General features: G+C 71.5%; 58 protein-coding genes and 1 rRNA gene. 29 read left to right on the top strand and 30 right to left on the bottom strand.

Annotated features, from left to right (window positions below; translation table 11 throughout):
• Positions 1-41: 41 nt before the first annotated feature.
• From ACIRSS_RS00295 to ACIRSS_RS00280, 4 genes are all read right to left on the bottom strand, one after another.
• On the bottom strand, positions 42-2,273 hold the full coding sequence (locus tag ACIRSS_RS00295; protein ID WP_400888830.1) for a bifunctional SulP family inorganic anion transporter/carbonic anhydrase: 2,232 nt from the start codon (positions 2,271-2,273) through the stop codon (positions 42-44).
• 217 nt (positions 2,274-2,490) lie between these two features.
• A complete protein-coding gene (locus ACIRSS_RS00290) occupies positions 2,491-3,771 on the bottom strand; it encodes an adenosylmethionine--8-amino-7-oxononanoate transaminase (RefSeq protein ID WP_400888827.1) in 1,281 nt (426 codons plus the stop codon).
• A gap of 17 nt (positions 3,772-3,788) precedes the next feature.
• On the bottom strand, positions 3,789-4,991 hold the full coding sequence (locus ACIRSS_RS00285) for a cytochrome P450 (protein WP_400888825.1): 1,203 nt from the start codon (positions 4,989-4,991) through the stop codon (positions 3,789-3,791).
• A gap of 20 nt (positions 4,992-5,011) precedes the next feature.
• On the bottom strand, positions 5,012-5,425 hold the full coding sequence (locus ACIRSS_RS00280) for an SRPBCC domain-containing protein (RefSeq protein WP_400888822.1): 414 nt from the start codon (positions 5,423-5,425) through the stop codon (positions 5,012-5,014).
• Positions 5,426-5,489: 64 nt separating this feature from the next.
• Here ACIRSS_RS00280 and ACIRSS_RS00275 point away from each other — a divergent pair, with 64 nt between their 5' ends.
• Entirely contained in the window at positions 5,490-6,113 is a 624-nt protein-coding gene (locus ACIRSS_RS00275; RefSeq protein ID WP_400888819.1) for a uridine kinase, read from the top strand.
• On the opposite strand, the gene ACIRSS_RS00270 is transcribed toward ACIRSS_RS00275, so the two are convergent.
• From ACIRSS_RS00270 to ACIRSS_RS00255, 4 genes are all read right to left on the bottom strand, one after another.
• Entirely contained in the window at positions 6,110-7,267 is a 1,158-nt protein-coding gene (locus ACIRSS_RS00270; protein ID WP_400888816.1) for a glycosyltransferase family 4 protein, read from the bottom strand. The two genes, ACIRSS_RS00275 and ACIRSS_RS00270, sit on opposite strands and share 4 nt — an antisense overlap.
• A gap of 79 nt (positions 7,268-7,346) precedes the next feature.
• Positions 7,347-8,399 carry a C40 family peptidase gene (locus tag ACIRSS_RS00265; RefSeq protein ID WP_400888813.1) on the bottom strand — a complete coding sequence of 351 codons (1,053 nt, stop codon included), beginning with the start codon at positions 8,397-8,399 and terminating at the stop codon, positions 7,347-7,349.
• Positions 8,400-8,824: 425 nt separating this feature from the next.
• Positions 8,825-9,076 carry a hypothetical protein gene (locus ACIRSS_RS00260; protein ID WP_400888810.1) on the bottom strand — a complete coding sequence of 84 codons (252 nt, stop codon included), beginning with the start codon at positions 9,074-9,076 and terminating at the stop codon, positions 8,825-8,827.
• 68 nt (positions 9,077-9,144) lie between these two features.
• Positions 9,145-10,533: an NYN domain-containing protein gene (locus ACIRSS_RS00255; RefSeq protein ID WP_400888808.1), complete on the bottom strand. Its 1,389-nt coding sequence runs from the start codon at positions 10,531-10,533 to the stop codon at positions 9,145-9,147.
• 344 nt (positions 10,534-10,877) lie between these two features.
• Here ACIRSS_RS00255 and ACIRSS_RS00250 point away from each other — a divergent pair, with 344 nt between their 5' ends.
• The 3 genes from ACIRSS_RS00250 (at position 10,878) to ACIRSS_RS00240 (ending at position 13,350) form a co-directional block, all read left to right on the top strand.
• The gene (locus ACIRSS_RS00250; RefSeq protein ID WP_400888805.1) at positions 10,878-12,581 is read left to right on the top strand and encodes a DEDD exonuclease domain-containing protein; all 1,704 of its coding nucleotides are present in this window, start codon (positions 10,878-10,880) and stop codon (positions 12,579-12,581) included.
• 305 nt (positions 12,582-12,886) lie between these two features.
• Positions 12,887-13,168: an Lrp/AsnC family transcriptional regulator gene (locus ACIRSS_RS00245; RefSeq protein ID WP_284750247.1), complete on the top strand. Its 282-nt coding sequence runs from the start codon at positions 12,887-12,889 to the stop codon at positions 13,166-13,168.
• Positions 13,165-13,350, top strand: a complete 186-nt coding sequence (locus ACIRSS_RS00240; protein ID WP_400888803.1) for a YdeI/OmpD-associated family protein — start codon at positions 13,165-13,167, stop codon at positions 13,348-13,350. Before ACIRSS_RS00245 ends, ACIRSS_RS00240 begins: the two co-directional genes overlap by 4 nt.
• A 51-nt stretch (positions 13,351-13,401) precedes the next feature.
• On the opposite strand, the gene ACIRSS_RS00235 is transcribed toward ACIRSS_RS00240, so the two are convergent.
• The 4 genes from ACIRSS_RS00235 to ACIRSS_RS00220 all read right to left on the bottom strand — a co-directional run bounded on the left by ACIRSS_RS00235 (position 13,402) and on the right by ACIRSS_RS00220 (position 17,727).
• Positions 13,402-15,075, bottom strand: a complete 1,674-nt coding sequence (locus ACIRSS_RS00235) for a cytochrome bc complex cytochrome b subunit (protein WP_400888800.1) — start codon at positions 15,073-15,075, stop codon at positions 13,402-13,404.
• Positions 15,072-16,226 carry a ubiquinol-cytochrome c reductase iron-sulfur subunit gene (locus ACIRSS_RS00230; RefSeq protein WP_400888797.1) on the bottom strand — a complete coding sequence of 385 codons (1,155 nt, stop codon included), beginning with the start codon at positions 16,224-16,226 and terminating at the stop codon, positions 15,072-15,074. The genes ACIRSS_RS00235 and ACIRSS_RS00230 overlap by 4 nt, the downstream gene beginning before the upstream one ends.
• On the bottom strand, positions 16,223-17,041 hold the full coding sequence (locus tag ACIRSS_RS00225) for a c-type cytochrome (protein ID WP_400888794.1): 819 nt from the start codon (positions 17,039-17,041) through the stop codon (positions 16,223-16,225). The genes ACIRSS_RS00230 and ACIRSS_RS00225 overlap by 4 nt, the downstream gene beginning before the upstream one ends.
• 62 nt (positions 17,042-17,103) lie before the next feature.
• Entirely contained in the window at positions 17,104-17,727 is a 624-nt protein-coding gene (locus tag ACIRSS_RS00220) for a heme-copper oxidase subunit III (protein WP_086681061.1), read from the bottom strand.
• Between the two features lie 95 nt (positions 17,728-17,822).
• On the opposite strand from ACIRSS_RS00220, the gene ACIRSS_RS00215 reads away from it, so the two are divergent.
• The 3 genes from ACIRSS_RS00215 (at position 17,823) to trpD (ending at position 19,743) form a co-directional block, all read left to right on the top strand.
• Positions 17,823-18,236 (top strand): hypothetical protein, encoded by a 414-nt coding sequence (locus ACIRSS_RS00215; RefSeq protein ID WP_400888791.1) that lies wholly within the window; start codon positions 17,823-17,825, stop codon positions 18,234-18,236.
• A 62-nt stretch (positions 18,237-18,298) separates the two neighbouring features.
• A complete protein-coding gene (locus ACIRSS_RS00210; protein WP_400893303.1) occupies positions 18,299-18,703 on the top strand; it encodes a hypothetical protein in 405 nt (134 codons plus the stop codon).
• A 5-nt stretch (positions 18,704-18,708) separates the two neighbouring features.
• Positions 18,709-19,743 (top strand): anthranilate phosphoribosyltransferase, encoded by a 1,035-nt coding sequence (trpD, locus tag ACIRSS_RS00205; RefSeq protein WP_400888788.1) that lies wholly within the window; start codon positions 18,709-18,711, stop codon positions 19,741-19,743.
• 12 nt (positions 19,744-19,755) lie between these two features.
• Here the strand turns inward: trpD and ACIRSS_RS00200 are convergent, their stop codons facing one another.
• Positions 19,756-20,709, bottom strand: a complete 954-nt coding sequence (locus ACIRSS_RS00200; protein WP_400893300.1) for a GlxA family transcriptional regulator — start codon at positions 20,707-20,709, stop codon at positions 19,756-19,758.
• Positions 20,710-20,792: 83 nt separating this feature from the next.
• Here ACIRSS_RS00200 and ACIRSS_RS00195 point away from each other — a divergent pair, with 83 nt between their 5' ends.
• A complete protein-coding gene (locus tag ACIRSS_RS00195) occupies positions 20,793-21,725 on the top strand; it encodes a DMT family transporter (RefSeq protein ID WP_400888785.1) in 933 nt (310 codons plus the stop codon).
• Here the strand turns inward: ACIRSS_RS00195 and ACIRSS_RS00190 are convergent.
• Positions 21,673-22,092 (bottom strand): cytochrome c oxidase subunit 4, encoded by a 420-nt coding sequence (locus ACIRSS_RS00190; protein WP_372668948.1) that lies wholly within the window; start codon positions 22,090-22,092, stop codon positions 21,673-21,675. The two genes, ACIRSS_RS00195 and ACIRSS_RS00190, sit on opposite strands and share 53 nt — an antisense overlap.
• A gap of 32 nt (positions 22,093-22,124) precedes the next feature.
• On the bottom strand, positions 22,125-23,069 hold the full coding sequence (locus ACIRSS_RS00185) for a cytochrome c oxidase subunit II (protein ID WP_400888782.1): 945 nt from the start codon (positions 23,067-23,069) through the stop codon (positions 22,125-22,127).
• Positions 23,070-23,253: 184 nt separating this feature from the next.
• On the opposite strand from ACIRSS_RS00185, the gene asnB reads away from it, so the two are divergent.
• Entirely contained in the window at positions 23,254-25,188 is a 1,935-nt protein-coding gene (gene asnB / locus ACIRSS_RS00180) for an asparagine synthase (glutamine-hydrolyzing) (RefSeq protein ID WP_400888779.1), read from the top strand.
• Between the two features lie 59 nt (positions 25,189-25,247).
• On the opposite strand, the gene ACIRSS_RS00175 is transcribed toward asnB, so the two are convergent.
• Positions 25,248-26,240 (bottom strand): carbohydrate kinase family protein, encoded by a 993-nt coding sequence (locus tag ACIRSS_RS00175; RefSeq protein ID WP_400888776.1) that lies wholly within the window; start codon positions 26,238-26,240, stop codon positions 25,248-25,250.
• 148 nt (positions 26,241-26,388) lie between these two features.
• On the opposite strand from ACIRSS_RS00175, the gene ACIRSS_RS00170 reads away from it, so the two are divergent.
• Positions 26,389-26,559, top strand: a complete 171-nt coding sequence (locus ACIRSS_RS00170; protein WP_400888774.1) for a hypothetical protein — start codon at positions 26,389-26,391, stop codon at positions 26,557-26,559.
• An 80-nt stretch (positions 26,560-26,639) separates the two neighbouring features.
• Here ACIRSS_RS00170 and ACIRSS_RS00165 read toward each other — a convergent pair whose 3' ends face one another.
• Positions 26,640-27,017, bottom strand: coding sequence for an iron-sulfur cluster assembly accessory protein (locus ACIRSS_RS00165; protein ID WP_004562664.1), 378 nt, complete (start codon positions 27,015-27,017; stop codon positions 26,640-26,642).
• A 146-nt stretch (positions 27,018-27,163) separates the two neighbouring features.
• On the opposite strand from ACIRSS_RS00165, the gene ACIRSS_RS00160 reads away from it, so the two are divergent.
• Together ACIRSS_RS00160 and ACIRSS_RS00155 are read left to right on the top strand one after the other, a co-directional pair.
• Entirely contained in the window at positions 27,164-27,811 is a 648-nt protein-coding gene (locus tag ACIRSS_RS00160; RefSeq protein WP_400888770.1) for a DUF3043 domain-containing protein, read from the top strand.
• Positions 27,812-28,096: 285 nt separating this feature from the next.
• Positions 28,097-29,086, top strand: a complete 990-nt coding sequence (locus ACIRSS_RS00155) for an aldo/keto reductase family protein (protein ID WP_400888767.1) — start codon at positions 28,097-28,099, stop codon at positions 29,084-29,086.
• On the opposite strand, the gene ACIRSS_RS00150 is transcribed toward ACIRSS_RS00155, so the two are convergent.
• From ACIRSS_RS00150 to ACIRSS_RS00140, 3 genes are read right to left on the bottom strand one after another with little or no spacing between them, the layout of a single operon-like run.
• Positions 29,083-29,295, bottom strand: a complete 213-nt coding sequence (locus ACIRSS_RS00150; protein ID WP_400888764.1) for a hypothetical protein — start codon at positions 29,293-29,295, stop codon at positions 29,083-29,085. The genes ACIRSS_RS00155 and ACIRSS_RS00150 overlap by 4 nt on opposite strands.
• Positions 29,288-30,130 (bottom strand): phosphoribosylaminoimidazolesuccinocarboxamide synthase, encoded by an 843-nt coding sequence (locus ACIRSS_RS00145; protein WP_400888761.1) that lies wholly within the window; start codon positions 30,128-30,130, stop codon positions 29,288-29,290. Before ACIRSS_RS00145 ends, ACIRSS_RS00150 begins: the two co-directional genes overlap by 8 nt.
• Entirely contained in the window at positions 30,127-30,876 is a 750-nt protein-coding gene (locus ACIRSS_RS00140) for a GntR family transcriptional regulator (protein ID WP_400888758.1), read from the bottom strand. The genes ACIRSS_RS00145 and ACIRSS_RS00140 overlap by 4 nt, the downstream gene beginning before the upstream one ends.
• 138 nt (positions 30,877-31,014) lie before the next feature.
• Between ACIRSS_RS00140 and ACIRSS_RS00135 the strand changes: the two genes are divergently transcribed.
• Entirely contained in the window at positions 31,015-31,467 is a 453-nt protein-coding gene (locus ACIRSS_RS00135; RefSeq protein WP_400888755.1) for a hypothetical protein, read from the top strand.
• Here ACIRSS_RS00135 and ACIRSS_RS00130 read toward each other — a convergent pair whose 3' ends face one another.
• Entirely contained in the window at positions 31,468-32,145 is a 678-nt protein-coding gene (locus ACIRSS_RS00130) for a 2-C-methyl-D-erythritol 4-phosphate cytidylyltransferase (RefSeq protein ID WP_400888752.1), read from the bottom strand.
• 118 nt (positions 32,146-32,263) lie between these two features.
• On the opposite strand from ACIRSS_RS00130, the gene cobT reads away from it, so the two are divergent.
• Complete coding sequence (gene cobT, locus ACIRSS_RS00125; RefSeq protein WP_400888749.1) at positions 32,264-33,340, top strand: nicotinate-nucleotide--dimethylbenzimidazole phosphoribosyltransferase; 1,077 nt, start codon at positions 32,264-32,266, stop codon at positions 33,338-33,340.
• A 53-nt stretch (positions 33,341-33,393) separates the two neighbouring features.
• On the opposite strand, the gene ACIRSS_RS00120 is transcribed toward cobT, so the two are convergent.
• Positions 33,394-34,497, bottom strand: coding sequence for a branched-chain amino acid aminotransferase (locus ACIRSS_RS00120; RefSeq protein WP_400888746.1), 1,104 nt, complete (start codon positions 34,495-34,497; stop codon positions 33,394-33,396).
• Positions 34,498-34,593: 96 nt separating this feature from the next.
• On the opposite strand from ACIRSS_RS00120, the gene ACIRSS_RS00115 reads away from it, so the two are divergent.
• Positions 34,594-34,896, top strand: coding sequence for a hypothetical protein (locus tag ACIRSS_RS00115; protein ID WP_400888743.1), 303 nt, complete (start codon positions 34,594-34,596; stop codon positions 34,894-34,896).
• Here the strand turns inward: ACIRSS_RS00115 and ACIRSS_RS00110 are convergent.
• Together ACIRSS_RS00110 and ACIRSS_RS00105 are read right to left on the bottom strand one after the other, a co-directional pair.
• Positions 34,877-35,503: a DUF402 domain-containing protein gene (locus tag ACIRSS_RS00110; RefSeq protein ID WP_400888740.1), complete on the bottom strand. Its 627-nt coding sequence runs from the start codon at positions 35,501-35,503 to the stop codon at positions 34,877-34,879. The two genes, ACIRSS_RS00115 and ACIRSS_RS00110, sit on opposite strands and share 20 nt — an antisense overlap.
• The gene (locus ACIRSS_RS00105; RefSeq protein ID WP_400888737.1) at positions 35,496-36,344 is read right to left on the bottom strand and encodes a hypothetical protein; all 849 of its coding nucleotides are present in this window, start codon (positions 36,342-36,344) and stop codon (positions 35,496-35,498) included. The genes ACIRSS_RS00110 and ACIRSS_RS00105 overlap by 8 nt, the downstream gene beginning before the upstream one ends.
• A gap of 110 nt (positions 36,345-36,454) precedes the next feature.
• On the opposite strand from ACIRSS_RS00105, the gene ACIRSS_RS00100 reads away from it, so the two are divergent.
• The 3 genes from ACIRSS_RS00100 to ACIRSS_RS00090 are packed head-to-tail and all read left to right on the top strand — an operon-like array spanning position 36,455 to position 39,402.
• A complete protein-coding gene (locus tag ACIRSS_RS00100; protein ID WP_400888735.1) occupies positions 36,455-37,954 on the top strand; it encodes a leucyl aminopeptidase in 1,500 nt (499 codons plus the stop codon).
• Between the two features lie 19 nt (positions 37,955-37,973).
• Positions 37,974-38,939 (top strand): SMI1/KNR4 family protein, encoded by a 966-nt coding sequence (locus ACIRSS_RS00095; RefSeq protein ID WP_400888733.1) that lies wholly within the window; start codon positions 37,974-37,976, stop codon positions 38,937-38,939.
• A gap of 10 nt (positions 38,940-38,949) precedes the next feature.
• Positions 38,950-39,402 (top strand): GNAT family N-acetyltransferase, encoded by a 453-nt coding sequence (locus ACIRSS_RS00090; protein WP_400888730.1) that lies wholly within the window; start codon positions 38,950-38,952, stop codon positions 39,400-39,402.
• Here ACIRSS_RS00090 and ACIRSS_RS00085 read toward each other — a convergent pair.
• A complete protein-coding gene (locus ACIRSS_RS00085) occupies positions 39,399-39,743 on the bottom strand; it encodes an oxidoreductase (RefSeq protein WP_400888727.1) in 345 nt (114 codons plus the stop codon). The two genes, ACIRSS_RS00090 and ACIRSS_RS00085, sit on opposite strands and share 4 nt — an antisense overlap.
• 182 nt (positions 39,744-39,925) lie before the next feature.
• Between ACIRSS_RS00085 and lpdA the strand changes: the two genes are divergently transcribed.
• The 5 genes from lpdA (at position 39,926) to lipB (ending at position 45,472) form a co-directional block, all read left to right on the top strand.
• A complete protein-coding gene (gene lpdA, locus ACIRSS_RS00080) occupies positions 39,926-41,299 on the top strand; it encodes a dihydrolipoyl dehydrogenase (protein WP_400888724.1) in 1,374 nt (457 codons plus the stop codon).
• A 55-nt stretch (positions 41,300-41,354) separates the two neighbouring features.
• On the top strand, positions 41,355-43,145 hold the full coding sequence (gene sucB / locus ACIRSS_RS00075) for a 2-oxoglutarate dehydrogenase, E2 component, dihydrolipoamide succinyltransferase (protein WP_400888721.1): 1,791 nt from the start codon (positions 41,355-41,357) through the stop codon (positions 43,143-43,145).
• Between the two features lie 94 nt (positions 43,146-43,239).
• The gene (locus ACIRSS_RS00070) at positions 43,240-44,112 is read left to right on the top strand and encodes a TIGR01777 family oxidoreductase (protein WP_400888718.1); all 873 of its coding nucleotides are present in this window, start codon (positions 43,240-43,242) and stop codon (positions 44,110-44,112) included.
• On the top strand, positions 44,109-44,732 hold the full coding sequence (locus ACIRSS_RS00065; protein WP_400888716.1) for a phosphatase PAP2 family protein: 624 nt from the start codon (positions 44,109-44,111) through the stop codon (positions 44,730-44,732). Before ACIRSS_RS00070 ends, ACIRSS_RS00065 begins: the two co-directional genes overlap by 4 nt.
• Positions 44,729-45,472 carry a lipoyl(octanoyl) transferase LipB gene (lipB, locus tag ACIRSS_RS00060; RefSeq protein WP_400888713.1) on the top strand — a complete coding sequence of 248 codons (744 nt, stop codon included), beginning with the start codon at positions 44,729-44,731 and terminating at the stop codon, positions 45,470-45,472. The genes ACIRSS_RS00065 and lipB overlap by 4 nt, the downstream gene beginning before the upstream one ends.
• Positions 45,473-45,512: 40 nt before the next feature.
• Here the strand turns inward: lipB and ACIRSS_RS00055 are convergent, their stop codons facing one another.
• Together ACIRSS_RS00055 and ACIRSS_RS00050 are read right to left on the bottom strand one after the other, a co-directional pair.
• The gene (locus tag ACIRSS_RS00055; protein WP_400888711.1) at positions 45,513-46,448 is read right to left on the bottom strand and encodes an LLM class F420-dependent oxidoreductase; all 936 of its coding nucleotides are present in this window, start codon (positions 46,446-46,448) and stop codon (positions 45,513-45,515) included.
• A 5-nt stretch (positions 46,449-46,453) separates the two neighbouring features.
• Positions 46,454-47,065, bottom strand: coding sequence for a TetR/AcrR family transcriptional regulator (locus tag ACIRSS_RS00050; RefSeq protein ID WP_155541882.1), 612 nt, complete (start codon positions 47,063-47,065; stop codon positions 46,454-46,456).
• A 131-nt stretch (positions 47,066-47,196) separates the two neighbouring features.
• On the opposite strand from ACIRSS_RS00050, the gene ACIRSS_RS00045 reads away from it, so the two are divergent.
• Genes ACIRSS_RS00045 through ACIRSS_RS00030 form a run of 4 tightly spaced genes read left to right on the top strand, consistent with a single transcriptional unit; the run spans position 47,197 to position 50,395 of the window.
• The gene (locus ACIRSS_RS00045) at positions 47,197-47,718 is read left to right on the top strand and encodes a hypothetical protein (RefSeq protein ID WP_400888708.1); all 522 of its coding nucleotides are present in this window, start codon (positions 47,197-47,199) and stop codon (positions 47,716-47,718) included.
• An 18-nt stretch (positions 47,719-47,736) separates the two neighbouring features.
• Positions 47,737-48,675 carry an oxidoreductase gene (locus ACIRSS_RS00040; protein ID WP_400888705.1) on the top strand — a complete coding sequence of 313 codons (939 nt, stop codon included), beginning with the start codon at positions 47,737-47,739 and terminating at the stop codon, positions 48,673-48,675.
• A 25-nt stretch (positions 48,676-48,700) separates the two neighbouring features.
• Positions 48,701-49,702, top strand: coding sequence for a lipoyl synthase (lipA, locus tag ACIRSS_RS00035; protein WP_400888702.1), 1,002 nt, complete (start codon positions 48,701-48,703; stop codon positions 49,700-49,702).
• A gap of 45 nt (positions 49,703-49,747) precedes the next feature.
• Positions 49,748-50,395, top strand: a complete 648-nt coding sequence (locus tag ACIRSS_RS00030; protein ID WP_400888700.1) for a DedA family protein — start codon at positions 49,748-49,750, stop codon at positions 50,393-50,395.
• A 456-nt stretch (positions 50,396-50,851) separates the two neighbouring features.
• Here the strand turns inward: ACIRSS_RS00030 and ACIRSS_RS00025 are convergent, their stop codons facing one another.
• Positions 50,852-51,031 carry a hypothetical protein gene (locus ACIRSS_RS00025; protein ID WP_400888697.1) on the bottom strand — a complete coding sequence of 60 codons (180 nt, stop codon included), beginning with the start codon at positions 51,029-51,031 and terminating at the stop codon, positions 50,852-50,854.
• 37 nt (positions 51,032-51,068) lie between these two features.
• Positions 51,069-52,010 carry a LysR family transcriptional regulator gene (locus ACIRSS_RS00020; RefSeq protein ID WP_400888695.1) on the bottom strand — a complete coding sequence of 314 codons (942 nt, stop codon included), beginning with the start codon at positions 52,008-52,010 and terminating at the stop codon, positions 51,069-51,071.
• 70 nt (positions 52,011-52,080) lie between these two features.
• Here ACIRSS_RS00020 and ACIRSS_RS00015 point away from each other — a divergent pair, with 70 nt between their 5' ends.
• A complete protein-coding gene (locus ACIRSS_RS00015; protein ID WP_400888693.1) occupies positions 52,081-52,950 on the top strand; it encodes a patatin-like phospholipase family protein in 870 nt (289 codons plus the stop codon).
• A gap of 104 nt (positions 52,951-53,054) precedes the next feature.
• Positions 53,055-54,266, top strand: a complete 1,212-nt coding sequence (locus ACIRSS_RS00010; RefSeq protein ID WP_400888690.1) for an Ig-like domain-containing protein — start codon at positions 53,055-53,057, stop codon at positions 54,264-54,266.
• A 541-nt stretch (positions 54,267-54,807) separates the two neighbouring features.
• On the opposite strand, the gene rrf is transcribed toward ACIRSS_RS00010, so the two are convergent.
• Positions 54,808-54,924: ribosomal RNA gene (gene rrf / locus ACIRSS_RS00005) — 5S ribosomal RNA — on the bottom strand.
• Positions 54,925-55,045: the final 121 nt, after the last annotated feature.

Genomic DNA, 55,045 nt, shown 5'->3' with positions numbered 1-55,045 from the left:
CGCACGGCTCGTCCAGACCACTGGACGAGCCGTGCACGACCTCAGTGCTCCAAGGCACCCGCCGGGACGAACCCGCGGGCCGCATCGTCCAAAAGGGACACTTGCGCGGCGCCGACGTCGAAGTACATCCCGGTCAGCCGGAGCCCGCCGCGCGCCAGCGCCGCGGCCACCACCGGGTAGCCGCGCAGCGTTTCCAGCTGCTGCACCACGTTCTGCAGCGCGAGCTGGTCGGCCTCGGCGGCCGGCCGTTCGCCGCCGAGCAGCAGCGGGGCTTCGCGCGAACGCCGCCGCAGCGTCGCCTCGCCGTGCCGCAGCCAGCTGCCGAGCTGCACCAGGCCGTCCGGCGCCTGCCCGAGCAGCGCCTTCATCGCGCCGCAGCCGGAATGCCCGCACACCACGATCTCCGCGACGCCGAGCACTCCCACGGCGTACTCGATCGCCGCGCCGACCGACGAGTCGTCGCCGTCGGCCGGCGGGACGAGGTTGCCGATGTTCCGCACCGTGAACAGGTCACCCGGCCCGCTCGTGGTGATGAGGTTGGGCACGATCCGCGCGTCGCCGCAGGTGATGAACAGCGTGTGCGGCTCCTGGCCGTTCGCCAGGCCGCTCCACGTCTCCCGCAACAGCGGCGCCGTCCGGCGCTGGAACTCCGAAGCACCGCGGCACAGCAGGGAACTGGCCGTGCGCTGGGCGGGCAGCACGACGTGCTCGGCCTGCCACTGCGACCACGGCGCCAGCCACCGCGGCACGACGCGCGCGGCGACGCTGCGGCGCACAGTCGGCGCGCCCGAGGTGCCGCGTGCGAACCACGGGTGCCCGATCTCGTCGACCGTCACCGGCCCGGCGTGCGCCTGCTGCCAGCCGCGCAGGCAGTCGAACGCGGCGTGGTCGAGGTAGTCGACGAGCAGTTCCAGCCGCACTTCGGCGTGCGGCGGCACTTCGGCGAGCACCCGGGTCAGCCGCGGCACGGACAGGAACGTCAGCGCGCCTTCGATGACGACGCGGTGGCGGTCGCCGTCGCGCTCCACGTGGATGCCGGAGAAGATCATCCGCCGCAGCATCAGCGCGAGCGCCAGCAGGACCCCGGCCGCGACACCGGTGAGCAGGTTGACGGCGACCGCGCCGGCCAGCGTGACGACGTACACCGGCAGGTCACCGTGGCGCCGGACTTCCTTGAGCCCGTTGAGGTTCACCAGCTTCGTCCCGACGTACACCAGCAGCGCGGCGAGCGCAGCCAGCGGGATCAGCCGCAGCACGCCGGTCAGCAGCAGGCAGGCGGCGAGGATCCAGGCGCAGTGCAGGATCGCCGACGCGCGGGTGCGCGCCCCCGCCTCGTAGTTGGTCATGCTGCGCACGATGACGCCGGTGACCGGGAACCCGCCGAGCGCGCCGGCGGCGACGTTCGCCGCGCCCTGCCCGATCAGCTCGCGGTCGAGGTCGGTGCGCGGGCCGCCGCGCAGCTTGTCCACCGACACCGCGGACAGCAGGCTCTCCAGGCCGGCGATCAGCGCGATGGTGAGGGCGGCGAGCGCGAAGCCGCCCCAGCCGCCGTCGGGCAGCCGCGGCACGACGTCGAGCGCGGGCAGCCCGGCCGGGAGGTCGACGCGCGGCAGGGACATGCCGGTCACGACGGACAGTCCGGTGGCCAAGGCGACGGCGGCCAGCGGCGCGGGCACCCGGCGGACCGCCTTCGGCAGCCGCGGCCAGGCCAGCAGCACCGTGAGGGTGACGACGCCGATCAGCACGGCCTGGTCGTGGTGCGCGGCGATCCGCCCCGGCAGCGCGAGGACGTTGGCGAGCGCGGAGCCCTGGGCCGTGCCGCCGAGCACGACGTGCAGCTGGCCGAGCACGAGCGTGACGCCGATACCGGCGAGCAGCCCGTGGACGATGGCCGGCGACACGGCGAGCGCGGCGCGGGCCAGGCGCGTCAGGCCGAAGAGGATCTGCAGCAGGCCCGCGGCGACGGTGATCGCGCAGGTGACGGGCCAGCCGTGGGTGGCGATCGTGTCGGCCAGCACCACGGTGAGGGCGGCGGACGGGCCGCTGACCTGCAGCGGCGATCCGCCGAAGAGGCTCGCGACCAGGCCGCCGACGACGGCGGAGATCAGGCCCGAGAGCAGCGGCGCCCCGGCGGCGAAGGCCACGCCGAGGGACAGGGGGACGGCGACGAGGAAGACGACTATCGAAGCGAGGAAATCGTGCTTGAGGTTCTCCAGGAACCGCGGGGTCTTCGGGGGGCCGGTGTCGTGTTCTCCGCGAACGATCTCGATCATGGGGGCAGGATCGCCGAAAGCGCGCGAAAAGTCCGCTACGCAAGCATTTCTCGCGTTTGTCCCGGTACGGACCGGTTCGCTTCGGCGACCTTTCAGGCGAATACCGCCGCGGCAACCTCCGCCGATCGCGTGGTGTGGATCTTGCCGCGGCACTCAGCGCGACGATGAGGGACCTTCGGGTCTGGTTGTGCCCGTGGTCACACCCGATGTGCTGAATTCACGCCTTTTCCGCGACCGCGAGCATCGCGCGGGTGATCACGGCGAGGTCGTCGTCAGTCGAAACGTACGGCGGCATCGCGTAGACGAGGTCCCGGAACGGCCGCAGCCAGGCGCCGTGCTCGAGCGCGACGTCGGTGGCCACGGCCATGTCGACGGGGTGGTCGAGCTGCAGGACGCCGATCCCGCCGAGCACCCGGACGTCGGCCACCGAGCCGAGGTCGCGCGCCGGCGCGAGGCCGTCGAGCAGGCCCTTCTCGAGCCGGCTGACGTCCTGGCGCCACGCGCCGTCCGCCAGCAGGCCGAGCGAGGCGTTCGCGACCGCCGAGGCCAGGGGGTTGCCCATGAACGTCGGCCCGTGCGCCAGGACCGGCAGCGCGCCGCGGGAGATGCCCGCCGCGACCTCCGGCGTGCACAGCGCGGCCGCCATGCTGAGGTAGCCGCCGGTCAGCGCCTTGCCGACGCAGAGCACGTCCGGCGTCACGCCCGCGTGTTCGGCGGCGAAGAACGCGCCGGTGCGACCGAAGCCGGTCGCGATCTCGTCGAAGATCAGCAGGACGTCGTGCGCCTCGGTCAGTTCCCGCAACGCGCGCAGGTACGCCGGGCTGTGGAACCGCATCCCGCCCGCGCCCTGCACGACCGGTTCGACGATCACCGCGGCCAGTTCCCCGGCGTGCGCGCCGATCGCGTCGGCCAGGGTGTCCACATAGGACTGATCCGGCGGCGCGTCGAACCCGGCCGGCGGGGCGGGCACGAAGACCTGCTCGGGCAGGACGCCGCGCCACAGCGAGTGCATGCCGCCGTCGGGGTCGCAGACGCTCATCGGCGTGAACGTGTCGCCGTGGTAGCCGCCGCGCCAGGTCAGCAGCTTCCGCTTCTCGGGCAGCCCGCGCGAACGCTGGTACTGCAGGCACATCTTCGCGGCGACCTCGACCGACACCGAACCGGAGTCGCAGAGGAAGACGTGCTCGAGCCCCTCGGGCGTGAGGTCGACGAGGGTCTTCGCGAGGGTGATCGCGGGTTCGTGGGTCAGGCCGCCGAACATGACGTGGCTCATCCGCCCGGCCTGGGCGGCGAGCGCGGCGTCGAGCACGGGGTGCCGGTAGCCGTGGACGGCCGACCACCACGACGACATCCCGTCGACGAGCTCCCGGCCGTCGGCGAGTGTCAGCCGCACCCCGCTCGCCTCGGTGACCAGCAGCGAGGGCACCTTCGCCGGCATCGGCGCGTAGGGGTGCCAGACGTGCTGGGCGTCGAGGGCAAGCAGGTCGGCGGGTTCCATGCGCCGACACTACGACGTCAGTGCAGCCGGACGGGCAGCGCCTCCAAACCGTGCACCAGCGAGCTGTACCGGTAGACCAGGTCGCCCGGCTTGGCGTCCAGCGCGAGGTCCGGGAACCGCGCCAGCAGGCCGGCCAGCGCGATCTCGGCCTCCAGCCGGGCCAGCGGTGCGCCGACGCAGTAGTGGATGCCGTGGCCGAACGCGAGGTGCCCGCCCGCCGCGCGGGTGACGTCGAGCCGGTCCGGCTCCGGGAACCGCTCGCCGTCGCGGTTCGCGCCCAGCAGCGAGATCAGCACGAACTCACCCTCCGGGATGGTCACTTCGCCCGCTTCGACCGGCTCCGCGGTGAACCGGAGCGTGGCCAGGTGGATCGGGCCGTCGAAGCGGAGGAACTCCTCGACCGCGCCCGGCATCAGGGACGGGTCGGCGCGCAGCAGCGCCAGCTGCTCCGGCTCGCGCAGCAGCGCCAGGACGCTGTTGGCGATCAGGTTCACCGTGGTCTCGTGCCCGGCGACCAGCAGCAGGAACGCCATCGAGATGAGCTCGTCCCCGGACAGCGAGTCGCCGTCGTCGCTCGCGTGCACCAGGTCCGACAGCAGGTCCTCGGCCGGCTCGGCGCGCTTCTGCTCGACCAGGCCGGTGAGGTAGGTGAGCATGCTCTGCGCCGCGTGCTGCGCGTCCTCCGGCGCCGACGCGCTCAGCAGCGTCTTCGACCAGGCGGAGAACTCGGTGCGGTCCTCCGGGGCGACGCCCAGCAGCTCGCAGATCACCGTGATGGGCAGCGGCGCGGCGAACGTCGGCAGCAGGTCGACCCGTTCCTGCCCGGCCAGCGCGTCCAGCAGCTCGGCGGTGATCTCTTCGATCCGCGGGCGCAGCCGGGCGACCGTGCGGCCGGTGAACGCCTTGTTCACCAGCTTGCGCAGCCGCGAGTGGTCCGGCGGGTCGGTGTTGAGCATGTGCCGCCCGAGCGCTTCGCCGAAGCCGCCCTGGTTGGTCGCCCCGGCCGGGAGCTTCGCTTCGAACAGCTCGTACGCGCGCCGGTTGTCCTTGTGCAGCCGCGGATCCGCGAGCAACGCCCGCGCCTGCGCGAAGTCCGTGACGACGAAGCACTCCAGGCCGCGCGGCATCCGCACGCGGCGCACCGGGCCGCCGGCCCGCAACAGTTCCGCGAACAGGTGCGCGTCCTGCGCGAAGTCCTCGGCCACTTGCATCGTCGTCATACCGCCCCCATGAGTCCGCCTCAGCGCTCGGCGAGTGCCGCCACCACGCGCTCGGTCACGTCCTGCCAGTATGCCCGCTGTTCCTCGCGTTCCTCCGCGTCCGAAAGCCATTCCTGGTGGAACCGCAGCGTGGTCTTGCCGCCCGCGCCGCTCAGCCGCACCTGGACCGTCGAGTCGTGGTCCCAGTCGCTCGGCCGCCAGGTCAGCCGCACCCGGTCGCCCTCGACGAAGCTGCGGATCTCGCCGACCGTGCCGTTCACCGTCTCGTACTCCGCGCCCGGCTCCCGCGGCAGCTCGACGCCCGGCCCCAGCCAGATCGCGACGCCGTCCCGGCTGACCAGGAAGTCCCACACCGTTTCCGCCGCGTACGGCAAGGTGCGCGAGACCCCGATGTTCCACCCCACATCGGCCGTCTTCCCCACTGAAGAAGTCATGGCGCCATCCTCCCACCGGGGTACGACAAAACCCGTCCCCGGCCCGGGTGCAGGATCGTCAACCGTGCGCTACCGCCCCATTTCCCCCGCCGTCCTGGCCGAAGAACTGACCGACCGCATCGACGCGCTCACCGGGCGGCGACGGATCGCGGTCGCCGTCGACGGCGCGGCGGGTGCGACGGAAACCACAGAACTCGCCGACGCCCTGGTCGACCCGCTGCGCCTACGCGGCCGAGCGACCCTTCGCGTGTCCGCGCGCGACTTCCTGCGGCCCGCGTCCCTGCGCTTCGAGCACGGCCGCACCGATCCCGACGCCCGCTACACCGACTGGCTCGACGTCGGCGCCCTGCGCCGCGAAGTGCTCGACCCGCTCGGGGAGAACGGCTCGGGCGAGGTCCTGCCGTCGCTGTGGGACGCCGAGCGCGACCGCGCGACCCGCGCCGAGCGCGTGCCGGTGCCCGACGGCGGCGTCGTGCTGGTCGACGGCGAGCTGCTGCTGGGCGCCGGCCTGGCCTTCGACCTGGCCGTGCACCTGTGGCTCTCCCCCGCGGCCCTGCGCCGCCGCGTGCCGGACACCTGGGCGGTCCCGGCCTACGAGCGGTACGAGGAAGAGGTGGACCCGAGCGCGCTGGCCGACGTCGTCGTGCGCGTCGACGATCCGCGGCACCCGGCGCTCTACACGCCTTAGCGGACGACGGCCACCGGGTCGCCGTCCAGCAGGCCGGCCAGCCGCCCCGCCATCGTGTCCCAGCGCCAGTTCTCCGTCACCCAGGCCCGTCCGGCCTCGCCCATCCGGCGCGCGCGCACCGGGTCGGCCAGCAGGCTGGCCACCGTCTCGGCGAGCTGGCCGGTGTCCCGGCCCTCGACGACGTGCCCGGTGACCTCGTCGAGCACCGTCTCGGGCGCGCCGCCGGAGTTGCCCGCGACCACCGGCAGGCCGGTCGCGGAGGCCTCCAGGTAGACGATGCCGAGCCCTTCGACGTCGAGGCCCTTGCCGCGCGTGCGGGCCGGCATGGCGAAGACGTCGCCGGCCGCGTAGTGCGCCGGCAGCTCCGCCCACGGCACGGATCCGGTGAGCACGACGTCGCGTTCCAGGCCGAGCTCGGCGACCAACCCGGTCAGTGCCTTGCGGTACGGGCCGCCGCCGACGATCAGGAGAGCCGCGTCCGGGACGCGCTCGCGGATCTTCGGCAGCGCGCGGATCAGCTGGTCCTGGCCCTTGCGCGGGACGAGCCGGGACACGCACACGACGGTCGGGCGGTCGGAAAGGCCGTGCCGCGCCCGGATTTCCGCGCGCCCGGCGGGGTCCGGTTTGTACAGCCCGGTGTCCACTCCGGACGGCAGCAGCTCCAGCCCGGCCATCGGGCCGAACGCGGCGGCGAACCGGCCGCGGGTGTAGCGGCTGACGTAGGTGACGACGTCCACGGTGTCGCCGATGCGCCGCAACGCCTGCCGCGAGCCGGGAAGCATGGACCAGCCGACCTCGTGGCCGTGCGTGGACGCCACGATCCGCCGCGCACCGGCCTGGCGCAGGGAATGCCCCAGCAGCGCGAGCGGCGCGGCCGCGCCGAACCAGACGGCTTCGCAGTCCCTCGCGCGCATGATCTGCTTCGCGCGGCGAAGGACGTCGGGCGTCGGCAGCATCAGCGACGTCGGGTGCCGGACAACCTCGAACGGCGCCTCGGCGTCGAACTCCTCGTGCGACCCGGTCCGCGACTCCCACGACGGCGCGTAGACGACCAGGTCGTCCGCCGGCAGCCGGGTGGCGAGGGAGTTCAGGTAGTTCTGGATCCCCCCGGGCCGCGGCGGGAAGTCGTTGGTCACCAGCAGGGTCTTGAGCACGCCTCAGAGGCTAGCGGCCCTCCCGTACGGCGAAGGGGCGGCACCGCGTGTGCGGTACCGCCCCTTCGTGGTGCTCGGGTCAGGACGTCGGGCGCCGGGCGCCCGCGTACTGGCTCTGCAGCGGCGAGATCTTCACCACGTCACCCGTGTCGGGCGCGTGGACCATCTTGCCGTCACCGATGTACATGCCGACGTGCGAAACGGGCGAGTAGTAGAACACGAGGTCGCCCGGCTGGAGCTGGTCCCGCGGCACCGCGGCGCCGAAGGTGGACTGCTCGCGGCTCGACCGCGGCAGCGTGATGCCCGCCTGCTTGTAGGCCCACAGCATCAGGCCCGAGCAGTCGAACGTGCTCGGCCCGGTGGCGCCCCAGACGTACGCGCTGCCGCGCTTGCTCAGCGCCGCGTCGAGGGCGATCTGGGCGGCCGCGGTGGGCGCCTTGAGACCGGTGGGCGAGCCACCCTTGTCGCCCTGGGCGGCCTTGTCGGCCGCGCTCAGGCTCTTGTTGGCCGCCTTCAGCTGGTCGATCTGGTCGTTCAGCGTCTTCTGCTTGGCCCGGATGTCGTCGGTCAGCTTCGCCGCGGCGTCACGGGCGTCCTGCGCGCGCTTCGCGGCGTCGGAAGCCTTGTTCGTGGCGTCGGTGGCCTGCTGGACGGCACCGGTGAGGTTGCCCATCGCGCCGTTCTTCTCGGTCGCGATGACCTCGAGGGCCGAGGAGCGGTCCAGGAAGTCCTGAGTGGACGTGCCGGCCAGCAGCGCGGACAGCTTGTTCAGCTGGACGCCGCTGGTGAACGACGCACCGGCGAACTTGTCGACCTCGGTCTGGTACTTCTTCTGGTTCGCGGCCGCCACGGCGGCCTGGTCCTTGGCCGCGTTGACGTCGCCGGTGGCCTTGTCGAGCTCGGCCTGCTTGGCCTTCAGGTCGTCCTGGGCCTTGAGCAGGTCTTCGTTGAGCTTTTCGGCCTGGGCCGCGAGGTCGCGGTACTGGGCGAGGGCGTCCGAACCGGTGGGCGGGGCCTGGAGGACGGGGACTGGGGCGGCGGTGGCCGTCGGCTGGGCGAGGGTGACGAGGGTGATCACCGAAGCCGCCGCGAGGGCACCTGAAACCACGCGCCTAACTGGATGCGACTGCACGGTCGCGCGGGTCTCCTTTGCGTCTCGGCCGCCGTGGGGACCGGGGCGCGAAGAGGTCGGGGGTTCCTCTTCGCCGCTGTCCCTGTCACCGCGCGCGAGCCGTCTTCTTCCGCAACAGCTGCAGCGCGGTGGTGGTTCCGGTTCCCAGCTTCCCGACAAAGCTGCGTCCGGCGGCGATCCCGTGTCGCCGCCCTTATCGACGGCCGGGGGCCACGAGATCTCGGACAGGTTACGAAAAGACCGCCTGCGCGTCCACCACCTCCCCGGCAAAAACTCTCCGTAGCGCCGCTAAACCCGATCGGACCTGCGGTGGAAAAAACATGTGATGGGCGTTACACGCTGGGGTTTCACCGGAGGCCTTTTCGGTCACCGACCGTTCATCCGATCCGATCGACCACTCGGCGCGCCGACACGAAACGGGCGCGTCAGGCGGTCCGCCGTTCCTCGACCAGGCGCAGCCGCGGCACCATCCCGGCCTCGGCGAGCGCGTCCACGGCCCGCCGTTCGTCGGCGTCCCAGACGACCGCCGGTGGCGCGCCGAGCAGGACGCTCACGACGCAGTCGTGGCAGGAGATTCCGCGCACCACGCAACGGTCGCAGTCGACCACGACGTTCTCGATGTCCGAAACCGAAATGTGCGAGACGTCCACTTCGGACAGCTCGGGGGTGTCGTGCACGGGGTCCTCCTCACGTCGGAACTGACTTGACGAGGACGGTAGGCGCTACCACCGACAGTTTCGGTCGGTCAGACCCGCGAAAGGCGGCTGACCAGCACCGCTGAGGGCGTCGGATGCGCTCCGCGGCCGCGCACGGAGTCGGCGACCGCCCGGTCGGACGTCGCCACCACCATCGGCCGGCCTGCGGGCTCGGCCGCCACGATGTTGCGGATGACGTCGTCGGCGAGGACCCCGCGGTCGGAGAACAGCACCCGGACCCCGCGCGGCACCGAAGCCGGGACCGACAGCACGCCCGCGCCGTCGAACACCACCGTCACCTCGGCCGACGTGCGCGCCGCCAGCGCGGACAGCTGGTGGATCAACCGGTCTCGCTGGTCGGCCAGCGCCAGCTCGGGGTAGCCGGTCTTCGTGACGTTGTAGCCGTCGACGATCAGGTGCACGTTGGGCAGCGCCAGGTAGCGGTCCAACGTGGACACGTCGGCGATCTTGCCGCCCTGGCCGGTGCCGGTGCTGGCGCCGCGGACCATGTCGGCGGGCCGGGCGCCGCGGGAGCTCAGGGAGAGCTCGCGGCGCAACCCCGTGACCGCGCCGTCGATCGTGTCGATGAGCAGCGCGAGCCGCACTTCGTCGGCTTCGCGGGCTTCACGCGCGGACTGGCGGGCGATGTCGGCGTCCGCGGCCGCGCGTTCGGCGCGGGCGCGTTCGTTGGCGACGCGCTGGCGTTCCCGGTCGAGTTGGGCGTTCAGGGCGGCGATTTCTTCCGCTCGCGCGCCGGCTCCGCGTTCGGCGTCCGCCGAAGCCGCTTCTGCCGCGTCTTTGGCCTGGCGAAGCTGGACGCCTTGCTCGCGAAGGCGCTTCAACAGCTTCTCGACTTCGCCCTCACGCTCGCCTCGCGCGTTCTCGGCGGCGTTCTTGGCCTCGGCGAGCTCGACGCGCAGCTGCGCGAGTTCGGCTTCGAGGCGCTGGTTGCGGGCCAGCGCGGCGTCGCGTTCGGCGCGCAGGGCGTTTTCCTCGGCGTTCTTGGCGACGAGCCGGACGCGCCCGGCCGCGCCGGACTCCCCGAGCAGGACGGCGGCCGCCGCCGCGGCGACCGAGTCGGCCGCGTTCGGGTCGAGCGCGTCGGTGCGGTGCTCGCGCAGCCACTCGATGACGGCGGTGCGGAACTGGGCCGACTCGCCGAGCGCGGTGAGCAGCGCGGCGCCGCCCAGCTTGGCCCGCTTCGCCGGGGCGAACTTCGCGACCGGCCGCAGCTGGCGGGGCACGTCGGTGGCGGGCAACTTGGCGACGGCGGCCGCCGACAGCTCGGCGATCCGGTCGCGGACCGGCTCCGGCAGCGCGGGCCAGGTGGCCGGTTCGGGCCGCTCGGCCTCCTCCTCAGCCTGCTCCGGGCGCGCCGCGACACCCGACGGACCGGCGGGGTCCTCGGGCGGCTCCGGCACGAGCGGCTGCGGGTGCATTGGTCCAGGGTAGGCCCCGCCCCCGCATCGCGCGCCGCGCGGCACACGGACCGGCCGCGACCGGAAACCGTCGGTGCCCATTCGGGGGCTCCGGCCCGGCCCGGGGCTCCGCCACCCGGACCCTCGAAAACTGCCGGCGCCCATTCGGGACTCCGCCCCAGCCGGGGCCCCGCCACCCGCACCTCCGGAAACTGCCGGTGCCCATTCGGGGGCTCCACCCCAGCCGGGGTCCCGCCACCCGCACCTCCGGAAACCGTCGGCGCCCACCCGAGGCCCCGCCCCAGCCGGGGACCCGCCACCCGCACCTCGAAAAACTGTCGGTGGTCACCTCTACTCTCCCGCACATGCGTTCGACCCAGGCTCAGCTCGCGTTCGACGAGCTCGGAACTCCCTTGCGGGACACGACTTTCGTGGTGTTCGACCTCGAGACGACCGGCGCGGCGCCCGGTCCGTCCGGCATCACGGAGATCGGCGCGGTGAAGGTGCGCGGGGGCGAGGTGCTGGGCGAGTTCGGGACGCTGGTCAACCCGGGGATGGTGATCCCGCCGCAGATCGTCTCGCTGACGGGCATCACCCAGGCGATGGTCTACGACGCGCCACCGATCGAGGAGGTGCTGCCGGCGTTCCTCGAGTTCATCGGCGGTTCGGTGCTGGTGGCGCACAACTCGGGGTTCGACACGTCCCACATGCGGGCCGCGTGCGAAGGACACGGTTATGTGTGGCCGAAGCTGACGGTCGTCTGCACGGTCCGCCTGGCGCGGCGCGTGGTCCCGCGTGACGAGGTCGGCCGCTACAACCTGACGGCGCTGGCGCTGCTGTTCGGCGCGCGGACGCGGCCGACGCACCGGGCGCTCGACGACGCCCGTGCCACGGTCGACGTGCTGCACGGGCTGCTGGAGCGCGTCGGCAACCTGGGCGTCCATTCGCTCGAGGAGCTGATGGGCTACCTGCCCGAGGTCACGGTCGCGCAGCGGGCGAAGCGGCACCTGGCGGCGGACCTGCCGTCGGCGCCGGGCGTATACCTCTTCAAGGGGCCGAAGGACGAGGTCCTGTACGTCGGCACGGCGAAGGACCTCCGGCGGCGCGTGCGGACGTACTTCACCGGTTCGGAGGGGCGCAGCCGGATCCGCGAGATGGTCGGGCTGGCCGAGCGCGTCGACCACGTCGTCTGCGCGCACGCGCTCGAGGCGGAGGTGCGCGAGCTGCGGCTGATCGCGGCGCACAAGCCCGCGTACAACCGGCGGTCGAAGAACCGGCACCAGGGCTGGTGGATCGGGCTGACGGAGGAGGCGTTCCCCCGGCTGTCGGTGGTCCGCCTGCCGCGACCGGGGGTGCTCGGCCCGTTCCGCAACCAGGCGGACGCCCGCGCGACGGCGGACACGCTGGCCGGGGCGTCCGGGCTGCGGACGTGCACCCAGCGGATTTCGCCCCGCACGGCGAACGGGACCCCGTGCGTGCTGGCGGAGCTGGGGCGGTGCGGGGCGCCGTGCGCGGGCCGGCAGAGCGTGGAGGCGTACGTCCCGTCGGTGGAGTCGGCGTCGGGCCTGATCGCCGGGCTGGACGGCGGCCCGCTGCACGTGGCGGCGGCCCAGGTGGAGCGCCTGGCGGAGGGGCAGCACTTCGAGCAGGCGGCCCGCCACCGCGACGAGCTGGCGGCCCTGATCCGCGCGTTGGGGCGGGCGCACCGCCAGTCGGCGCTGGCGTCGATCGCGGAGCTGATCGCGGCGGCCCCGGACGGAGCAGGGGGCTGGGAGCTGTCGGTGATCCGCTACGGCCGCTTGGCCTCGGCAGGCGTGGCGCGGCGAGGAGTGCCGCCGATGCCGGTGGTGGAGGCGCTGGTCGCCTCGGCGGAGACGGTGCTGCCGGACCCGGGGCCGTTGAACGGGGCCCCGCCGGAGGAGGTCGGGGTGCTGTTGCGCTGGCTGGCCCGGCCGGGTGTGAGGCTGGTGCGGACGACGAGGCCCTGGGCGGAACCGGCCGCGGTGGCCGGGTGGCGGGGATGGCTGGACCTGGTCTCGAGCGCGCACTCCCTGGAACACGTGGGGTGAACTCTGGCTGGGCTGGGCTGGGCTGGGCGGGAAAGAAGCTAATCCGGCAGCCGAAAGCCGCAAGGGAGGGCCAACGAGACCAGACCTCCCCGCAACCCCGATCCAAAGCCCGAACACGGCCGGCGGTGCCGGGTCAAGGCACGCTTTCCCGCCTTGACGCGGTGCCGCCGGCCGTAGTCACAATCGGGCTTCGGGGTGTCGGAACCCCCACCAGCCCACTCCGACCAGGCCCCAGCCGAACACTGGCCGGCGCGCACCGCGGCCTAGGATCGCGAACGAACCCCACGAGCCTTGGAGGACCCCAGGTGATCACCGCGATCGTGTTGATCCAGGTAGAGGCGGACGCTATCCCGGACGCGGCGCAGGCGATCGCCGACATCGACGGCGTCGGCGAGGTCTACTCGTGCGCCGGGGACGTCGATCTCATCGCCACCGTCAAGGTGTCCGCGCACGAGGAGCTGGCCGACCTGATTCCGGGCCGGATCGGGAAGGTGCCGGGGGTGCTGGACACCGTCACGCACATCGCGTTCCGGTCGTACTCCCGCGCCGACACCGAGCAGGCCTTCGCGATCGGCGCCGAGGATTGAGCGAGCTCCCCGGAGAGCTGGCCGACGCCCTCGACGCGGCGCCGGACGCGAAAGCCGCGTTCGAGGCCCTGCCGCCGTCACACCGGCGCGAGTACGTCCAGTGGGTGGCCGAGGCCAAGAAGCCCGAGACACGCGTCTCCCGCGCGGAGAAGGCCGTACAGCGGCTCCGCGGCAAAGCCTGAAACGACCGAAGGCCACCTCCCGCGGGAGGTGGCCTTCGTCGTGTGCGGAACTCAGTGCTCGGAGCGCTCGGCGGCCTCGATGCTCTCGAACTCGCCCGGCTCGCCCTGGGTGACCGAATGGCCGTTGCCGTGCCCGTTGCCGTGGGCCCGCTCCAGCGCGGCGGTCTCCTCGGCCGGGTCCGGCGACCAGAACGTGCCCGGTACGGCCGAACCGGCCGAGCCCAGCTTGTTCATCTTCTTCGGCACCGAAGCGCCCTGGTACTCGAGCGGGATCGCGTGGCCGTGGCTGTCGACGCCGGCCAGCGGCTGGTGGATCTCGATGAACTCACCGTGCGGCAGCCGCTTGATGATGCCCGTCTCGACGCCGTGCTCCAGCACCTCGCGGTCGGCCCGCTGCAGGCCCAGGCACAGCCGGTAGGTCAGGTAGTACGCCACCGGCGGCACGATCAGCACGCCGATGCGGCCCGCCCACGTCGTCGCGTTCAGCGAGATGTCGAACTGGTCGGCGATGATGTCGTTGAAGCCCGACAGCTCGATGACGGCGAAGAAGCCCAGCGCCATCGCGCCCAGCGCCGTGCGGACCGGTGCGTCACGCGGCCGCTGGAGCAGGTTGTGGTGCGCGGTGTCCTTGGACAGCTTCCGCTCGATGAACGGGTAGCCGAGCAGCAGGCCGAACAGGATCGGCATGCCGATCGCGCCGGGGAAGAACACCGCCGGGATCGTGTAGTTCCCGAGGTAGACCTCCCAGGCGGGCCAGATCCGGAGCATGCCGTCGGCCCAGGCCATGTACCAGTCGGGCTGCGAGCCCGCCGAGACCTGCGCCGGGTTGTACGGGCCGAAGTTCCACACCGGGTTGATCTGGAACAACCCCGACATCAGCGCCAGCACCCCGATGACCAGGGTGAAGAACGCCCCGCCCTTGAGCGCGAAGTACGGCATGATCCGCACCCCGACCACGTTGGTTTCCTTGCGCCGCACCCCCGGGAACTGGGTGTGCTTCTGGTACCACACCAGCGCCAGGTGCACCCCGACCAGCGCGAGCATGATGCCCGGCAGCAGCAGGATGTGCAGCGTGTACAACCGCGGGATGATCTGATCCCCGGGGAACTCCCCACCGAAGAGCGCCCAGTGGATCCACGTCCCGATCACCGGGACCGACAGCACGATGCCCGACAGGGTCGCCCGGATCCCGGTACCGGAAAGCAGGTCGTCGGGGAGGGAGTAGCCGAAGAAGCCCTCGAAACAGCCCAGGATCAGCAGCAGCCCGCCGATCACCCAGTTCGCCTCACGCGGGCGCCGGAACGCGCCGGTGAAGAAGATCCGCAGCATGTGCACGGCCATCGACGCCACGAAGATCAGCGCCGCCCAGTGGTGCAGCTGCCGCATGAACAACCCACCACGGACGTCGAAGGACAGGTCCAGGGTGGTGCGGAAGGCCTGCGACATCTCCAGGCCCTGCATGTTCTTGAAACTGCCGTGGTAGACGACCTCCTGCATCGAGGGGTCGAAGAACAACGTCAGGTACACGCCGGTCAGCAGCAGGATGATGAAGCTGTAGAGCGCGATCTCGCCCAGCAGGAACGACCAGTGGGTCGGGAACACCTTGTTCATCTGGTGCCGCAGGCCCTTGGCCAGGTGGTACCGCTGGTCGGCGTTGTCCGCGGCGTCGCCCAACGCCTTCTCGACCGGGCTCGACCCCTTGGTCGGCGTGGTGAGTGAACTCATGACTTACGCTCCCAAAAGGCCGGACCGATGGCCTCGATGAAGTCGCCTCGCGCGATCAAGTATCCCTCTTCGTCCACCGTGATCGGTAGCTGGGCCAGCGGACGGGTCGCCGGGCCGAAGATCGGCTTGGCGTAGTGGAGGGCGTCGAACTGCGACTGGTGGCACGGGCACAGGATGCGGTTGGTCCGCTGCTCGTACAGGGAGGTCGGGCAGCCGACGTGGCTGCAGATCTTCGTGTACGCGTACAGGTCGCCGAAGTTGAAGTCCTCCTGGCCGGCCCGCTTGACCACCTTGGCGGAGTCGGTCGGACGCAGGCGGATCAGCATGACCGGGTTGTCCACCCTGGTCAGCGCGGCCGCCAGCAGCTCCGGCTTGCCCTTCTCGGAGTCGCGGTACGGGAAGACCGTCTCCATCGCGCCGGCGTCGAGGTCCTCGGCCTTGACCAGGCTGACCTCTTCGCCCGCTTCCAGCGGCTTGCCGGTGTTGCGGCGCAGGTAGACCTTCTCGCCCGGGAAGTTCGGCTGCCAGCCGGTGTGCCACAGCGAGTCGCGGGTCTCGCTGTTCTTCCACGGGTTCTTGATGAAGGACGCCAGCGGCAGCGCCGCGGCCGCGAGGCCGAGCGCGCCGGCCCCGGCGATCGCCGAGCGCTTGATCAGCGACCGGCGGGCGATGGTGCTGCGGCTCCCGGCGTCGGCCAGGTGCGCGAGGATCGTCGCGCGGTCGACCTCGGCCGACCCCTCGCCCTGGTTGTCGCTGCGCTGCTGCACCGCGACCTCGGCGGGCACGAACTTCTTCGTGTACAGGATCACGCCGATGCCCAGGCCGAGGATGGCCAGGCCGAGCGTGATGCCGAGCATCGGGGTGTAGAGGCTGTACCAGAAGTGGGCGGTCTCGTTGTCCGGCGCCTCGTACTGCCACGGCCACCAGATGAGCGAGACGACGAACCCGATCCCGGCCAGGGCGGACAGCCCGAACCAGAACGCGACCAGGCGCTCGGCCCGCTTCTCCGCGCGGGTGCCCTCCACGGGCCACGGGGTCGGGTACTCGACGATCTCGACCCCGTCGAGCTCGCCACCCAGCTTGACCAGCTGGTCCCGGTCCATCTCAGCCAGCTCCGCCTCCGACGGCGGCTTCGGCCCCTCGGCACTCATGCCTTCGATCCAATCCACAACGTCACGCCGATCAGCGCGGCGATCCCGACGATGAAGGCGATGACGCCCTCCGAAGCGGGGCCGACCCCGCCGAGGCCGTTACCACCCGGGTTGTTGTTGCCGTCCGACACCGACTTCACGTAGGCGACGATGTCCTTCTTCTCCTCCGGCGACAGCTGCCGGTCGGAGAACTTCGGCATGTTCTGCGGGCCGGTGAGCATGGCCGTGTAGATCTGCTCTTCGCTGGCCGGGTCCAGGTTCGGCGCGTACTTGCCGGCCGACAGGGCACCACCGCGGCCGGTGAAGTTGTGGCACGACGCGCAGTTGAGGCGGAACAGCTCGCCACCGCGGGCCGGGTCGGAGCCGCGCAGGGCCTCGCCCTTCTCGGCCGGACGCTGGACGCCGCCGCCGTGCGCCTGGATGTAGGCGCCGACCGCGTCGATCTCGGCCTCGGTCAGCTTCGGCGGCTTCCGCTCGATCTGCGCTTCCTGGCGCGCGGCGGGCATCCGGCCCGAAGAAGTCTGGAAGTACACCGCGGCGTCACCGATGCCGATCAGGCTCGGCCCGCGGTCCTTCACGCCCTCGAGGTTCGCGCCGTGGCAGGCGATGCAGGTGTTGTTGTAGACCTGCTCGCCGAGGCGCAGCTGCGCCGGCGTGCCCTGGGCCTGCGCGGTCTGCGGCTCCGGGGCGAACACGGCGTACAGGGCGCCGGCGCCCACCAGCGCGATACCGAGCGCGAGCAGGCCGGCGAACCGCCTCCGCAGCTTCGACCGCGCGCGGTAGCGGCGCTCCGAGGACTTGGTGCTGGTGGTCATCTTGCGGCAACCCTTGCTGTCAGTTCAGGCCGATGGTGAAGGTGGTGGCGGCTGGGCGGGATCTACGGCAGGAGGTAGATCACACCGAACAGGCCGACCCACACGATGTCGACGAAGTGCCAGTAGTAGGACACGACGATCGCCGACGTGGCCTGGGCGGGCGTGAACTTGCTCAGTTTCGTGCGGATGAGCAGGTACACGAAGGCGATGAGCCCGCCGATGACGTGCAGGCCGTGGAAGCCGGTCGCGAGGTAGAAGACCGTGCCGAACGGGCCGGACGGGATCGTCATCCCCTCTTCGACCAGGTTGTGGTACTCGTTGGCCTGGCCGCCGACGAAGATGGCGCCCATGATCAACGTGATGATGTACCAGCGGCGCAGGCCGTAGACGTCGCCGCGCTCGGCCGCGAACACGCCGAACTGGCAGGTCAGCGAAGACAGCACGAGGATCACCGTGAACGGGATCGCGTACGCCACGTTGAGGTGGAACTCCTCGCCGTGCAGCGGCGGCGGCCACTGGCCGGACGAGTTCTGCGCCTTGACGGTGAAGAACATCGCGAACAGTCCGGCGAAGAACATCAGCTCGCTGGAAAGCCACACGATGGTGCCGACACTGACCATGTTCGGCCGGTTCAGCGAGTGGACCCGCTGACTGATGGTGGGAGCTGCCGTTGTCACGCGTCGCATTATGTCCTCTCGCACCACCGCTCCGCCGGGTGGGTCCACGGCGAGCCGTCTGCGTAACCGATCACACCGGATGCCCGGGAAGGTGAGAGCTACTCATGGGTTTACTCGACCGGCTGCTTGACCTGGTCAAAAAGCGGGAAACCGCTGGTCTGACACCCGATGCGCCCGGCTTGGAGATCGTCGCCGAAGCCTTCGACCCGGTCGTCGCGGACTCGGCCGTCCTCGCCGGTTCACCCGCCTGGGTCAGCACGGCACCGGCCGTCCTGCGGCACCACCTGCTCCTGCCGCCGGACCGGCTCGCCGAAGCGGCGTCGATCCTCGCCCAGGACGGCTATGAGCTGCGAAAACAGTCCGCGGACGGCGACCGCGCGCGGGTGCTCGCGGTGCGCGTCCAGGTGCTCGACGCCCTGCACTGCGCCCAGGAACGGTCCCGGATGGCGGGTCTCGCGCAGCGGCTCGGGGGTGACGCGCTGGGCTGGGACGCGCTCCAGCCGGAGGCGCCCGCGTGATGTCCGTCTCGGCGGATACGATCCACTGAGACGTGCGGTGACGAGATGGAGGCGTGTCCAACATGGGCGAGCGGTCGATGCGGGTCCTGGTGTTCAGCCACAAGGCGGAGGTGCGCGAGGCGATCGTGAACGCGGTCGGCCGGCGGCCCGCCGCCGACCTGGCGCGCGTGGACTACGTCGAGGCGGCCGGCATCGCGGACGTGCTGTCCGAGGTGGACGCGGGGAACGTCGACCTGGCGATCCTCGACGGCGAGGCGCAGCCGACCGGTGGCATCGGCCTCTGCCGCCAGCTGAAGAGCGAAATCGCCGAATGCCCCCCGATCGTGATCGCGGTGCGGCGCAAGGACGACCGCTGGCTGGCGACGTGGTCGCAGGCGGACGCCGTGCTGGTGCACCCGCTCGACCCGCTGACCGCCGCGGAGACCGTCGCCGACGTGCTGCGACGGGTCCCCGTCGTGAACGGCTGAGCCCGGTGACCACCCCGGTCCCCCGCACCTGGCCGCCGCTGCTCAAGCAGCTCGTCGCGCGCGTCGACCTGTCCGAAGAGGACACGGCGTGGGCGATGGACCAGATCATGAGCGGGGCGGCGAGCCCGGCCCGGATCGCCGGGTTCGCCGTGGCGCTGCGCGCGAAGGGCGAGACGCCGTCCGAGATCGCCGGGATGGCGGCCACGATGCTGGCGCACGCCAAGCGCGTCGAGCTGGACCGCCCGGCCGTCGACATCGTCGGCACCGGCGGTGACGGCTCGAACTCGGTCAACATCTCGACGATGGCGACGATCGTCACGGCGGCGGCCGGCGCCCCGGTGGCCAAGCACGGCAACCGCAGCGCGTCGTCCAAGTCGGGCGCGGCGGACGTCCTGGAGGCCCTCGGCGTCACGATCTCGCTGCCGCCCGAAGACGTCCAGCGCAGCCTCACCGAGGTCGGCGTGGGGTTCTTCCTGGCCTCGGCGTTCCACCCGGCGCTCCGGCACGCGGGCCCGGTCCGCGGCGAGCTGGGCATCCCGACGACGTTCAACCTGCTGGGCCCGCTGACGAACCCGGCCCAGCCGGGCAGCGCCCTGATCGGCTGCGCGTACGAGGACAAGACGCACGTGCTGGCGGAGGTGTTCGCCCGCCGCGGCACGACGGCGCTGGTGGTCCGCGGCGACGACGGTCTGGACGAGATCACCACGACGACGACCTCGTCGGTGTGGGTGGTCTCGGGCGGAACCGTGACGAAGACGACGTTCGATCCGATGTCCGTGGGCGTGCCCCGGGCCACGGCGGAGGACCTGCGCGGCGGCGACGCCGCTTCGAACGCCCAGGTGGTCCGCGAGCTGGTCGGCGGCAAGCCGGGCCCGGTGCGGGACGCGGTCCTGATCAACGCGGCCGCCGCGTTGGCGGCGTTCACCGGGTTGTCGGGCTCGCTGGAAGACGATCTGCGCGGCGGGCTGGCGAAGGCGGCCGAGGCCATCGATTCCGGGGCCGCGGCGGCACTTCTCGACCGCTGGATCGCCTTCGCCTGAGGTCGGGGCGCCTCAGCCGCGGAAGGCCGTCCGGTACGAGGTCGGGCTCGTTCCCCGCAACCGGGTGAACTGGTGCCGCAGCGCGGCCGCCGACGCGTACCCGCACGCCACCGCGATGTCCTCCACCGACAGCCGGCCCTCCTCCAGCAGCGCCTGGGCCCGGTCCAGCCGCCGCTCGGTCAGCCACCGGTGCGGGGTCGTCCCCGTCGCGGCCGAGAAGCGGCGCAGGAACGTCCGCTCCCCCAGCCCGCTTCGCCGAGCCAGCTCGGCCACCGTGAACGGCTGGTCCAGCCGCCTCTCCACCCACTCCAGGGCTTCGGCCACCACCGAGTCGTCCGGGGCCGACGGGACCGGCGCCTGGACGAACTGGGCCTGTCCCCCGGCCCGGAACGGCGCCGCCACCATCCGGCGCGCCAGCGTCGTCGCCGCCGTGACGCCGCGCAGCCGGCGCACCAGGTGCAGGCACAGGTCCACCGCCGCCACCGTGCCCGCGCTCGTCGAGATCCCGCCGTCGTCGACGTAGAGCGCCTGGGTGTCCACCGAGGCCGCCGGGAAGCGGGCACGGAACTCCGCTTCGTACACCCAATGGACCGTGCACCGGCGGCCGTCCAGCAGGCCCGCGTAGCCCAGCGTGAACACCCCCGCGCAGAACCCCGCCACCCACGCGCCGCGCGCCGCCGCGTCCCGCAGGACGTCCAGCACTGCCGACGGCGGTGGTGCCGTCCGGGGCGCGCACGTCGGCACGATCAGCAGGTCGGCCGACGCCGCGAAGTCCAGGTCGCGGAGCCCCGAGAGCCCGAAGCCCGACCAGCTGGCCACGGGCGCGCCCGCCGGTGAGCAGACCCCGAACTCCCAGCCCTCGATGCCGTCGGCGGTCCGGTCCGTGCCGAAGACCTCGCACGCGACCCCCAGCTCGAACGGCGAAACGTGGTCGGCCAGCACCACCGCGACCCGGTTGACGTCCATGCCGGCCAGCATGTCACAAGTTTTGCGGCCGTTGTCATCTCTGACACTGGTTGATCGCCCTCGCCCGGACGAACCTGGACGCCATGACGAACTCCGAAACCCGCCCGCTGCTCCAGTGGTCCGCGGCGATGGCGATGTCCGGCACGATCGGCGCCGTCGTCCTCGAAAGCGGCGCGGCCGCCCCCGCCGTCGCCTTCGCCCGCTGCCTCGTCGGCGGGACGCTGCTGGTGATCTGGTGCTTCGCCCGCGGCTGGCTGCCGTCCTGGCGGCCCTCGAGGCGCGACCTCGGGCTGGCCGTCCTCGGCGGGCTGTTCCTGGTCGGCAACTGGGTGCTGCTGTTCGCGTCCTACGCGCTGTCGTCGATCTCGGTCAGCACCGTCGTCTACCACACGCAGCCGCTCATCCTGGTCGGCCTGGCGGCGGCGTTCCTCGGCGAGAAAGTGGCGAAGAGCCACCTGGTCCGGGCCGCGGTCGCGTTCGGCGGGGTCGCCCTGATCTCGCTGTCCGCGCACGGCGAGGACGGCAAGCCCGTGCAGCTCGCGGGCATCGGGCTGGCGCTCGGCGCGGCCCTGCTCTACGCCGGCGCGTCCTTCGTCGCGAAGCAGCTGAAGCACATCCGCCCGCACCTGCTCGCGGCCGTCCAGACGACGGTGGGCGCGCTCGTGCTGGCCCCCGTGCTGCTGATCACGCCGCTACCGGCGACCACGCGGGGACTGCTCTGGCTCGTGCTGCTGGGCACCGTCCACACGGCCCTGATGTACGTGCTGATGTACGCGAGCATCGGCAAGCTGCCGACCACGACGGTGGCGCTGCTGTCCTACCTCTACCCGGTGGTCGCGGTGCTGGTGGACATCGCCTTCTACGGCCACCGCCCGACGTGGCCGGAGGCACTGGGGATGCTCGCGGTACTGGCCGCGGCCCTGAGTCCTCAGCGCCGCGGCCAGTCGAAGAAAGAACCGCAGGTCAGTCGTGCGACGGACCCGTGTGGTACTCGAACACCAGCCCGCCGATCGTGATGAGCAGCGCGACCAGCGCGATGACGAGCAGCCAGATGTGGAAGAACGCCAGGCCCAGCGCGGCGAGGGCCGCGGTGGCGGCCATGCCGACCGGCCAGTAGCTGCCCGGGCTGAAGAAGCCCAGCTCGCCGGCACCGTCGCTGATCTCGGCGTCCTCGCGGTCCTCCGGGCGCGGCTCGATGCGGCGGGCGACGAACTGCATGTAGCTGCCCGCGAGGAACGCGAGGCCACCGGTGAGGAACAGCGCCACGATGCCGACCGGCTCGGCCCCGTGGGTGGCGGCCAGAGCGGTCCACACCCAGTACACGGCCGCCATGAACACGGCGAAGATCGCCACGATGAAGAAGATGCGGGCTTCGACCTTCATGGGTCTTTCCTACTCCCTGTGTGACGACGCCGTCAGTTGGACGCGGTCCGCGCCGTGCGGTCGGTGTTGAACGGCTGGGTGGTCACCGCGTGCGGGGTGCACAGCACGCCGCAGTTCATCTTCGCCAGCGCTTCGGACGCGGTGAACGTCTGGCCGGTGGCCGGGTTCACCTGCTTGCGCAGCTGGATGTACTGGTCGTACTTGTCCGGCGACAGCGCGCGGACCTCGAAGTTCATCACCGAGTGGTAGGTGCCGCACAGCTCCGCGCACCGGCCGACGAAGGAGCCTTCGCGGTCGATCGTGTTCTGGAAGGAGCTGTCCTGGTTGTTCTTGTCCGGGTTCGGCATGACGTCCCGCTTGAAGTGGAACTCCGGCACCCAGAAGGAGTGGATCACGTCGGTGGAGAGGAGGTCGTACTGGATGACCTTGCCGACCGGGAGCACCAGCAGCGGGATCTCGCCGGACGAGCCGACCGTGCTGACCTGGCCGCTGCCGTCGGGCTTCGCCGCGTTGGCGTCCTCGTACTTGAACTCCCAGTTCCACTGGAAGGCCACGACCTGGACCTTGACGTCCGGGTTCGGGACCTTGTCCAGGACCTTCGACTCCGTCGTCGCGGTGAAGAAGAACAGGACGCAGACCATGATCGTCGGGACGACGACCGTGAACAGCTCGAGCGGGATGTTGTACTGGAACTGCCGGGGCAGCTCCTCCGGCTCGCCGTCGGCCGTCTTCTTCTTGCGGTGGAACGCCGCGGTCCAGAAGATCAGGGCCCACACGATGGCGCCGACGATCAGCGCGGCCACCACGGTCCAGGTCCACAGCGTGCGCATCTGGTCGGCCTGGTGCGTGACGCCCACCGGCCAGCCGAACCGCAGGATCTCGTCGCCGGAGCAGCCCGTCGCGGTCAGCGCGACCAGCACGGCCAGCGCGGCGACGCGCACGGTCCGCTTCCCCAGGGTGCGCTTGGGTTGTCCCACTGCGCCTCGCCCTTTCACCCAGAGCCTCCTACGACAGATCTTTGTGACAGCCGGACTCTAGCCGAGTTGGCCGGTCCCGCTGACCAAGGGGTAACCATCGACGCGCGTGTTACGCGCCACGGCGGCCCCGGCATACTGGGGCCTTCCCCAGCCCGGTGAGAACTCCGAAGGTGTGTGAGTACCCGTGTGCGGCCTGCTTGGACTGATCTGCGCGACCGAGACCGGCGCGGCGAACGCGCGTGAAGCCGTCGGCGCGGCCATGCGCTGCCAGCGCCACCGCGGCCCCGACGAGCAGGACACCTGGGCCGACGCCGAGGTCGTCTACGGCTTCAACCGGCTCGCCTTCATCGACGTCGAGCACGCCCACCAGCCGCTGGTCTGGGGCCCGCCGGAGGCGCCCGGCCGGTACACGATGAACTTCAACGGCGAGATCTACAACTACCTGGAGCTGCGCGCCGAGCTGGCCGAGCGGCACGGGGCGAAGTTCGAGACCGAGGGCGACGGCGAGGCCATCGTCGCCGGCTTCCACTACCTGGGCGCCGACTGGGTCAAGCGCCTGCGCGGCATGTTCGCCTTCATGATCTGGGACTCCCAGGAGAAGAAGGTCTTCGGCGCCCGCGACCCGTTCGGGATCAAGCCGCTGTTCTACTCGGCCGGCCCCGGCGGGGTGGCGTTCTCCAGCGAGAAGAAGAGCCTGCTGGAGCTGTCGGACACCCTCGGCGTCGCCCAGGAGCTGGACCGCAAGGCCCTCCAGCACTACCTGGTCCTGCAGTACGTGCCCGAGCCCGAGTCGCTGCACACCGCGATCCGCCGCGTCGAGTCCGGCACCTCGTTCGAGGTCGTCCCGGGCGGTGAGGTGGAGTTCACCCGCTACTTCCACCCGCAGTTCAGCGCCAAGCCGGTCAACGGACCCGGTGAGGCGGAGGAGCTGTACCAGCGGATCGCCGATGTGATGCGCGACTCGGTCGGCAAGCACATGATCTCCGACCCCGACGTCACCGTGGGCGCCTTCCTGTCGGGCGGCATCGACTCCACGGCCACCGCGACGCTGGCCAAGGAGCACAACCCGAACCTGATCGCGTTCACCACCGGGTTCGAGCGCGAGGGCTACTCCGAGGTCGACGTCGCCGCCGAGTCGGCCGCCGCGATCGGCGTGAAGCACGTCGTCCGCACGGTCACCGCGGACGAGATGATGGAGGTCCTGCCGCTCATCGTCTGGTACCTCGACGACCCGGTGGCCGACCCCGCGCTGGTCCCGCTGTGGTTCATCGCCCGCGAGGCCCGCAAGCACGTCAAGGCGGTGCTCTCGGGCGAGGGCGCGGACGAGCTGTTCGGCGGCTACACGATCTACAACGAGCCGATTTCGCTGGCGCCGTTCGAGAAGATCCCGGGCGGCATGCGCAAGCTCATCGGCAAGGTCTCGACCAAGATCCCCGAGGGCACCCGCGGCAAGGACCTGCTGCGCCGCGGCGCGCTGCCGCTGGAGGACCGCTACTACGGCAACGCCCGCAACTTCCGCGACGACCAGCTGCGCAACGTCCTGAAGAGCTACCAGGAAGGCGTGGGCTTCAAGGACGTCACGGCGCCCTGGTACGACGTCTCGCGCGGCTGGGACCCGGTCGCCCGCATGCAGCACGTCGACCTCTACACGTGGCTGCGCGGCGACATCCTGGTCAAGGCCGACAAGGTCACCATGGCGAACTCGCTCGAGCTGCGGGTGCCGTTCCTGGACGCCGAGGTGTTCAAGGTCGCCGCGTCGATCCCGCTGGACCAGAAGCTGGCCCACGGCACCACGAAGTACGCGCTGCGCCAGGCGCTGGCGAAGATCATCCCCGCGCACGTGCTCAACCGGCGCAAGCTCGGCTTCCCGGTGCCGATCCGGCTGTGGCTGCGCAACGAGATGTACGACTGGGCCAAGGGGATCATCAACGATTCGAAGACCGACGAGCTGCTGGACAAGAAGGCGATCCTGGCGCTGCTGGAGGAGCACAAGGCGGGTCAGCTGGACCGCAGCCGCCAGCTGTGGGCGCTGATCGTGTTCATGCTGTGGCACGGCATCTTCGTCGAGCACCGGATCAAGCCGGAGATCCCGGAGCCGGTCTACCCGGTGAAGCTCTGACGCTCGGGTGACGAAGGCCCCGCACCGGTTTTGGTGCGGGGCCTTCGTCGTGTCCGGGCTCAGGCGGCGGGCAGGACCGCCGAGATCTCCTCGGCCGCCTCCGGGCCGAAGGCCTCGCCGATGCGGGCCAGGGCCTCGGCGCGGTCGAACGTCCACTCCTGCGTGCCGACCGTCTCCAGGACCAGCACCGCGATCAGCGAGCCGAGCTGGGCCGCGCGCTCGACGTTCAGGCCGCCGTCGAGACCGGCCAGGAAGCCCGCGCGGAAGCCGTCGCCGACGCCCGTCGGGTCGGCCTTCGCGCGCTCGGGGACCGCGCCGATCTGCAGGGCCACGCCGTCCTTGCCGACGATCTCGACGCCCTTCTCCCCCAGCGTCGTGATCCGCAGGCCGACCTGGTCGAGGACGTCGGCCTCGGTCCAGCCGGTCTTCTGGAGCAGCAGCTCCCACTCGTAGTCGTTGCTGAACAGGTACTTCGCGCCGGCGACGAACGCGCGCGCCTGCTCGCCGGTCATCCGGGCCAGCTGCTGCGACGGGTCGACGGCGAACGCGTACCCGCGCTGGCGGCACTCCTCGGCGTGGCGGACCATGCCCTCGGGGTCGTCCGGGCTGATCAGCACCAGGCTGAGGTCGCCGGCGCGCTCGGCGATCGGCTGCAGCTCGATGTTGCGGGACTCGGCCATCGCGCCGGCGTAGAACGTCGCGATCTGGCAGAGGTCCTCGTCGGTCGTGCAGACGAACCGCGCCGTGTGCGCGACCTCCGACACGTGCACGCCGGACGTGTCGACGCCGTGGCGCTCCAGCCAGGAGCGGTAGTCCGCGAAGTCGGCGCCGACGGCGCCCACGAGCACCGGCTGCACGCCGAGCACCCCGAGGCCGAAGGCGATGTTCGCGCCGATGCCGCCGCGCCGGACCACGAGGTCGTCGGCGAGGAAGCTCAGCGAGACCCGGTGCAGCTGCTCGGCGACCAGCTGCTCCGCGAACCTGCCCGGGAAATGCATGAGGTGGTCGGTTGCGATACTGCCGGACACCGCGATCCTGGCCCTGTCTGCCACCGGCTGCTCCTTTGTGCTCGACCTCACGGCAAAAGGCGCGAAGTTACCCCCGGGTCATGACCCAACCGGGTAGTTCGCGCGTGCCCAGCCGACACTACCGGCTGGTACTCCTTCTCCAGTCGAGAGCGGATCAATAGCGTTACGAATCGTGAACGCCGTCACCGAACCCGAGACCCTGTCCGAGCTGATCGCCGACTGCGCGCTCATCCCGGCGACGTTGCAGGCCGAGAGCCTGCCGCTGCCCCGCGTCACGGCCGAGCCGTGGGTGGTCGACGAGGCGTGCCACGCCCAGGTGGCCGAGCTCGACGCGTACGTGTAGTCCGCAGAGACGAAGAAGGCCCCGCCTCCCTTCCGGGAAGCGGGGCCTTCTCGCGTGCTGTGGATCTTCTCGCGGACGACTCAGTGGAACGAGTCGCCGCAGGCGCAGGAGCCGGTGGCGTTCGGGTTGTCGATCGTGAAGCCCTGCTTCTCGATCGTGTCCACGAAGTCGATGACGGCTTCCGACACGTACGGCGCGCTCATCCGGTCCACGGCGACCTTGAGGCCGTCGAAGTCGCGGAACAGGTCGCCGTCGAGCGTGCGCTCGTCGAAGAACAGCTGGTAGCGCAGGCCCGCGCAGCCACCCGGCTGGACGGCGATGCGCAGGTGCATGTCGTCGCGGCCCTCCTGCTCGAGCAGGGCCTTCGCCTTGGAAGCCGCGGCGTCGGTCAACGTGACGCCGTGGGTCTCCTCGGCGGTCTCGGCCTGCGTCGCGCCGGCGTGCTCAGCGGTCGTCATGGCACTCCCTCTAAGTTCGAACTCGCTGCGGATACTCCTCGTGCTGACGTCTTCAACACGCGGTGCGTCCGATCTGTTCCCCCACCATGGTCGCACATGGATCGACCTGGTGAACGGCGGCGTGACGCCTGCAATACCCTGGTGAGGTGAGGTTCCTGCGCCGAAGCACCACAGACACCGCCGCCGAAGAGCCGGAGACGACCGAAGCCCTCGACGTCGGCGGCAAGTCGTTCACGCCCGGTAAGGGCAAGGCTACGCCGAAGCGGCGTGACGCGGAGGCGAAGCGGCGCGGCCCGGTGGCGCCCCCGCCGACCACCATGCGCGAGGCGATGAAGCGCAACAAGGAACTGCGCAAGTCGAACCCGCAGACCAAGGAAGACCGCCGCGCGGCGGCGAAGGCCCGCCGCGACGCGATGATGCGCGGCGACGACAGCGCCCTGCTGCCGCGCGACCGCGGGCCGGTCAAGAGGTACGTCCGCGACCTGGTCGACAGCCGGCGCAACCTGCTGGGCCTGTTCATGCCGCTGGCGATCCTGGTGTTCCTGGCGCTGCTGGTGCCGCTGCCCAAGGTCCAGTCGTACATCACGCTGCTGTGCACGGCGATGCTGCTGGTGATGGCGATCGAGGGCTTCGTGAACGGCCGCAAGATCGCGAAGCTGGCGCGGGAGAAGTTCCCGAAGGAAGCGGTGAGCGGCCGGTCGATCGGGTGGTACGCGTTCGTGCGGGCTTCCCAGATCCGGCGGTTGCGGGTGCCCAAGCCGCGGCTGAAGGCCGGGGATCCGATCCCGAACTGAGCTGGTTTCGAGAAGCCGGGTGGAGCGAGCCTCCACCCGGCTTCTTGCTGTCGATGCTCGCCCGCACCCCAAGCCAAAGGTCGCACCCTTCTCGCTGAGCGGGCTAGCCTCCGGCCGCCCGACCGCTGCACACCGGCAGGGTCGCCCGGGCCCCCAGCCCACCGGCGTATCCGCCCCTTGAGTTCCGCACGCGGTACCGCTCGGCGCCGGCGAGCCCACCGGGCGAGGCTGGAGTCACTCCAGGGTCGTTAGCAAAGCAAACGATTACCGCCTAGGCTGAGCCCCATGGAGTTTCGTCGTCTCGGCCGTAGTGGCCTCAACGTCAGTGAGATCTCGTACGGGAACTGGCTCACCCACGGTTCCCAGGTCGAGGAGGACCAGGCGCACGCCTGCATCAAGGCCGCCCTCGAGGCCGGCATCACCACCTTCGACACCGCCGATGTCTACGCCAACACCGCCGCCGAATCGGTGCTGGGCCGTGGCCTCAAGGGCCAGCGGCGGGAAAGCCTCGAGATCTTCACCAAGGTCTTCTGGCCCACCGGTCCCAAGGGCCCCAACGACAAGGGCCTGTCCCGCAAGCACATCATGGAGTCCGCGAACGCGTCCCTGCAGCGGCTCGGCACCGACTACGTCGACCTCTACCAGGCGCACCGGTTCGACCGGACCGTTCCGCTCGAAGAGACCATGCTCGCCTTCGCCGACCTCGTCCGCCAGGGCAAGGTGCTCTACGTCGGCGTCTCCGAGTGGACCGCCGAGCAGATCTCGCGCGGGGCCGCCCTCGCCCGGGAGCTGAAGATCCCCTTCGTCTCCAACCAGCCGCAGTACAACATGCTCTGGCGCGTCATCGAGGACCAGGTCATCCCCACCTCGGAGCGGGAAGGCCTCAGCCAGATCGTCTGGTCGCCGATCGCGCAGGGCGTGCTGACCGGCAAGTACAAGCCGGGCCAGGACTACCCCGCCGGCTCGCGGGCCACCGACGAGAAGGGCGGCGCCAACATGGTCGCGCGCTTCCTCGACGAGACCGTCCTCAAGCGCGTCGCCGAGCTGGAACCGCTCGCCGAGCAGGCGGACCTCTCCCTCGCGCAGCTCGCCGTCGCGTGGGTGCTGCAGAACCCGAACGTCGCCTCGGCGATCATCGGGGCCTCTCGCCCGGAGCAGGTGCACGAGAACGTCAAGGCCGCCGGCAAGAAGCTCGACGCCGACCTCATGACGGCCATCGACGACGTCCTCGGCGACGTCGTCGAGCGCGACGCGAGCCTGACCAAGAGCCCCTAGTCCTGGTTGATCCGGCCCTGGAACGGCACATCGAACTCGAACGCGTCTTCCGGGGCCAGCCGGGGCTGCAGCCCGAAGCCGCGCAGGAGGCGGCTGGCCCCCGCCAGCCGGTCGCCTCCTCGCCCGGGCACCCGCGACGGCGCGAGGCCGTGCGAAACCAGCAGCGTCTCGACTTCGTCGATCAGCTTGTACGGGTCGTAATCACCCACGGACCCAGGTCTTCCCGGTGATCCGCTCGTAGACCTCCGTGTAGCGCTGCCGCGTCTGCTCGACGATCTCCGCGGGGATCTCCGGCCCGGGCGGGGTCTTGTCCCAGCCGGTCGTCAGCGACCAGTCGCGGACGAACTGCTTGTCGAACGCGTGCTGCGGACGGCCCGGCTCCCACTCGTCGGCCGGCCAGAACCGTGACGAGTCCGACGTCAGGACCTCGTCGCCGAGGGTCAGCGTGCCGTCGGCATCGAAGCCGAACTCCAGCTTCGTGTCGGCGATGATGACGCCTTGGGCCGCCGCGTGTTCGGCGCCCTTCGTGTAGATCTCCAGCGTCAGCTCGCGAAGCCGCTTCGCGGTGTCTTCGCCGATCTCGTTCAGCACCTCGTCGAAGGTCATGAACTCGTCGTGGCCGGTGTCGGAGATCTTCGTCGTCGGCGTGAAGATCGGCTCCGGCAGCTTGTCGCCCTCGACCAGGCCCGGCGGCAGCGCGACGCCGGAGATCTTGCCGTCGCGCTGGTACTCGCGCAGGCCCAGGCCGGCGAGGTAGCCGCGGGCGATGCACTCGACCTGGACCATCTTCAGCGGCTTGCAGCGCATCGCGCGGCCGGCGAACTCCGCCGGCACGTCCGTCGTCGACACCACGTGGTTCGGGACGACGCCGGCCATCCGCTCGAACCACCACGCGGACAGCTGGTTGAGCAGCGCGCCCTTGTCCGGGATCGGCGTCGGCAGCGAGACGTCGTAGACCGAAACCCGGTCGGACGCGACGAGCAGGATGTCCCCGCCGTCGAGTTCGTACAGGTCACGGACCTTGCCCGCGTGGATGTGCTTCATTCGCCGTCCTCAGTCGTGTACTCGTAGAAAATCCAGTGGTCCGGCAAGGCGGCGGATTCACCGTACTCGACGACCGTCCCGTCGGCCGCCAGGAAGGTGCTCCGGCCGAGCAGCACCGGCGACCCGGCCGGCAGCTCCAGCTCGGCCGCCTCCTCCTCGCCCGCGCGGCCCGCCGCGTGCCGTTCCTGCGTCGTCGCGATGCTCGTGCCCAAGCGTGTGGCCGCGTGCACCGACGTGCCCTCGACGATCCGCTCCGGCACCAGCAGCGCCGGCGCCTTCGCCGACAGCACGCCGTCGAACCACGACGTCGACGTCGACAGCGGCCGCGAATCCGGCCCGTAGGTGGTACGGCGCCGCCGGATCGCCGGGGCGCCCTCCTCCAGGCCCAGCGCGGCCGCGGCGCGCTCGGACGCCGGCTCGAGGCCGGCCGAGCGGATCACCGCGAAGTGGCCGGGCGGGTAGATCCGGCCCGTGCGCACCGAAGCGGCGCTGCGGTCGCGGGCCGTGCGGTGCAGGCCGCCGCGGTCGACGACCGTGCCGACGCCGCGCACCGGGCGCACGAGCCCCTGCGAGCGGAGCGTGGCCAGCACCTTGGTGGCCGTCGCCATGGCGACGGCCCACGTGCGCGCGATCTCGCGGGCGGACGGCACCGCGTCGCCCTCCTGCAGCCGGCCGGACAGGATGTCGTCACGGATGCGGCCCGCGATCTGCAGGTACGGCGGCTCAGGACGGTCGAGGGTGGGCAAGGCGGCTCCTCACAAGGACAACACGCACAAGTGTTCTAGCACGCCGGGGTGTCTCCCACAAAGACCTGTTCAGAACCACCCAGGTGTACTAGTACACGTGCTGGACTGCGCTCTAGTACGCAAGTTACCCTCGAAAGTGTGTCCCCGCCCACAGCGCACAACGGCTCCAGCGGCCAGGGCCTCGAGGAACTCCTCGAGGAACTCCGGCGCCGCAAGTGGGTGCTGCACCTGTTCGGCGGCCGCGAGGCCCCGGAGATCTACGCGGCCGTGCACCGGTGGCCGACCTGCGCGGACGTCATCGTCCTGCGGGACGAGCACCGGGCGAGCGCCTACCGCGTGCCCTTGTTCCCGGGCACGGACGTGTTCAGCCCGAAGGTGGTCACGTGGCAGTACCACGCCACCCCGGTCTGGACGCTGCGGGCGGTGCTCACGCTCGCGGAGCCCGGCACCCCGGGCGCGCCGCTGCAGGCACTGCGGCCACAGCCGGAGTGCCACATCCCGCCGGAGCTGCGCCACGACGTGACTATCCGGCCGACGGGCACCACGGAAACCGAAGGGAACGACGGTGGCGGCCCGCCCGCGTGCGCCTAGTCAGCGGGCGAGCAGCCGCTCCGCGACCACCAGGTCGTGGGGGTAGGTGATCTTGAGGTTCTCGGGAGCACCCGGGACCCAGCGGATCGGCAGGGAGGAGAACCGCTCCATGCAGGACGAAGTGTCCGTACCCACGAAGCCCTCGCGCTCGGCCTGTTCGTAGGCCTCGAGCAGCGGTCCGGCCCGGAAGCCCTGAGGCGTCTGGACTCGGATCGCGCCGGGCACCTGGGCGACCAGGTGCCCGGCATCCACTCCGACGACGTCGTCGGCGGCCAGGCCCGGCACAGCCCCCCCGTCCTCGCGTGTCCGGGCCAACACCGCGCCGATCAGCTCGGAGTGGACCAGCGGCCGGGCCGCGTCGTGCAGCAGCACGGCGTCGACCCGGCCGCCTCGTATGCGCGGGGCGAGGTGGCGCAGCGCGTTGAGCTCGGACGCCTGGCGCGTGTCCCCGCCGTGCACGATCTCGACGCCGTCGCCGGCCACCTCGTCGGCGAGCTCGCGGTCCTGCGGCCGGATCACCAGCACCAGCACGCCGATGCCCGGGACGCGCCGGAAGGCGTCGAGCGACCAGGCGACCACCCGCCGCCCGGCCAGGGGCAGGTAGACCTTGTTCAGCTTCGCGCCGACGCGGGTGCCCGCGCCGCTGGCCAGCACCACCGCGGCCGCCGTCGTCTCCACGAGCCGCGAGACTACCGGGGCGGCCGGCGAACGCCGGCCGAACGGCAGCCGCCGCCGGGAGCTGCCGCGCTGCCGGTAGGTTGGCCCCAGCGTTGCCGTGCACGAGAAAGGGCCTGGTGTGGAGCCGGACAGCATCGAGTTCCCCGAGATCACCCCGCCCGACGACCACGCCCGGTCCGACGCGATCGCGCTGCACGACAAGCTGGTCAAGCCGGCCGGGTCGCTCGGCCGGCTCGAAGAGCTGGGCGTCTGGATCGCCGCGTGCCAGGGCCAGTCGCCGCCGCGGCCGTTCACCCGCCCGCGCGTGATCGTGTTCGCCGGCGACCACGGGATCGCCGCGAAGGGCGTTTCCGCCTACCCCGCCGAGGTCACCGGGCAGCTGCTCGGCACCATGCTGACCGGCGGGGCCGCGATCAACGTGCTGGCCGCCGCCGCGGGCGCGAGCGTCCGCGTGGTCGACATGGCCGTGGACACCGAAGCGCCCGCGACCCGCTCGATCGGCGAGTTCAAGGTCCGCCGCGGCTCCGGCTCCATCGACGTCGAGGACGCCCTGAGCGCCGACGAGGTGAAGAAGGCCGTCCGCGCCGGGATCGCGATCGCCGACGCGGAGGTCGACGGCGGCGCCGACCTGCTCATCCCCGGCGACCTGGGGATCGGCAACAGCACGCCGGCGTCGGTGCTGGTGGCCGCGCTGACCGGCAGCGAGCCGGTCGCGGTGGTCGGCCGCGGCTCCGGCATCGACGACGACGCCTGGATGCGCAAGGCCGCGGCGGTGCGCGACGCGCTGCGCCGGGCCCGCGCGGTCCTGGCCGACCCGATCGCCCTGCTGCGCACGACGGCGGGCGCGGACATCGCGGCGATGGCCGGGTTCCTGGCGCAGGCCGCGGCCCGCCGGACGCCGGTGGTGCTCGACGGCCTCGTCGCGTGCGCGGCGGCGCTCGTCGCCGAAGACCTCGCGCCGGGCGCGCGCCGCTGGTGGGTCGCCGGGCAGCGGACGGCCGAACCGGCCCACTCGCTCGCGCTGGAGCACCTGGACCTGGGCCCGCTGCTGGAGCTGGACGTCCGCCTGGGCGAAGGCACCGGCGCGGTGACGGCGTTGCCGCTGCTGATGATGGCCGCCCGCGTCCTGGCCGAGACCGCGACCCACGAGCAGGCCGGCGTCTCCGGCCCGGTCATCCCGGCCACCGCCACCTGACCCGGCGCGAAGAGGCCCCCGCGGGAACGCGGGGGCCTCTTCGCGAAAGCCGATCAGCCGAGCGGGACCATCCAGTGGTCGACGTCGGGGTGGGTGCCTTCCTGGATGCCGGTGAGCTCCTCGCGCAGCTTCATCGTCAGCGCGCCCGGCTGCCCGTCGGCGATGGTGAACTCGCCACCTGTGTGCTTGACGTGCCCGACCGGCGTGATCACCGCCGCCGTGCCGCAGGCGAACGTCTCGGTCAGCTCACCCGAAGCCGACGCCTTCTCCCACTCGTCGGTGGAGATCCGGCGCTCCTCGACCTTGTACCCGAGCCGGGAAGCCAGCTGCAGCAACGACTTGCGCGTCACGCCGGGCAGCAGCGAGCCGGTCAGCTCGGGGGTGACCACCCGGGCGTTCTCGCCGGAGCCGAAGACGAAGAACAGGTTCATCCCGCCCATCTCCTCGACCCAGCGCCGCTCGACGGCGTCGAGCCAGACCACCTGGTCGCAGCCCTTTTCGACGGCCTGCGCCTGCGCGACGAACGACGCCGCGTAGTTGCCGGCGCACTTCGCCGCGCCGGTGCCGCCGGGGGCCGCGCGCACGTACTCCGTCGACAGCCAGACGCTCACCGGCTTCACGCCGCCGGAGAAGTACGAGCCCGCCGGGGACGCGATGACCGTGTACACGTAGTCGGCGGCCGGGCTGTTGACGCCGAGCCCGGTGGACGTCGAGATCATGAACGGCCGCAGGTAGAGGGAGTCACCCTGGCGGGTGGGCACCCACCGGCCGTCGACGGCGATGAGCTCCCGCAGCGACTCGACGAAGACCTCCTCCGGCAGCTGCGGCATGGCGAGCCGCTCGGCCGACTGCCGGAACCGCGCCGCGTTGGCGTCCGGGCGGAACGACGCGATCGAGCCGTCCGGCTGGCGGTAGGCCTTCAGACCCTCGAAGATGGCCTGGCCGTAGTGCAGCACCGACGTCGCCGGGTCGAGGGTGAACGGGGCGTAGGGACCGACCTGGGCGTCGTGCCAGCCCTCGGCCTTCGACCACTTGACGGTCACCATGTGGTCGGTGAAGTACAGCCCGAACCCGGGCTTCTCGAGTACCTCCGCGACACGGTCCGCGCTCGCAGGACTCGGGTGCGGGACATGGGCGAACTGCGTCGTGGTCGTCATGGCTAGACGATACCGCTTGGTCGGAGGCGCGTTAGTCGGATGTCCCACTGTTCCGGGTCCCCCGCGCCCGGAGCGTGACGGCTCTAGGATGACACCGTGACCTACCACTCCACGCAGCCGGTGCCCCGGCCCAAGACCGGCGGGGCCGACGTCAAGACGTTCGTCACCGCGGTGCTGCTGACCTTCGGCGTCGGCCTGCTCGGCATGGTCGGCTGGGCCGTCCTCAGCAGCGGCTTCGGCGGCTTCCTCGGCCTCGTCGCCGGCGTCTTCGGCGTCGTGTGGTGGCGGAGCATCCACGGCAAGAAGGCGTTCCCGAAGGTGATCCCGACGAAGTCGGTCGTCATCCTCGCCGTCGTCAACGCGGTGCTGGCGCTGATCCTCATCCTGACCGCGGGCTGAGCTCGGGCACCGCCCAGCCCTCGTCCGGGCGGAAGTCGGTGTCCGTCCCGTCGAACGGGTAGGCACCGCGGTCGGCCAGCGCGCCGATCCGCTCACCTTCCGCGCGCAGCCGGTCGAACTGCTCGAGCGTCAGGCGGCCGACCTCGATGGCGGCCTCGGCCTCGTCCTCGTCGTCCCAGCGCCACGTGCCGTCGCGCTCGACGACGACGTCGAGCACGCCGTCGATCCGGTCGACCGCGCCGGCCGTGCGGCCCAGCGGGATCTCCAGGTTGACGTACCAGTTCTTGAACCGGCCTTCGAGGTCGAAGAACCACCAGACCGACGACCACTCGTCTTCGGGGATCCGGCGCAGCGTCGACGCGCCGTGCCAGAAGTCCGGCACCGGCACCCGCGGGATGCGGAACCGCTGGTCGAGCGGGGCGTCCCGCATCAGGCGGCCGTCGGCGAGCCGGCTGCCGATGATCGGCGTGCCCGCCGGGAGCCACGCGCGCAGCACACGGCCGTCGTCGTCGAGGACGCGCAGCGGGTGGACCTGGCCGATCGAGCCGTCGGGACGGTGGAACCGCTCGACCACGGTCTCCCCCGGCCGCCAGCGTCGATCACTCACGCGACCCACTGTACCTGCGCGCGCGTACGCCCAGTAGCAGCTCGATCACGGTCGCCAGCCCGGCCGCGACGAGCACGGGCAGTGCCGGCAGGAAGTACGCGGCCACCGCGGCGACGGCGATCCCCGCCAGCCCGCGCACGCCGGCGCGCTCGCGGACCTCGCCGCCGGCGGCGAGCGCGGGCACCACGGTCGCGACCACGGCGATGACCGTGAGCGGCGTCTGCAGGGAGTCCGCGTCGGCGGCGGAAAGCAGGTCGCGCAAGGACGTCAAGGACAACCCCAGCCGGACCGCGCCGAGCTGGTAGAGCGCGGCGAAGGCGGCCAGCACAGCGATCGCGCCCAGCAGCAGGACGCGCCAGCCCGCGTACTCCCGCTTTCCGGGGCGCAGGAAGGGCAGGAACACGACCGCGGCGACGAGCACGCCCGCGAAGTCCGGCGGCTGCAGACCGCCGCCCGCGGTGGCCACCGGCGTCACGGCCACGCACAGCGCGACCAGCACGAGCCCGGCGGCGAGCAGCAGGCCGCCCGCGATCCGTACGACGAAGGTCGGGATCTTCAGCCCGGCGAACCCCGCCCCGGCGACCACCACGACGAACGCCGCGGCCGCGAGTTCGCGGTGCGAGGGGAAGACGTAAGCGCCGAACGCGACCGCGTAGACCACCACCTCGGCCAGCCGGGCCACGGCCACGACGACCCGGTCCACCAGGGCATCCGCCGGTTCCGGGACCGCCGCCGTCACACCCGCGGCGATCGCCGCGAGCACCAGCCCGGCGAGCAGCCACCAGCCCGCGCCCGCCGCTCCGGCCGCCAGCGCCACCAGCAGCCCACCGCCCAGCCGCACGCGGCCCCTCCTCGCCCTCTGTTCACCCCTGCTTCCGTCGTCATTAGCATGGCTCACGATCCCGACCGGGCCGGCGCCCGGTACCACCGCGAACGCGCGAGGAGCCAGAAGTGACCGTGCCTAAGCTCGCCCTGTCCGACAACACCGGGGAGGCACTGGCCAAGACGCGCGCCGACGTGGTCGTCATCGGCACCCTGGCCGGCGAGGACGGCCCGCTTCTCGCCGACGGCGCCGCCGCCGTCGACGCCGCCTTCGACGGCCGGCTCGCCGGCCTGCTCGCCACCCTCGGCGCGAGCGGCAAGGCCGAAGAGGTCGTCAAGATCCCGACGCTGGGCAAGCTGGCGGCCGGTGTCGTCCTGGCCGTCGGCCTGGGCAAGGCCGGCGACGGGGTCACCCCCGAGCAGGTCCGCCGCGCCGCCGGGGCCGCCGGCCGCGCGCTGGCCGGCACCGACCGCGCGTTCGTGACGCTGTCGGAGATCGACCTGCAGGCCGCCGTCGAGGGCACCGTCCTCGGCTCCTACGTCTTCACCGCCTACCGCTCGGAGAAGGGCGACGCGCCGGTCGCGAAGGTCGACTTCGCGAGCCCGGCCGACGGCACCGCCCGCGAGCACAAGGCGACGCTGAAGGCCGCGACCAGCATCGCCGAGGCCGTCCTCACCGCCCGCGACCTGATCAACACCCCGCCCAACGACCTCTACCCGGCCTCCTTCGCCGACCGCGCGAAGAAGCTGGCCGAGGACAACGGCCTCGAGTTCGAGGTCCTCGACGAGAAGGCGTTGAAGCGCAAGGGCTTCGGCGGCATCCTCGGCGTCGGCGGCGGCTCGTCCCGCCAGCCGCGCCTGGTGCGCATCGGCTACAAGCCGGCCAAGGCCGCCAAGAAGGTCGCCCTCGTCGGCAAGGGCATCACGTTCGACTCGGGCGGCATCTCGCTCAAGCCCGCCGCGAACATGGACCACATGACCTCGGACATGTCCGGCGCGGCCGGCGTGCTCGCCGCGGTCGTCCTGGCCGCCAAGCTGAAGTACCCCCTGGAAGTCGTCGCGCACATCCCGCTGGCGGAGAACCTGCCGTCCGGCACGTCGTACCGCCCGGGTGACGTGCTGACCATGTACGGCGGCAAGACCGTCGAGGTCCTCAACACCGACGCCGAAGGCCGGCTCGTCCTGGTCGACGCGATGGTCCGCGCGGCCGAGGAGAACCCGGACTACCTGATCGAGACCTCGACGCTGACCGGCGCCCAGGTCGTCGCGCTCGGCAACCGCACCGCAGGGGTCATGGGCTCGGACGACTTCCGCGACCGCGTCGCCGCGATCATGCAGGCGACCGGCGAGAACGGCTGGGCGATGCCGCTGCCGGAGGAGCTGCGCGCCGACCTCGACTCGCGCCTGGCCGACCTGGCCAACGTGACGGGCCACCGCTGGGGCGGCATGCTCGCCGCCGGCATCTTCCTGCGCGAGTTCGTCGCCGACGGCCTCGACTGGGTCCACATCGACATCGCGGGCCCGTCGTTCAACACCGGTTCGCCGTGGGGCTACACCGGCAAGGGCGGCACGGGCGTCCCGGTCCGGACGATCGCCGCGGTCCTGGCGGACATCGCCGCCAACGGCTGACGCCCTTTAGGGTCGCCGAGTGGAGCCCGGCGAATACCTCGAAGCGGCGGTCAGGGACGTCCTGACCGCCGCTTCGTCCACTGTGGACGATCAGGTCGGGTACGCCGCCTTGCTGCTCGCCGTCACCGGCGCGCTCGACGAGGCCGACCGGCTCGTCGAGCAGTGGCTGGCCCGCGCGGAACGCCCGGTGACGGCGTTGGCGCCCGACCCGGTGCGGGCCCGCGCGTGGGCGATGCTGTTCGAGGCGCGGGGTGGACGTCCGGCGTGGGCCGAGGGGTTGTCCCCGCTGGACCTCGACGCCGAGGAGCGCGCGCACGCGGTGTCGTTGCGCCGTCCGGTGTCCGATCTGGAGGGTGTGCTCCCGCCGGGTCCGGTCGCGGAGGTCGTCAAGCACGTCGCGCCGACGCGCCCGGATCGCGTCCGCGGTGCCCTCGCCGACGGTGACCTCGCCCGGTGGGCCGAGCTGGCCGGGCCACGGCCGGACGTCGCGACGCTCGCCGCCACGCGGGCGCTGGCCCCGGCGCTGGTGGCGGGCGCGGACCCGCTCGGCCTGCGCGACTGGGCACCGGCGTGCGCGGGCGCGCTGGTCGCGGCGCTGCACGAGCGGTACCCGCCGGACCTCGGGACCTGGCCGGAGCTGATCGGCTCGATCATGCGGTTGCGCGAGACCGGAACCGCGCCGCCCCCGGCGTCGGAGGCGGCGATCCGCTCGGCCGAGCTGCGGCTGGGCGTCGAACTACCGGCCGAGCACCGCGAGTTCCTCCGCACCTGCGACGGCCTGCCCGCCGACGTGGTCTTCCCCCGGCTGCTGGGCACGGCGGAGCTGCGCGTCGAAGGCGGCGTCGTGGTGCTTTCCGAACCGGCGGTGCTGCTGCTGTCGGCGGGGCACGTGGTCGAGGTGGACCCGGTGCTCGGCACGACGGTCCACCCGTCGTTCCGCGCGGCGCTGGTCAAGCACGCCGCGCTGCTCGCCCAGGCAGGCTAGGTTGGGCCCGGTGACCACCCTCAGCGCGGAGACGATCACCCCGGCCAACGTCGCCGCCGCGTGCCAGCTGGCCGTCGAGCCGCACCAGCGGAAGTTCGTCGCGCCGGTCGCGGTGTCGCTGGCCGAGGCGTACACGCAGCCCGCGGTCGCCTGGCCCCGGCTGGTCCTGGACGACGGCGAGCCGGTCGCGTTCGTGATGGGCGCCTTCGACCCGGGCGCCGAGCTGGACTTCTTCCGCTGCGGGATCTGGCGGCTCAACGTCGGCGCGGGCGTGCAGGGCCGCGGCTACGGCCGGTTCGCCGTGGAGACGGTCCTGGAGGAGGCCCGCCGGCGGGGCAACACCACCGCGACGGTGCTCTGGATCCCCGCCGAGGGCGGGCCGGAGGAGTTCTACCTCAAGCTCGGCTTCAAGCTGACCGGCCAGACCTTCAACGGCGAGGTCGTCGGCCGGATCGAGCTCTAGACCTGCCCGCGCTTCTTGCGCTCGGTGTACTCCCGCATCCGCTTCGGGTAGCCGACCCGCGCGACCTCGTACACCGGGATCGACCGGCGGTGGCCGAACTGCTGGGCGGCCTCCAGGCTGCCGATGCGGCGCCGGGTCCACTCGCCGTCGTGGGCGATCAACACCACAGTGGTCTCGGTGACGTTCGTCTTCGGTTCGACGAAGGCCTCGACACCCCGGCGGGAGGCCACCCACTCCTCCAGGTGCCGGGTGTCCTCGGAATTGGCTTTCCGCAGCGTACCGGCCCGTTGACCACCCTTGGCCCGCCTGCGCAGCGAGTCGAAGAGCCCCACCACGACCACCTCTCCTCCCGAGACCTACCCCACTCATTATCCCGATGTCCACGTGTGGTCGGCGTCGCACACCCGGCTAGGTCGCAGCCCCGTCCGGCGTAGTGACAAGATGGCGGATGTCGCGCGCGCGGTTATACCGGGCGGACGCGGCGACAGAGCACCACCCCACTGCTTGCCGAGGAGTTATACAAGTGACCGACACCTCCGCCGACCTCGTGATCCTGGGAGGCGGATCGGGCGGCTACGCCGCGGCTTTCCGCGCGGCCGAGCTGGGCCTTTCCGTCACGCTGATCGAGAAGGACAAGCTGGGCGGGACCTGCCTCCACCGGGGCTGCATCCCGACCAAGGCCCTGCTCCACGCCGCCGAGGTCGCCGACGAGACCCGCGACGCCGAAGCCGTCGGCGTCAAGGCCGCCTTCGAAGGCATCGACATCGCCGGGGTCAACAAGTACAAGGACGGCATCGTCGCCCGGCTGTACAAGGGCCTGCAGGGCCTGGCCAAGGCGCACAAGGTGAACCTGGTCGAGGGCAGCGGCACGTTCGTCGGCGGCACGACCGTCGAGGTGGACGGCACCCGCTACACCGGCAAGAACGTCATCCTCGCCACCGGTTCGTACTCGCGCACGCTGCCCGGCCTGGAGCTGGGCGGCCGCGTCATCGCCAGCGAGCAGGCCCTCGCCCTGGACTACGTCCCCAAGAAGGTCGTGGTGCTCGGTGGCGGCGTGATCGGCGTCGAGTTCGCCAGCGTCTGGGCCTCCTTCGGCGTCGACGTCACCATCGTCGAGGCGCTGCCGCGGCTGGTCCCGAACGAGGACGAGTTCGCGTCCAAGCAGCTCGAGCGCGCCTTCCGCCGCCGCAAGATCACCTTCAAGACCGGCGTGAAGTTCACCGGCGCGAAGCAGGACGAGAACGGCGTCAGCGTCTCGCTGGAGTCCGGCGAGACCATCGAGGCCGACCTGCTGCTGGTCGCCGTCGGCCGCGGGCCGAACTCGGCGGGCCACGGCTACGAGGAGGCCGGCGTCAAGATCGAGCGCGGCTTCGTCCTCACCGACGAGCGGCTGCGCACGAACCTGCCGAACGTCTACGCCGTCGGCGACATCGTCCCGGGCCTGCAGCTCGCGCACCGCGGCTTCCAGCAGGGCATCTTCGTCGCCGAGGAGATCGCCGGGCAGAACCCGCGCGTCATCGACGAGAGCGGCATCCCGCGGGTCACCTACTCGCACCCGGAGGTCGCGTCGGTCGGGCTGACCGAGTCGCAGGCGAAGGACAAGTACGGCGCCGACGTCACGACGTTCACCTACGACCTCGGCGGCAACGGCAAGAGCCAGATCCTCAAGACCTCCGGCGGGGTCAAGCTGGTCAAGGCCCCGGACGGCCCGGTCGTGGGCGTCCACATGGTCGGCGACCGCGTCGGCGAGCTGATCGGCGAAGCGCAGCTGATCTACAGCTGGGAGGCGTTCCCCGAGGACGTCGCGCCGCTCATCCACGCCCACCCCACCCAGACCGAGGCCCTCGGTGAAGCGTTCCTCGCCCTCGCGGGGAAGCCGCTGCACGTGCACAGCTGACGTCCCACCAGCAGAATCCAGACCACGCAGAACTTGGAAGAGGAGTCAGCGAACGATGGCCTACTCCGTCACATTGCCGGAGCTCGGGGAGAGCGTCACCGAAGGCACCGTCACCCGGTGGCTCAAGCAGGAGGGTGACACCGTCGAGGTCGACGAGCCGTTGCTCGAGATCTCGACCGACAAGGTCGACACCGAGGTGCCCTCCCCGGTGGCGGGCACGGTCGTGAAGATCAGCGCCGCCGAGGACGAGACGGTCGAGGTCGGCGCCGAGCTGGCCGTGATCGACGACGGTTCCGGCGGCGCGCCCGAGTCCTCCGCCCCCGCGCAGGAAGAGCAGAAGTCCGAGCCGGAGCCCGAGCCCGAGCAGCCGTCCGAGCCGGCGCAGTCCGAGCCGCAGGCCGCCGACAGCGCGCCGAGCAAGCCGGACACCGCGCCGGCCGCCGGTGGTGAAGGCACCGAGGTGAAGCTGCCCGAGCTGGGCGAGAGCGTCACCGAGGGCACCGTCACGCGCTGGCTGAAGGCGGTCGGCGACTCGGTCGAGGTCGACGAGCCGCTGCTCGAGATCTCCACCGACAAGGTCGACACCGAGGTGCCGTCGCCGGTCGCCGGCACGGTGCTGGAGATCCGCGCGGGCGAGGACGAGACCGTCGAGGTCGGCGGCGTCCTGGCCGTGATCGGTGACGCGAACGCGGCGCCGAAGGCCGAAGCGAAGCCGGAGCCCAAGCCCGAGCCGAAGCCGGAACCCAAGCCGGAGCCGAAGCCCGAGCCGGTTCAGGAGTCGAAGCCCGAGCCCAAGCCGGAACCGAAGCCCGAGCCGCAGGCCGCGCCCGCGGCGAAGGCGGCCGAGTCGGCCCCGGCCGCCGCGGCGAAGGACGGTTCGGCGGACGGCCCGTACGTCACGCCGCTGGTCCGCAAGCTCGCGACCGAGCACGGCATCGACCTCGCGTCGCTGACCGGCAGCGGCGTCGGCGGCCGGATCCGCAAGCAGGACGTCCTGGCCGCGGCCGAGGAGAAGCAGAAGGCGGCTGCCCCGGCTCCCGCCGCTGCCGCTCCGGCCGCCGCTGCCGCCCCGTCGGCGCCGGCCGCGCGTCCCGCGGCCCCGGTGTCGCCGGAGCTCGCCGCGCTGCGCGGCACGGTCCAGAAGGCCAGCCGGATCCGCCAGATCACGGCCACCAAGACCCGCGAGTCGCTGCAGATCGCCGCGCAGCTCACGCAGGTCCAGGAGGTCGACGTCACGAAGATCGCCAAGCTGCGCCAGCGCGCGAAGGCGGCCTTCAAGGAGCGCGAGGGCGTCAACCTGACGTTCCTGCCGTTCTTCGCGAAGGCCACGGTCGAGGCGCTCAAGCAGCACCCGAACGTCAACGCGTCCTACAACGAGGACACGAAGGAGATCACCTACCACGGCGCCGTGCACCTGGGCATCGCGGTGGACACCGAGCGCGGGCTGCTCTCGGTCGTGATCCACGACGCGGGCGAGCTGAGCCTGGCCGGTCTCGCGCACCGGATCGCCGACCTGGCGGGCCGCGCGCGCTCGGGCCAGATCAAGCCGGACGAGCTGTCGGGTGGCACGTTCTCGATCACGAACATCGGCAGCGTCGGTGCGCTGTTCGACACGCCGATCATCGTGCAGCCGCAGTCGGGCATCCTCGGCACCGGCGCGGTCGTCAAGCGCCCGGTCGTGGTCGCGGACGCCGACGGCAACGACACGATCGCCGTCCGGTCGATGGCGTACCTGCCGCTGACCTACGACCACCGCCTGGTGGACGGGGCCGACGCGGGCCGCTTCCTGACGACGATCAAGCAGCGCCTGGAAGAGGGCAACTTCGAGGGCGAGCTCGGCCTCTGAAGTCACCGCTGACGAAGGCCGCCACGGACTTTCCGTGGCGGCCTTCGCCGTGTCCGGGAGTGCGGTCGCGCAGCGGATGCGCAACGATCGGAGCATGCGAGTACTCATCGCCGGAGCGAGCGGCTTGATCGGGTCGGCGCTGGGCGAGCGCCTGCTGGGCGACGGGCACGAAGTCCGCCGCCTGGTGCGGCGGGAAGCGCGTGGTGGCGGGGAATTCCGCTGGGACCCGCCGTCCGGGACCATCGCCGAAGGCGCGTTCGAGGGCGTGGACGCCGTCGTGAACCTGGGCGGGAAGCCGTTGTTCCCCGGGCGGTGGAGCGCGATGCGCAAGCAGCAGCTCACCGACAGCCGGGTCGAGCCGACCGAGGTGCTCGCCGAAGCCGTCGCCGAGCACGGGGTCGGCGTGCTGGTCAACGCTTCCGCCGTCGGCTACTACGGCCACACCCATGAGTCCACTGTGGACGAATCGGCTCCGCGGGGGCGCGGGTTCCTCGCCGAACTCTGCGAAGCCTGGGAAGCCGCGACGGCGCCGGCGGGTGATGCGCGGGTCGTGCACATCCGGACCGGGCTGGTGCTTTCGGCGAAGGGTGGCCTCTACGGCACGCTGCGGCCGCTCTTCCGGCTGGGCCTGGGCGGGCGGCTCGGCGACGGCCGCCAGTACATGCCGTGGATCTCCCTCGACGACGAGGTCGGCGCGATCGCCCACGTCCTGGCGAACGACCTGTCCGGGCCGGTGAACCTGACCGGGCCGGAGCCGGTGACGAACGCCGAGTTCACCCGCGCGGTCGGCCGCGCGCTGCACCGCCCGGCGCCGTGGTGGGTGCCGGGCGTCGCGCTCAAGGCCGTGCTCGGCCAAGCCGGCGAAGAGATGGCGTTGTTCGGGCAGCGGGCCGTCCCGGCCGCGCTGGAACGGTCCGGCTACGCGTTCCGGCACCCGACGCTCGACCGCGCGCTCGCAGCGGCATGAGCGTCCCGCTGCAGCGCTGGCTGGTCGTCGGCGGGGTGTTCTTCGCCGCGTTCGTCCTGCTCGGGCTGAGCGTGGCGCGGCAGCCGCTGACCCTCGACGTCGAAGTCGCGAACGCGCTGCGCGGCGTGTACGCGGAGCCGCTGGGCCGGGTCGCGCAGATCGGCAGCGACGTCCTCGGGCCGGTGCTCCCCTTCGTCCTGGGCGCCGCGCTGCTGGCGCTGGCGCTGCGCCGCCGGCAGCACTTCGGGTTGTGCGTGCGGCTCGCCGTGGTGCTGCTGCTGTGCCGGCTGACGAGCCTGGTGTTCAAGCCGATCTTCCTGCGGGAGCGCCCGCGCGCTTACCCGGACCTGAGCTACCCGAGCGGGCACGTGGTGTCGGTGGCGAGCACCGGGTTCGTGCTGCTCCTGCTGTGCGCGTGGGTGTGGCCTCGGGTGGTCCGCCGGGTGGCGGTGGCCGTCGCGGTCGCCGTCGTGCTGTCCGCCGCCTGCCGCGTCGTGCTCGGCGTCCACTGGGTCACCGACACGATCGGCGCAGTGCTCGCGGTGACCGGTGTCGGGCTGCTCTCAGCGTGCGCCTTGCGGCTGCTTCCCCCGGGTGACGGGCGTAGCCTCGACGGGTGAGTTCTTCCCGCACCACTTGCCGCGCCAGCACCGAGCCCGTCGACGTCCGGGAGCTCGGCACGATCGACTACACCGAAGCCTGGGAGCTCCAGCGGACCCGGCTCACCGAGCGCGCCGACGGCACCGCGCCGGACACGATGTTCCTGTTGCAGCACCCGTCGGTGTACACCGCGGGCAAGCGCACCGAGCCGGCCGACCGCCCGGCCGACGGCACGCCGGTGATCGACGTCGACCGCGGCGGCAAGATCACCTGGCACGGCCCGGGCCAGCTGGTCGGCTACCCGATCGTGAAGCTCGGCGACCCGATCGACGTCGTCCACTACGTGCGGCGGCTGGAGGAGGCGCTGATCCACGTGTGCGACCAGCTGGGCGTGCACAGCGGCCGGGTGGAGGGCCGCAGCGGCGTCTGGATCCCGGCCGACGACCGCGGCATCGAGCGCAAGATCGCGGCGATCGGCATCCGCGTCCAGCGCGGCGTGACGATGCACGGCTTCGAGCTGAACTGCAACGCGGACCTGTCGGCGTTCGACACGATCGTGCCGTGCGGCATCCGCGACGCGGGCGTGACGTCGCTGTCGTACGAGCTGCAGCGGGACGTCAGCGTGGAAGCGGTCCTGCCCCTGGCCCGCGACGCGGTTTTGGCGGCGCTGGAAGGCGAGCTCCCGGTGAGCGAGGACCGCTGGCTCCCGCGCCCGGAGGCCCCGAAGGCGGCGGGCGTCACCTTCGCCCTGCAGAACTGACGGAACCGGGCGCCTCCCGCGGGAGGCGCCCGGTCCGCGTTCAGTCCAGCTGCGGCGCGACCTCGGAAGCGATGAGCTCGACCTGGTCCAGGTCCGACAGGTCCAGCAGCTGCAGGTAGACCCGGGTGATCCCGGTCTTCTCCCGCCACTGCCCGATCCGGTCGACGACCTCGGCGGGCGTCCCGGCCAGGCCGTTCGCCCGCAGCTCGGTGACGTCGCGGCCGACCGCCGACGCCCGGCGCCCGACCTCCTCCTCGGAGCGGCCGACGGCGATGGTCAGCGCCACCGACCGCAGGATCTCCTTGGGGTCGCGGCCGATCTCCGCGGCCGCCGCGTCGACGCGCGCGAACTGCGCGGCCGCCGTCTCGGCGTCGACGAACGGCAGGTTGAACTCGTCCGCGAACCGGGCCGCCAGCTGCGGGGTGCGCTTCTTGCCCTGGCCGCCGACGATCACCGGCGGCGCCGGCGACTGCGCGGGCTTCGGCAGGGCCGGCGACTCCGACAGCGAGTAGTACTCGCCCTTGAACGAGAACGTCGAGCCGACCGGCGTCTTCCACAGCCCCGTGATGATCTCGAGCTGCTCGGCGTAGCGGTCGAAGCGCTCCTTCAGCGGTGGCAGCGTGAGGCCGTACGCCTCGTGCTCGGCGTCGTACCAGCCGGAGCCGAGGCCGAACTCGACGCGGCCGCCGGACATCTGATCGACCTGGGCGACCGAGATGGCCAGCGGGCCCGGGTACCGGAACGTCGCCGCGGTGACGAGCGTGCCGAGCCGGATCCGGCTGGTCTCGCGGGCCAGGCCGGCGAGGGTGATCCACGCGTCGGTCGGGCCGGGCAGGCCGTCGGCCGAGCCCATCTTCAGGTAGTGGTCGCTGCGGAAGAAGGCGTCGTAGCCGGCGGCTTCGGTCGCCTTCGCCACGCGCAGCAGGTCGTCGTAGCTGGCCCCCTGCTGGGGCTCGGTGAAGATCCTCAAGTCCACGAAAGTCAGCCTATAGAGACGTCGGGCTCCGTGCGCCGCAGCCGTACCAGCATGCGGACGATGACGTCCTCGATCTCGGCGCCGACCTTCTTCGGGTCGGGCGAACTGGCGATTTCGGTCGCCGCGCTCGACAGCGCGCCGAACAGCAGCCGCGCGGTCACCTCGACCGGGACGGGCTCGACCTCGCCGGCGTCGATCAACGACTGCAGGCCGGACCGCACGAGCCCGAAGCTGCACCGCTCCTCGGCTTCGCGCCAGCGTTCCCAGCCCATGACGACCGGCGCCTCGTGGATGGCGATCCGCTGGTAGGCGGGGTCGAGGCAGGCCCGGATGAACGCGTTGAGCCCGCCGAGGGCGCGTTCCCACGGGGAGCCCTCGCCGGTCATGATCTTGTCCAGGCGGTCGTAGACGAGGCTTTCGACCTGGTCGAACGCGGCTTCGAAGAGCGCCTGCTTGCCGCTGAAGTGGTGGTACAGCGCGCCCTTCGTGACGCGGGCGCGTTTGGCGATCTCGTCCAGCGAGGTACCCGCGTAACCGCGTTTCGTGAACAGTTCCACCGCGCTGTCGACCAGCGCCGACCGCGTCGACTCGGAGTAGTCGAGTCGTCTGGACCTCATTGTCGCCACCTTCACAACCTTACGCCCGGAGGATCTCTCCGTACTCATGGTATGTTCGCCTCGTCAGGTCCGTACCGGGAGTATGCCGCAGACCCGCGGTATGACCCGGGCCACGGAAGGGGAGCCACACCATGAGCTGGACAGACTTCTACCGACGCCAGGAAATCCTCGAAGCCACCGTCCGCCTGGCGGGCCGCAACCCGGCCGAGCCGCTGCCGCTGGAGGAGGTCCCCGGCGCCGAAGAGCACTTCGGCACCGAGGAGAACGTCCTGCTGGCGCTGCAGTACCAGTGGACGCGGACGCTGAGCGGCCGCCTGCGCGCCGAGGTCACCGACCCGGACGACGCCGACGGCCTCGGTGACCACGTCGACGCCGTCACGCGTGCGTGGCGCTCCGCCGTCGACGAGCACGAGACGCTGCGCGCGGTGCTCGACGGCGCTTACGAGCGGCACGCGTCGCTGCGCCGCATGCACGAAGGCGAGCTGCGGATGCTCGCCGTCACGGCCGGCCTGGCCGACCCGCGCGAACCGGGTGAAGAGATCGCCAAGGTGGGTTACGCGCTCGAGGCGCTGCTGCGCACGAGCCGTGAAGAGCCCGCCCGCCGCCGTCCCGTCATGGGACACCTTCGGCGCCTGCTCGCGCCCTCGGCGTGAACAGGGTTTAGTGAGCGCATGACGGAGCGCTGGACCGACGCCGACATCCCCGACCAGACCGGCCGGACCGTGCTGGTCACCGGGGCGAACTCGGGGCTCGGGCTGCGCACCGCCGAGGTGCTCGCGAGCAAGGGGGCTCGCGTGCTCCTCGCCTGCCGCTCCGCCGAACGCGGGGCGAAGGCACTGGACATCGTCAAGACGGCCGCCGCGGGCGCCGAGCCCGAGCTCATCCCACTGGACCTGAGCGAGCTCGCCTCGGTGCGCGCGGCCGCCGCGTCGGCCCGGGAACTGACCGGTGACGCCCTGGACGTCCTGGTCAACAACGCCGGTGTGATGGCGACCGCCCGCGGCCGCACCGCCGACGGCTTCGAGCTGCAGCTCGGTACCAACTACCTCGGCCACGCGGCGCTGACGTGGCTGCTGATGCCCGCCCTGCGCGGCCGGGTCGTCACGCTGTCGAGCCTGGCCGCCGTCGGCGCCCGCATCCACCTCGACGACCCGAACGGCGACCACCGCCGCTACAACGCGGCCGCCGCGTACGGGCAGTCGAAGCTCGCCTGCCAGGTGTTCGCGCTCGAGCTGGACCGCCGCCTGCGCGCGGCCGGCTCCGACGTGATCAGCGTCGCCGCCCACCCGGGCTACACCGCGACCGGGCTCGGCAGCGGCATGGCGCGCTCGTACTCGAACCCGGTGGTGCGCTCGCTGATCGCCGGCGGCCACCGCGCCGGCGAGCTGCTGTTCGCCCAGAACACCCGCGTCGGCGCCCTCCCGCAGCTGTACGCGGCGACGGCGGACGGTGTCGAAGGCGGCAGCTACTTCGGCCCCCGCGGCCTCGGCAACCTGCGCGGATACCCGGCTCGCGTACCGACGGTGGCCGCCGCGCGCAGCGAGTCGCTGGGGTCGGCGCTGTGGGAGCTGACGGCGGGCTTGACGGGCGTCACCCCCGACCCCGCGTAGCCCGGACGGGCGTACGGTTGGGGACGTGAGTGCTGCGCCTGAAGGCCGGAAGCTGCTGCGTCTCGAGGTTCGCAACAGTGAGACGCCGATCGAGAAGAAGCCGTCGTGGATCAAGACGCGGGTGCGGATGGGGCCGGAGTTCACCGAACTCAAGGGTCTCGTGCGTCGCGAGGGTTTGCACACGGTGTGTGAAGAGGCCGGTTGTCCCAACATTTACGAGTGCTGGGAAGACCGTGAGGCCACGTTCCTGATCGGCGGGGACCAATGCACCCGGCGGTGTGACTTCTGTCAGATCGACACCGGTAAGCCCGCCGCTCTGGATCGGACGGAGCCGCGGAAGGTCGCGGAGTCCGTGCAGGCGATGGGGTTGCGGTACTCGACGGTCACCGGCGTGGCCCGGGACGACCTCGCCGATGGTGGCGCTTGGCTGTATGCCGAGACGGTCCGGCAGATTCACGCGTTGAACCCGGGTACGGGTGTTGAGCTGTTGATCCCGGACTTCAACGCCGACCCTGAGCAGTTGGCTGAGGTGTTCGGCTCGCGTCCGGAGGTGTTGGCCCACAACGTGGAGACGGTGCCGCGAATCTTCAAGCGGATCCGCCCGGGCTTCCGCTACGCGCGGTCCCTCGAAGTCATCACGAAGGCCCGCGAGGCCGGTTTGGTGACGAAGTCGAACCTGATTCTCGGTATGGGTGAGACGCCGGATGAGGTGGCTCCGGCGATGCAGGACTTGGTCGACGCGGGGTGTGAGATTTTGACGATCACGCAGTATTTGCGTCCTTCTGCTCGGCATCATCCGGTGGATCGGTGGGTGAAGCCGGAGGAGTTCGTCGAGCACTCTCGCGCGGCGGAGGCGATGGGGTTCGCGGGTGTGATGGCGGGTCCGTTGGTGCGGTCGTCGTACCGCGCGGGTCGGCTCTACGCCCAGACCAAGGCGCACCGCGGCGAAGTCCTCCCGGAGAACCTGGCCCACCTGGCCGCCGAAGGCCCGGCCGCGCAGGAAGCGGCGTCGCTGCTGGCGCGGTGACGCACGTCACCCCACGGTCCTTAAAGGATCGGTAAAGTGGGCGGCATGGCCCTGGTTTCGGACCTCCTCAGCTGGTTGCAAGGACTCCCGGAACCGGGCCTCGTCGCGGCGACCGGCGGCCTGGTGCTCGCCGAGTGCACGATCGGGCTGGGGTTCCTGGCACCCGGCGAATCCGGCCTGCTGATCGCCGCGACGACGGCGAACACCGTCGCCCGGTTCGTGGTGCTCTGGCTGGTCGTGACGCTCTGCGCGACCGCGGGCGACGCGCTCGGCTACGCGATCGGCCGCCGTTTCGGGCCCCGGCTGCGCGAGACGAAGCTGATCCGCAAGTACGGCCTCGACGCCTGGGACAAGGCGACGTCGGTGCTGGAACGCCGGGGCGCGTGGGCGGTGCTCTTCGCCCGGTTCCTGCCGGTGGTCCGAACGTTGACCCCGGCGGCGGCGGGTACCTCGGGGCTGCCGTTCCGCAAGTTCCTGCCCGCCGCGGCAGCGGGCGCGTTCTGCTGGTCACTGGTCCACATCAGCATCGGCGCGGCGTTGGGCGAGGCGGCGAAGCGGATCGAAGGCGCGCTGAACACGGGCGGCTTGATCGTGGTGGGCGTGCTCGCCGCGGTAGCGGTGTTCTTCTTGCTGCGCTTGAAGAAGCGGAAGGTGTCGGCGGCTTCGGACCGCGAACCCGAGCGAGTCCCCTGACCCCCTGAGGGTGCGACCCGGGGCCGCACCTTCCCGGCGTCAACGGCGGGCGTACGCCGCCTTGCCGGTGGCCCAGCCGAGCGCCGGCAGCGCCCACCAGCGACGAGCGGCCAGGTTCCCTTGCCCGGCGCTGCGGCCAAGTCGTAGCCGCCGAGCTTGCCCTGCGCCCGGTAAGCCGAGCCGGGCAGCTTGTCGCCGTACAGCCCGTGCACCAGCCGCTGGTACGCCGCCACCGGCACGCCCTCGCCGACCCGCTGCCGGGCCGGGTCGTTGGTACCACGCGTTGACCTGCGGCTCGGTGAACACCAGATCGCCGCCCGCCTGCGCCGGGTACGTCAGCTCCTCGGTGCCCCGGCGTGAAGTTGGTCGCGGTCCCGCCGTCCGCCGCGCGCTCCACCCACACCGTCGCCTGGCGGCCCGTCGAGGCAGCGGTCCGCACCGCGTAGTACGCGAACGTCAGCCGAGGAACCGCGCGATGGTCAGGCCGCTCGCGGCCCAGCACCACTGGTTCTGTTCCTGGACCAGCTGGCTGATCGACAGCGTCGTCGCCTCGGTGGTCGCGCTCGCGGGCGGGGACAGCAGGCCGGTAAGGGCCACGCACAGCGCACCGAGCGCCATTGCTCGTCTGAAGTGCATTCGTTGCTCAGCGGGGACAACACCGGCGTTATGCCGCCTATCGGGCGGGCGCGAGCCCGCACCAGCGCGCGAAGTGCGGATTCCGTTGCCGCGACGCGGTGTGCGCGGCTTCCGCGCACCGGAACACCTCGCCGGTGGTCGGCGTGCGGGCGTCGTCGTCGCGGGTCGCGAACAGCAGCGTCGTCCACAGCGGGTCGCCGCGCAGGGGCAGCGCGACCAGGCCCGGCGGTGGCGCCGACGCCGCCTGCGCGAGGCAGACCGCACCCTGCGCGATGAGCGTCCCCGCGGTGCCCGCCTCCGACGTGAAGTGCCGCACGCGCGGGCTGAACCCGGCCGCCGCGCACGCCTGCAGGAACCGCACGCGCACGCAGTTTTCGTGCGGGGGCGGGAGGATCCAGTCGCAGCCGGCCAGGTCGGCGAGGTCGACGACGCCGTCGCGGATCGCCGGGTGCCCCTCGGCGATGCCGACGAAGATCGGCTCGGTGGCCAGCGTCCGGACGGTCAGGCCGGCGAAGTGGTGCGCCTCGGTGCCGTCGAACCGTTCGAGCAGCGCGACGTCGACGCGGCCGGTCGAGAGCAGCTTCAGCAGCGTCAGCGACGCCGGTTCGGCGTACGTCTGGACGTCGAGCTCCCGCTCCCCCAGCTCCTCGATGAACCGGCCGATGATGAGCAGCGGCACGTACCCGATCCGCAGCGTCTCCGGCCCGCCTTCGCCGTGGCGCCGCGCGGAAGCGACGAGCGCCTGCATGTCCGATAGCAGCGCGTCGGCGCGGGCGAGCACGAACCGGCCGAGCTCCGTCGGGCGGACGCCACTCGGCCCGCGCACGAACAGGTCGCCGCCGAGGATCCGCTCGATCCGCTTGAGCTGCGCGGTGAGCGCGGGCTGGCTGACGCCGAGGACGGTCGCGGCACGGCTCACGCTGCCGCCGTCCGCGACGGCGCGGACGGCCCTGAGATGGCGCAGCTCCAGCTCGGCCACGCCCAGCAGGCTAACGCCGTCTTCACGACCCGCACGACCTGCGAAAGTCGGGCTTACTACATTCGGCGGTATGAGTCTCGCGGATCTTCCCCGGCCGATCGGGTTCGTCCTCGGCGGGGGCGGCAGCCTCGGCGCCATGCAGGTCGGCATGCTGCGCGCGCTCGCCGAGGCCGGACTGTCACCCGATCTGGTGACAGGCACGTCGGTCGGCTCGCTCAACGCGGCGGTGCTCGCCCTGCCGGGCGGCGACCCGTTGCCGCGCCTGCACGACATCTGGGCGCACATGACGCGCGCCGAGGCGTTCCCCGGCGGCGTGCTGAGCCGCGTCCGGACCCTGACGCAGAGCAAGACGCACCTGTTTCCCAACAGCGGCCTGACCGGGATCATCGCCGACCACCTCGGCGCCGGAACCCGGTTCGAGGACCTGGCGCTGCCGCTCGGCGTCGTCACGACGCAGGTCGACACGGCCGAGCCGCTGCTGATCCGGTCCGGGCGGCTGCTCGAGCCGCTGCTGGCCAGCTGCGCGATCCCGGGGATCTTCCCGCCGGTGGAGCACGACGGGCGGTTGCTGTACGACGGCGGGCTCGTCGCGAACGTCCCGATGCGCCAAGCGTTGGCGATGGGCGCGCAGTCGCTGGTGGTGCTCGACTGCGCGTTCCCGGGGAAGCTGCCGGAGGCGCCGCGGACGTTCGCCGAGGTGATGATGTTTACCGCGATGATCAGCATGCGGAACCAGGCGGTGCTGGAAGCGCCGGTGGCGGCGGCTTCGGTGCCGGTGGTGTACCTGCCGGGGCCGGCACCGGTACGTGTGAACCCGCTCGACTTCGGGCACACAGAAGCACTGGCGGAAGAGGCGTACTCGGCCGCCCGCGAGTTCCTCGACGGGATCTCGGTGAGCGGGCCGGGACTTTACGGGGCCCCAGGCCTCGTCGTCACGTGATCCGCGTCACGCCGATGCACCGATCCGCCGGGAAGAACGTCATCGCTATCGCGTAGTTTTGAACGACGAATGCCCGCCGACCCCAATTCCCAAAAAGAGATAATATGCCCCCCAAGAAGATTTTACTTTCGGTGGCCGGAATCCTCGCCGGAGCACTGCTGGTTTCCGCTTGCTCGTCCGGTGACGACGGCGGCTCACCCGGCGGCGGGGCGCCCGTGTCCGGTTCCGCGTCGGCGGCGGCGACCCCGGTCGCCGTGTCGTTCGAACCCGCGGGCGGCACGGGGGTGAGCCCGGCTACGCCCGTCGTCGTCAAGGCGGCCAACGGGAAGCTCCTCGACGTCACGGTGACCAACACCGCGAAGGGGACCAAGGTCGGCGGCAAGCTCGCGGCCGACGGAGCCAGCTGGACCTCGACCGAGCCGCTCGGCTACGGCGCGACGTACAAGATCGTCGCGCACGCCCAGGGCGCCGACGGCAAGGCGGTCGAGCAGGACAACCAGATCAGCACGATCGCGCCGAAGAAGCAGGCGAACGCCAACCTGATCCCGGCGCCGTCCGCGGTGGCGAGCACGGGCGTCGGCGTCGGCCAGCCGATCGTGTTCAGCTTCGGCAAGATCGCCGTCAAGAACAAGGCGGCGGTGGAGAAGGCCCTGACGGTGGAGTCGACGCCGAAGCAGGAAGGCAGCTGGTACTGGATCGACGACTCGAACGTCCACTACCGGCCGAAGGAGTACTGGAAGGCCGGCACGACGCTGAAGGTGACGGCGAAGATCTACGGCGTCGACTTCGGCGGCGGGGTGTTCGGCGCGGAGGACCGCACGGAGACGTACAAGGTCCACGACTCCTGGATCGCGAAGGCGGACGGGAACACCGAGCAGATGCAGATCTTCCACAACGGCGCGATGGTCAAGTCGATGCCGATCTCAATGGGCAAGGACGCGACGCCGACCCACCTGGGCGCGCACGTCATTTCCGACAAGCAGGCCAACTACACGATGGACTCGTGCACGTACGGTGTCTGCCCACCGGACCCGAAGGCGTACCGGTCCAACGAGAAGTGGTCGGAGCGCATCTCCAACGACGGCGAGTTCGTCCACGAGAACCCGAACAGCGTGGGGCAGCAGGGAAGTTCGAACGTGTCCCACGGCTGCATCAACCTCAACGGGGCGAATGCCCAGTGGTTCTTCCAGAACATGGGCCTGGGGGACGTCGTGGAGGTGACCAACTCGGGCGGGCCGCAGCTGCCGGTGTGGGACCTGTACGGCGACTGGACGAAGTCTTGGGCTGATTGGCAGGCCGGGTCGGCGCTGAAGTAGCCGCCTGGTTGGTCGTTTGGTCGGCGGGAGGGCCGGGGCTCGGTTGGAGCCCTGGCCCTTTTTCGTGCCTGGAGTGGGAGTTGAGCGGACCGTTCGCGGGCGAGGTGGGCACGAACGGTCCATTCGCCCTGGCGCGGGGAGTGAGTGGGGCGTCCGCGCGGGCGAGGTGAGCGCGAACAGTTCTGTTCGCGCTGGCCCGCCGGCGCGGGCCGTGCTTGGTGCCGGGCAGGTGCGGGTGGACGGGCGCCTGCACCGCACCGAAGCGGGTTGCTCCGCACCGCGCCCAAGCGGGTTGCTCCGCACTGCGCCCGAGGCGAGTCGCTCGCACTGCGCCGAGGCGGGTCGGCCGTTGGCTGCCGGCGAGCCCGCGACCTTCGCGCGACCGGTTCCCCTTCGGCTCACCGGGCGCGAACGGTCCGCTGGCACCGTAGCGGGCTTCGCGCGACCGTTCGTGCCAGCGGGAAGTTGTCCGTAGACATGAAAAAGGGCCTGGGCCGGGAGACTCGCGTCTCAACCGGGCCCAGGCCCTCTTCCCAAGTAAGTTCGGCGGTGTCCTACTCTCCCACAACCCTTCGGTTGCAGTACCATCGGCGCTGTCAGGCTTAGCTTCCGGGTTCGGAATGGGACCGGGCGTTTCCCTGACGCTAAAACCACCGAAACACTCCGAAACAACACACGCACCCAGCGTGGTGTTTCAGAACCGTAGAGTGGATGCGCAACATCTTCGTAGACAAGTCCTCGGCCTATTAGTACCAGTCAACTCGACAACACATTACTGT

The organism is Amycolatopsis sp. NPDC101161 (genome assembly GCF_044768185.1).
Classification (GTDB): Bacteria; Actinomycetota; Actinomycetes; order Mycobacteriales; family Pseudonocardiaceae; genus Amycolatopsis.
The sequence above is the reverse complement of the archived record's forward strand: the minus strand, read 5'-3'. Positions and strand labels throughout refer to the sequence as shown.

Coding starts and splice junctions, on each gene's coding strand:
- ACIRSS_RS00015 (WP_400888693.1), top strand. CDS start 52,081: ATGAGTCTCGCGGATCTTCCCCGGCCGATCGGGTTCGTCCTCGGCGGG.
- ACIRSS_RS00255 (WP_400888808.1), bottom strand. CDS start 10,533: ATGCACCCGCAGCCGCTCGTGCCGGAGCCGCCCGAGGACCCCGCCGGT.
- ACIRSS_RS00155 (WP_400888767.1), top strand. CDS start 28,097: ATGGAGTTTCGTCGTCTCGGCCGTAGTGGCCTCAACGTCAGTGAGATC.
- ACIRSS_RS00165 (WP_004562664.1), bottom strand. CDS start 27,017: ATGACGACCGCTGAGCACGCCGGCGCGACGCAGGCCGAGACCGCCGAG.
- ACIRSS_RS00010 (WP_400888690.1), top strand. CDS start 53,055: ATGCCCCCCAAGAAGATTTTACTTTCGGTGGCCGGAATCCTCGCCGGA.
- ACIRSS_RS00195 (WP_400888785.1), top strand. CDS start 20,793: ATGACGAACTCCGAAACCCGCCCGCTGCTCCAGTGGTCCGCGGCGATG.
- ACIRSS_RS00295 (WP_400888830.1), bottom strand. CDS start 2,273: ATGATCGAGATCGTTCGCGGAGAACACGACACCGGCCCCCCGAAGACC.
- sucB (WP_400888721.1), top strand. CDS start 41,355: ATGGCCTACTCCGTCACATTGCCGGAGCTCGGGGAGAGCGTCACCGAA.
- ACIRSS_RS00025 (WP_400888697.1), bottom strand. CDS start 51,031: ATGCACTTCAGACGAGCAATGGCGCTCGGTGCGCTGTGCGTGGCCCTT.
- ACIRSS_RS00250 (WP_400888805.1), top strand. CDS start 10,878: ATGCGTTCGACCCAGGCTCAGCTCGCGTTCGACGAGCTCGGAACTCCC.
- ACIRSS_RS00045 (WP_400888708.1), top strand. CDS start 47,197: ATGAGCTGGACAGACTTCTACCGACGCCAGGAAATCCTCGAAGCCACC.
- ACIRSS_RS00065 (WP_400888716.1), top strand. CDS start 44,109: ATGAGCGTCCCGCTGCAGCGCTGGCTGGTCGTCGGCGGGGTGTTCTTC.
- ACIRSS_RS00210 (WP_400893303.1), top strand. CDS start 18,299: ATGGGCGAGCGGTCGATGCGGGTCCTGGTGTTCAGCCACAAGGCGGAG.
- ACIRSS_RS00145 (WP_400888761.1), bottom strand. CDS start 30,130: ATGAAGCACATCCACGCGGGCAAGGTCCGTGACCTGTACGAACTCGAC.
- ACIRSS_RS00235 (WP_400888800.1), bottom strand. CDS start 15,075: ATGAGTTCACTCACCACGCCGACCAAGGGGTCGAGCCCGGTCGAGAAG.
- ACIRSS_RS00215 (WP_400888791.1), top strand. CDS start 17,823: ATGGGTTTACTCGACCGGCTGCTTGACCTGGTCAAAAAGCGGGAAACC.
- ACIRSS_RS00230 (WP_400888797.1), bottom strand. CDS start 16,226: ATGAGTGCCGAGGGGCCGAAGCCGCCGTCGGAGGCGGAGCTGGCTGAG.
- ACIRSS_RS00220 (WP_086681061.1), bottom strand. CDS start 17,727: ATGCGACGCGTGACAACGGCAGCTCCCACCATCAGTCAGCGGGTCCAC.
- ACIRSS_RS00290 (WP_400888827.1), bottom strand. CDS start 3,771: ATGGAACCCGCCGACCTGCTTGCCCTCGACGCCCAGCACGTCTGGCAC.
- ACIRSS_RS00030 (WP_400888700.1), top strand. CDS start 49,748: ATGGCCCTGGTTTCGGACCTCCTCAGCTGGTTGCAAGGACTCCCGGAA.
- ACIRSS_RS00280 (WP_400888822.1), bottom strand. CDS start 5,425: ATGACTTCTTCAGTGGGGAAGACGGCCGATGTGGGGTGGAACATCGGG.
- ACIRSS_RS00040 (WP_400888705.1), top strand. CDS start 47,737: ATGACGGAGCGCTGGACCGACGCCGACATCCCCGACCAGACCGGCCGG.
- ACIRSS_RS00070 (WP_400888718.1), top strand. CDS start 43,240: ATGCGAGTACTCATCGCCGGAGCGAGCGGCTTGATCGGGTCGGCGCTG.
- ACIRSS_RS00190 (WP_372668948.1), bottom strand. CDS start 22,092: ATGAAGGTCGAAGCCCGCATCTTCTTCATCGTGGCGATCTTCGCCGTG.
- ACIRSS_RS00120 (WP_400888746.1), bottom strand. CDS start 34,497: ATGACGACCACGACGCAGTTCGCCCATGTCCCGCACCCGAGTCCTGCG.
- ACIRSS_RS00225 (WP_400888794.1), bottom strand. CDS start 17,041: ATGACCACCAGCACCAAGTCCTCGGAGCGCCGCTACCGCGCGCGGTCG.
- ACIRSS_RS00285 (WP_400888825.1), bottom strand. CDS start 4,991: ATGACGACGATGCAAGTGGCCGAGGACTTCGCGCAGGACGCGCACCTG.
- ACIRSS_RS00050 (WP_155541882.1), bottom strand. CDS start 47,065: ATGAGGTCCAGACGACTCGACTACTCCGAGTCGACGCGGTCGGCGCTG.
- ACIRSS_RS00200 (WP_400893300.1), bottom strand. CDS start 20,709: ATGGACGTCAACCGGGTCGCGGTGGTGCTGGCCGACCACGTTTCGCCG.